The organism is Erythrobacter sp. S267 (genome assembly GCF_057365045.1).
Window position 1 is genome coordinate 2,081,841 of record NZ_CP200298.1, and the last position, 56,311, is coordinate 2,138,151.

51 protein-coding genes, 1 tRNA gene, 1 other RNA gene and 1 pseudogene (2 of these 54 only partly in view) are annotated in these 56,311 nt (G+C 60.1%); 25 read left to right on the forward strand and 29 right to left on the reverse strand.

Features of this window, described 5'->3' with window-relative positions; all coding sequences use genetic code 11:
- Positions 1-853 carry the 5' portion of an ABC transporter ATP-binding protein gene (locus AC0V6X_RS09855; RefSeq protein WP_486184380.1) on the reverse strand. It extends 35 nt beyond the left edge of the window, so 853 of the gene's 888 nt are visible here — the first part of the coding sequence; it begins with the start codon at positions 851-853; its stop codon lies beyond the left edge, outside the window.
- 4 nt (positions 854-857) lie between these two features.
- Positions 858-1,967 (reverse strand): ABC transporter permease, encoded by a 1,110-nt coding sequence (locus tag AC0V6X_RS09860; protein ID WP_486184381.1) that lies wholly within the window; start codon positions 1,965-1,967, stop codon positions 858-860.
- 327 nt (positions 1,968-2,294) lie between these two features.
- Between AC0V6X_RS09860 and AC0V6X_RS09865 the strand changes: the two genes are divergently transcribed.
- The 4 genes from AC0V6X_RS09865 (at position 2,295) to AC0V6X_RS09880 (ending at position 7,751) form a co-directional block, all read left to right on the forward strand.
- Positions 2,295-5,123 (forward strand): valine--tRNA ligase, encoded by a 2,829-nt coding sequence (locus tag AC0V6X_RS09865; RefSeq protein ID WP_486184382.1) that lies wholly within the window; start codon positions 2,295-2,297, stop codon positions 5,121-5,123.
- Positions 5,124-5,305: 182 nt separating this feature from the next.
- A complete protein-coding gene (locus tag AC0V6X_RS09870; protein WP_486184383.1) occupies positions 5,306-6,121 on the forward strand; it encodes a M90 family metallopeptidase in 816 nt (271 codons plus the stop codon).
- A 96-nt stretch (positions 6,122-6,217) separates the two neighbouring features.
- Positions 6,218-6,967 carry a 7-carboxy-7-deazaguanine synthase QueE gene (locus tag AC0V6X_RS09875; protein WP_486184384.1) on the forward strand — a complete coding sequence of 250 codons (750 nt, stop codon included), beginning with the start codon at positions 6,218-6,220 and terminating at the stop codon, positions 6,965-6,967.
- Between the two features lie 13 nt (positions 6,968-6,980).
- Entirely contained in the window at positions 6,981-7,751 is a 771-nt protein-coding gene (locus AC0V6X_RS09880; protein ID WP_486184385.1) for a hypothetical protein, read from the forward strand.
- Positions 7,752-7,757: 6 nt separating this feature from the next.
- On the opposite strand, the gene AC0V6X_RS09885 is transcribed toward AC0V6X_RS09880, so the two are convergent.
- The 5 genes from AC0V6X_RS09885 to AC0V6X_RS09905 all read right to left on the reverse strand — a co-directional run bounded on the left by AC0V6X_RS09885 (position 7,758) and on the right by AC0V6X_RS09905 (position 14,132).
- Positions 7,758-9,440, reverse strand: coding sequence for an ATP-binding protein (locus AC0V6X_RS09885; protein WP_486184386.1), 1,683 nt, complete (start codon positions 9,438-9,440; stop codon positions 7,758-7,760).
- Positions 9,441-9,590: 150 nt separating this feature from the next.
- Complete coding sequence (locus AC0V6X_RS09890) at positions 9,591-10,325, reverse strand: TIGR02186 family protein (RefSeq protein ID WP_486184387.1); 735 nt, start codon at positions 10,323-10,325, stop codon at positions 9,591-9,593.
- 44 nt (positions 10,326-10,369) lie between these two features.
- A complete protein-coding gene (locus AC0V6X_RS09895) occupies positions 10,370-11,287 on the reverse strand; it encodes a sulfite exporter TauE/SafE family protein (protein ID WP_486184388.1) in 918 nt (305 codons plus the stop codon).
- A 92-nt stretch (positions 11,288-11,379) separates the two neighbouring features.
- Positions 11,380-12,696 (reverse strand): hypothetical protein, encoded by a 1,317-nt coding sequence (locus tag AC0V6X_RS09900; protein WP_486184389.1) that lies wholly within the window; start codon positions 12,694-12,696, stop codon positions 11,380-11,382.
- Positions 12,693-14,132, reverse strand: a complete 1,440-nt coding sequence (locus AC0V6X_RS09905) for a glycosyl transferase family protein (RefSeq protein WP_486184390.1) — start codon at positions 14,130-14,132, stop codon at positions 12,693-12,695. Before AC0V6X_RS09905 ends, AC0V6X_RS09900 begins: the two co-directional genes overlap by 4 nt.
- A 94-nt stretch (positions 14,133-14,226) precedes the next feature.
- Between AC0V6X_RS09905 and nhaA the strand changes: the two genes are divergently transcribed.
- Entirely contained in the window at positions 14,227-15,468 is a 1,242-nt protein-coding gene (nhaA, locus tag AC0V6X_RS09910) for a Na+/H+ antiporter NhaA (RefSeq protein ID WP_486185563.1), read from the forward strand.
- Positions 15,469-15,490: 22 nt separating this feature from the next.
- Here the strand turns inward: nhaA and AC0V6X_RS09915 are convergent, their stop codons facing one another.
- Positions 15,491-15,928, reverse strand: coding sequence for a VOC family protein (locus AC0V6X_RS09915; protein WP_486184391.1), 438 nt, complete (start codon positions 15,926-15,928; stop codon positions 15,491-15,493).
- Positions 15,929-16,075: 147 nt separating this feature from the next.
- Complete coding sequence (locus AC0V6X_RS09920) at positions 16,076-16,984, reverse strand: TorF family putative porin (protein WP_486184392.1); 909 nt, start codon at positions 16,982-16,984, stop codon at positions 16,076-16,078.
- A gap of 423 nt (positions 16,985-17,407) precedes the next feature.
- Here AC0V6X_RS09920 and AC0V6X_RS09925 point away from each other — a divergent pair, with 423 nt between their 5' ends.
- Both AC0V6X_RS09925 and AC0V6X_RS09930 read left to right on the forward strand, forming a co-directional pair.
- Entirely contained in the window at positions 17,408-18,214 is an 807-nt protein-coding gene (locus AC0V6X_RS09925) for a metallophosphoesterase family protein (protein ID WP_486184393.1), read from the forward strand.
- A gap of 63 nt (positions 18,215-18,277) precedes the next feature.
- Positions 18,278-19,588, forward strand: a complete 1,311-nt coding sequence (locus AC0V6X_RS09930) for a UDP-glucose dehydrogenase family protein (RefSeq protein ID WP_486184394.1) — start codon at positions 18,278-18,280, stop codon at positions 19,586-19,588.
- Between the two features lie 8 nt (positions 19,589-19,596).
- Here AC0V6X_RS09930 and AC0V6X_RS09935 read toward each other — a convergent pair whose 3' ends face one another.
- From AC0V6X_RS09935 to AC0V6X_RS09960, 6 genes are all read right to left on the reverse strand, one after another.
- Positions 19,597-21,141 carry a hypothetical protein gene (locus AC0V6X_RS09935; RefSeq protein ID WP_486184395.1) on the reverse strand — a complete coding sequence of 515 codons (1,545 nt, stop codon included), beginning with the start codon at positions 21,139-21,141 and terminating at the stop codon, positions 19,597-19,599.
- 104 nt (positions 21,142-21,245) lie between these two features.
- An RNA gene (rnpB, locus tag AC0V6X_RS09940) (RNase P RNA component class A) lies at positions 21,246-21,655 on the reverse strand.
- A gap of 60 nt (positions 21,656-21,715) precedes the next feature.
- Complete coding sequence (gene aqpZ / locus AC0V6X_RS09945; RefSeq protein WP_486184396.1) at positions 21,716-22,405, reverse strand: aquaporin Z; 690 nt, start codon at positions 22,403-22,405, stop codon at positions 21,716-21,718.
- A gap of 86 nt (positions 22,406-22,491) precedes the next feature.
- Positions 22,492-23,211 carry an N-acetylmuramoyl-L-alanine amidase gene (locus tag AC0V6X_RS09950; protein ID WP_486185564.1) on the reverse strand — a complete coding sequence of 240 codons (720 nt, stop codon included), beginning with the start codon at positions 23,209-23,211 and terminating at the stop codon, positions 22,492-22,494.
- Between the two features lie 29 nt (positions 23,212-23,240).
- Positions 23,241-23,894 (reverse strand): histidine phosphotransferase family protein, encoded by a 654-nt coding sequence (locus tag AC0V6X_RS09955; RefSeq protein WP_486184397.1) that lies wholly within the window; start codon positions 23,892-23,894, stop codon positions 23,241-23,243.
- A 151-nt stretch (positions 23,895-24,045) separates the two neighbouring features.
- Positions 24,046-24,510, reverse strand: a complete 465-nt coding sequence (locus AC0V6X_RS09960; RefSeq protein WP_486184398.1) for a M67 family metallopeptidase — start codon at positions 24,508-24,510, stop codon at positions 24,046-24,048.
- Between AC0V6X_RS09960 and AC0V6X_RS09965 the strand changes: the two are divergent.
- The 4 genes and pseudogenes from AC0V6X_RS09965 to AC0V6X_RS09980 all read left to right on the forward strand — a co-directional run.
- A pseudogene (locus AC0V6X_RS09965) lies at positions 24,509-24,718 on the forward strand (GIY-YIG nuclease family protein); the annotation flags it as partial. The gene AC0V6X_RS09960 and the pseudogene AC0V6X_RS09965 overlap by 2 nt on opposite strands.
- 48 nt (positions 24,719-24,766) lie before the next feature.
- Positions 24,767-25,771: an RluA family pseudouridine synthase gene (locus AC0V6X_RS09970; protein WP_486185565.1), complete on the forward strand. Its 1,005-nt coding sequence runs from the start codon at positions 24,767-24,769 to the stop codon at positions 25,769-25,771.
- A 58-nt stretch (positions 25,772-25,829) separates the two neighbouring features.
- A complete protein-coding gene (gene rpoH, locus AC0V6X_RS09975; protein WP_486184399.1) occupies positions 25,830-26,783 on the forward strand; it encodes an RNA polymerase sigma factor RpoH in 954 nt (317 codons plus the stop codon).
- Positions 26,784-26,889: 106 nt separating this feature from the next.
- Entirely contained in the window at positions 26,890-27,411 is a 522-nt protein-coding gene (locus tag AC0V6X_RS09980) for a hypothetical protein (protein ID WP_486184400.1), read from the forward strand.
- A 252-nt stretch (positions 27,412-27,663) separates the two neighbouring features.
- On the opposite strand, the gene AC0V6X_RS09985 is transcribed toward AC0V6X_RS09980, so the two are convergent.
- Positions 27,664-28,401 (reverse strand): helix-turn-helix domain-containing protein, encoded by a 738-nt coding sequence (locus AC0V6X_RS09985; RefSeq protein WP_486184401.1) that lies wholly within the window; start codon positions 28,399-28,401, stop codon positions 27,664-27,666.
- A 190-nt stretch (positions 28,402-28,591) separates the two neighbouring features.
- Here AC0V6X_RS09985 and AC0V6X_RS09990 point away from each other — a divergent pair, with 190 nt between their 5' ends.
- The 6 genes from AC0V6X_RS09990 (at position 28,592) to AC0V6X_RS10015 (ending at position 34,596) form a co-directional block, all read left to right on the forward strand.
- A complete protein-coding gene (locus AC0V6X_RS09990; RefSeq protein WP_486184402.1) occupies positions 28,592-30,913 on the forward strand; it encodes a marine proteobacterial sortase target protein in 2,322 nt (773 codons plus the stop codon).
- A gap of 113 nt (positions 30,914-31,026) precedes the next feature.
- Complete coding sequence (locus AC0V6X_RS09995; RefSeq protein ID WP_486184403.1) at positions 31,027-31,599, forward strand: sortase domain-containing protein; 573 nt, start codon at positions 31,027-31,029, stop codon at positions 31,597-31,599.
- Between the two features lie 19 nt (positions 31,600-31,618).
- Entirely contained in the window at positions 31,619-32,302 is a 684-nt protein-coding gene (gene mtgA / locus AC0V6X_RS10000; RefSeq protein WP_486184404.1) for a monofunctional biosynthetic peptidoglycan transglycosylase, read from the forward strand.
- A gap of 162 nt (positions 32,303-32,464) precedes the next feature.
- Positions 32,465-33,052: a sigma-70 family RNA polymerase sigma factor gene (locus AC0V6X_RS10005; RefSeq protein WP_486184405.1), complete on the forward strand. Its 588-nt coding sequence runs from the start codon at positions 32,465-32,467 to the stop codon at positions 33,050-33,052.
- Positions 33,049-33,852, forward strand: a complete 804-nt coding sequence (locus tag AC0V6X_RS10010; protein ID WP_486184406.1) for an anti-sigma factor — start codon at positions 33,049-33,051, stop codon at positions 33,850-33,852. Before AC0V6X_RS10005 ends, AC0V6X_RS10010 begins: the two co-directional genes overlap by 4 nt.
- Positions 33,853-34,023: 171 nt before the next feature.
- A complete protein-coding gene (locus AC0V6X_RS10015) occupies positions 34,024-34,596 on the forward strand; it encodes a fasciclin domain-containing protein (protein WP_486184407.1) in 573 nt (190 codons plus the stop codon).
- A 154-nt stretch (positions 34,597-34,750) separates the two neighbouring features.
- Here AC0V6X_RS10015 and AC0V6X_RS10020 read toward each other — a convergent pair whose 3' ends face one another.
- From AC0V6X_RS10020 to AC0V6X_RS10030, 3 genes are all read right to left on the reverse strand, one after another.
- Entirely contained in the window at positions 34,751-35,446 is a 696-nt protein-coding gene (locus AC0V6X_RS10020) for an aspartate/glutamate racemase family protein (protein ID WP_486184408.1), read from the reverse strand.
- 411 nt (positions 35,447-35,857) lie between these two features.
- A complete protein-coding gene (gene clpX / locus AC0V6X_RS10025; RefSeq protein WP_486184409.1) occupies positions 35,858-37,123 on the reverse strand; it encodes an ATP-dependent Clp protease ATP-binding subunit ClpX in 1,266 nt (421 codons plus the stop codon).
- Positions 37,124-37,367: 244 nt separating this feature from the next.
- A complete protein-coding gene (locus tag AC0V6X_RS10030) occupies positions 37,368-38,081 on the reverse strand; it encodes an ATP-dependent Clp protease proteolytic subunit (protein ID WP_486184410.1) in 714 nt (237 codons plus the stop codon).
- 128 nt (positions 38,082-38,209) lie between these two features.
- Between AC0V6X_RS10030 and AC0V6X_RS10035 the strand changes: the two genes are divergently transcribed.
- Complete coding sequence (locus tag AC0V6X_RS10035; protein WP_486184411.1) at positions 38,210-39,748, forward strand: amidase; 1,539 nt, start codon at positions 38,210-38,212, stop codon at positions 39,746-39,748.
- A 10-nt stretch (positions 39,749-39,758) separates the two neighbouring features.
- Here AC0V6X_RS10035 and AC0V6X_RS10040 read toward each other — a convergent pair whose 3' ends face one another.
- The 3 genes from AC0V6X_RS10040 to AC0V6X_RS10050 form a co-directional block, all read right to left on the reverse strand.
- On the reverse strand, positions 39,759-41,483 hold the full coding sequence (locus tag AC0V6X_RS10040) for a methyl-accepting chemotaxis protein (protein ID WP_486184412.1): 1,725 nt from the start codon (positions 41,481-41,483) through the stop codon (positions 39,759-39,761).
- Positions 41,484-41,709: 226 nt separating this feature from the next.
- Positions 41,710-43,317, reverse strand: a complete 1,608-nt coding sequence (gene tig, locus AC0V6X_RS10045) for a trigger factor (protein WP_486184413.1) — start codon at positions 43,315-43,317, stop codon at positions 41,710-41,712.
- Between the two features lie 61 nt (positions 43,318-43,378).
- Positions 43,379-43,463, reverse strand: a tRNA-Leu gene (locus tag AC0V6X_RS10050).
- A 147-nt stretch (positions 43,464-43,610) separates the two neighbouring features.
- On the opposite strand from AC0V6X_RS10050, the gene AC0V6X_RS10055 reads away from it, so the two are divergent.
- Complete coding sequence (locus AC0V6X_RS10055) at positions 43,611-43,895, forward strand: DUF3297 family protein (RefSeq protein ID WP_486184414.1); 285 nt, start codon at positions 43,611-43,613, stop codon at positions 43,893-43,895.
- A 3-nt stretch (positions 43,896-43,898) separates the two neighbouring features.
- Here the strand turns inward: AC0V6X_RS10055 and AC0V6X_RS10060 are convergent, their stop codons facing one another.
- A complete protein-coding gene (locus tag AC0V6X_RS10060) occupies positions 43,899-44,492 on the reverse strand; it encodes a CHAP domain-containing protein (RefSeq protein ID WP_486184415.1) in 594 nt (197 codons plus the stop codon).
- Positions 44,493-44,655: 163 nt separating this feature from the next.
- Here AC0V6X_RS10060 and der point away from each other — a divergent pair, with 163 nt between their 5' ends.
- Together der and AC0V6X_RS10070 are read left to right on the forward strand one after the other, a co-directional pair.
- Entirely contained in the window at positions 44,656-46,086 is a 1,431-nt protein-coding gene (der, locus tag AC0V6X_RS10065; protein WP_486184416.1) for a ribosome biogenesis GTPase Der, read from the forward strand.
- On the forward strand, positions 46,086-46,568 hold the full coding sequence (locus AC0V6X_RS10070) for a DUF2721 domain-containing protein (protein ID WP_486184417.1): 483 nt from the start codon (positions 46,086-46,088) through the stop codon (positions 46,566-46,568). The genes der and AC0V6X_RS10070 overlap by 1 nt, the downstream gene beginning before the upstream one ends.
- Positions 46,569-46,647: 79 nt before the next feature.
- Here the strand turns inward: AC0V6X_RS10070 and bfr are convergent, their stop codons facing one another.
- Entirely contained in the window at positions 46,648-47,130 is a 483-nt protein-coding gene (gene bfr / locus AC0V6X_RS10075; RefSeq protein ID WP_486184418.1) for a bacterioferritin, read from the reverse strand.
- 160 nt (positions 47,131-47,290) lie between these two features.
- Positions 47,291-47,482, reverse strand: a complete 192-nt coding sequence (locus AC0V6X_RS10080) for a (2Fe-2S)-binding protein (protein WP_486184419.1) — start codon at positions 47,480-47,482, stop codon at positions 47,291-47,293.
- A gap of 238 nt (positions 47,483-47,720) precedes the next feature.
- On the opposite strand from AC0V6X_RS10080, the gene AC0V6X_RS10085 reads away from it, so the two are divergent.
- Complete coding sequence (locus tag AC0V6X_RS10085) at positions 47,721-48,464, forward strand: hypothetical protein (RefSeq protein ID WP_486184420.1); 744 nt, start codon at positions 47,721-47,723, stop codon at positions 48,462-48,464.
- A gap of 6 nt (positions 48,465-48,470) precedes the next feature.
- On the opposite strand, the gene AC0V6X_RS10090 is transcribed toward AC0V6X_RS10085, so the two are convergent.
- On the reverse strand, positions 48,471-49,757 hold the full coding sequence (locus AC0V6X_RS10090; protein ID WP_486184421.1) for a DUF418 domain-containing protein: 1,287 nt from the start codon (positions 49,755-49,757) through the stop codon (positions 48,471-48,473).
- A 133-nt stretch (positions 49,758-49,890) separates the two neighbouring features.
- On the reverse strand, positions 49,891-50,928 hold the full coding sequence (locus AC0V6X_RS10095; RefSeq protein WP_486184422.1) for an SPOR domain-containing protein: 1,038 nt from the start codon (positions 50,926-50,928) through the stop codon (positions 49,891-49,893).
- A gap of 305 nt (positions 50,929-51,233) precedes the next feature.
- Between AC0V6X_RS10095 and AC0V6X_RS10100 the strand changes: the two genes are divergently transcribed.
- From AC0V6X_RS10100 to AC0V6X_RS10110, 3 genes are all read left to right on the forward strand, one after another.
- Positions 51,234-51,965, forward strand: coding sequence for an AAA family ATPase (locus AC0V6X_RS10100; RefSeq protein ID WP_486184423.1), 732 nt, complete (start codon positions 51,234-51,236; stop codon positions 51,963-51,965).
- 27 nt (positions 51,966-51,992) lie between these two features.
- Positions 51,993-52,598 (forward strand): type II toxin-antitoxin system HicB family antitoxin, encoded by a 606-nt coding sequence (locus tag AC0V6X_RS10105; protein WP_486184424.1) that lies wholly within the window; start codon positions 51,993-51,995, stop codon positions 52,596-52,598.
- A gap of 69 nt (positions 52,599-52,667) precedes the next feature.
- Positions 52,668-54,197 (forward strand): SPOR domain-containing protein, encoded by a 1,530-nt coding sequence (locus AC0V6X_RS10110; protein ID WP_486184425.1) that lies wholly within the window; start codon positions 52,668-52,670, stop codon positions 54,195-54,197.
- Between the two features lie 72 nt (positions 54,198-54,269).
- Here the strand turns inward: AC0V6X_RS10110 and AC0V6X_RS10115 are convergent, their stop codons facing one another.
- Positions 54,270-55,505, reverse strand: a complete 1,236-nt coding sequence (locus AC0V6X_RS10115; RefSeq protein ID WP_486184426.1) for a dihydroorotase — start codon at positions 55,503-55,505, stop codon at positions 54,270-54,272.
- On the reverse strand, positions 55,502-56,311 hold the 3' portion of the coding sequence (locus AC0V6X_RS10120) for an aspartate carbamoyltransferase catalytic subunit (protein WP_486185566.1). It continues 207 nt past the right edge of the window; the window shows 810 of its 1,017 coding nt (coding positions 208-1,017); its start codon lies off the right edge, out of view; the stop codon is at positions 55,502-55,504. Before AC0V6X_RS10120 ends, AC0V6X_RS10115 begins: the two co-directional genes overlap by 4 nt.

Sequence of the window (56,311 nt, forward strand, 5' to 3'; positions counted from 1 at the left end):
TCAGCCGATGCGCGGTCATCGCGCCGCGCCCGCGCGGGCCGTTGAAATATTCCTCAATCCACGGATGGCGGGTCTCAAGCAGTTCAGGGATCGTGCCCACCGCAATGACCTTCTTGTCCGCCAGCACAGCGACCCGGTCACAAATCTCATAGAGCGTATCGAGGTCGTGAGTGATGAGGAACACGGTGAGGCCCAGTGTCTCTTTCAGCTCACGCGTCTGGCGGTCGAATTTGGCTGCACCGATGGGGTCTAGCCCGGCGGTAGGCTCATCCAGAAACAGCAATTCAGGATCGAGCGCGAGCGCCCGCGCTAACCCCGCGCGCTTCTTCATCCCACCTGAAAGCTCCGAGGGATATTTCGCCACCGCTTCTTCGGGCAGGCCGGAGAGCAAGACCTTGTAGCGTGCAATCTCGCGCCGCAGATCATCGTCAATCTCTGGGTAGAATTGCTTGAGCGGCACTTCGACATTCTCGCCCACCGTCAGGGTCGAGAAGAGCGCTCCGCCCTGAAACAGCACGCCCCAGCGGCAGCGCACGCCGATATTCTCGTCTGGGTCCCCATCAGTGATGGTGCGTCCCAGCACGTCGATCCGTCCTTCTGTTGGCCTTTGAAGTCCGATGATTGATCGCATCAACACCGATTTGCCCGTGCCCGATCCACCGACCACGCCGATAATCTCGCCGCGCTTCACTTCCAGATCGAGACCATCATGCACCGCAAAGTCGCCAAAGCGGTTGACCAGTCCCTCGATCACAATCGGCGGCGCATCTGCGAAGCGGTCGTGATCCTCTGGGTGGAGCTGCGCATTGGAATAGACCGGGTTCGCAACCGGTTGAGGAGGAGGTTTGGCCATGCGCTTACCCCCACCCGACCGAAGAGAAGAACACTGCGAAGAACGCATCCAGCACGATCACTGCGAAGATCGCCGAGACCACCGCCATCGTCGTGCGGATGCCGACCTGTTCGGAATTGCCCTCCACCTGCATCCCGTGAAAGCACCCCGCAAGGCCCACGATCAGCCCAAAAACTGGCGCTTTGACAAGGCCCACCCACAGATCATGCAGCGGCACAACCTCCTGAATGCGCTCAATAAACGTAAAGAACGGAATGCCGAGCTGGACCTGTCCGATCACCGCTCCGCCAAGAATCCCAACCACGCTGGAGAAGAAGCCCAGAAGGACCATCATAAAGGTGCAGGCGATGATGCGCGGGATCACCAGCTGCTCTATCGGAGAGATGCCGATCGTGCGCATCGCGTCGACCTCCTCGGTCAGCTTCATCGTCCCGATCTGCGCAGCAAAAGCGCTGCCCGAACGCCCTGCAACCATGATCGCGGTCATCAGCACGCCGAGCTCACGCAAAGTGATCCGCCCGACGAGGTTGATCGTCAGCGTCTCCGCGCCAAATTGCGACAGCTGCACCGCGCCCTGCTGGGCAATGACGATCCCGATCAGGAAGCTCATGAGGCCAATGATGGGCAGGGCCGAAACCCCTACCATCTCCATCTGGCGCACGGTCGCTTTCAGCGGAAACGTGCTGGGCCGACGCATCAGATTGCCGAACGCGATCAATATCTGGCCGATAAACCCAACCACGCCCATGACGCGCGAACGACCAGCCAGAACCTGCTCGCCCAGCGCGATGGGCACACGTTCCCACACCGGCACGCGTTCAGGCACCAAAGGCGCAGCGCTTTCGATGCCTTCGAGCGCGTCAAGCAAATGCTTGGCCGCCGGTGTTGCTCCGGTGATTGCGGCCGAGTGCCGCGCGGCGAGGCGGTGCGTGACCCAGGCGCCAACTGTGTCCATCTCGACCACGCCGGAGAGGTCGATCGCTGTGATCTCCCCAGCAATCGCATCGAGCTGATTTTCCACCAAGCCGATGGTCGAAACCAATAGCGGCCCGGACAGCGCCAGAGTGCTGCCGCCGGCTTCATCGTCGATAAGCGAGAAAGTCGCGCCGTCCATCGGGCCGAGATATGCGGGGAAATGCAGCGCGGCTCAAGTGTGTAGGGCGCAAAGGCGGTGATGAATTGTTGCGCTGACCTGCGCAGGTTGGCATGGGGAAGGAAATTTACCGGAGCTTTGGCCCCGCGTGTTTTTGTTTGCGGCTCGCTACCGCTCGCGCCGTAGCCACCCGCTCCCTCCACCCTTCCACCCGGATTGTATCCCGGTAGGCTCCGGGTGGAAGGGTGGAGGGAGCGGGTGGCTACGGCCCAGGCACACACGGATGTGTGGGCCGCACGCAACAAAAATGCGGGCAGCCAAGGCCGCATGCGTTAGCGAGCAAATAAAGTGTCTCAAGAACTCGACAAGACTTTCGACCCCGCTCCGATTGAAGCGCGATGGTACAAACATTGGGAGGAGACCGGCGGTTTCCGGCCTGAGCGGCCCGATGCAGAACCCTTCACCATTGTGAACCCTCCGCCCAATGTGACGGGTTCGCTTCATATCGGCCACGCGCTCGACAACACGTTGCAGGACATCGTGATCCGCTATGAGCGGCTGCGCGGCAAGGACGCTTTGTGGGTCGTGGGCACAGACCACGCGGGTATCGCGACGCAGATGGTGGTCGAGCGTCAGATGGAAGCGCGGCAGGACAAGCGCACCAACTACTCGCGCGAAGAATTCGTCGACAAGGTTTGGGAATGGAAGCACGAAAGCGGCGGGCAGATCACGCACCAGCTGCGTCGTCTGGGCTGCTCCATGGACTGGTCCAGAGAGCAGTTCACGATGGACCCGCACTTTACCAAAGCGGTGCTCAAAACCTTTGTCGACCTCTACAATGACGGCCTGATCTACCGCGACAAGCGGCTGGTGAACTGGGACCCGAAGCTAAAGACCGCGATCAGCGATCTCGAGGTGGAACAGCAGACCATTCCGGGCAGCTTCTGGCACTTCAAATATCCGCTCGCCGACGGCGTGACGCTGGCAGATGGCCGCGACTACATCGAAGTCGCGACCACGCGGCCTGAGACGATGCTCGCCGATATGGCGGTGGCGGTGCACCCAAGCGACGAGCGTTATGCGAGCGTTGTCGGCAAGCATGTGATCCTCCCCATCACCGGCCGCCGCATTCCTATCGTCGCTGATGAGCACGCCGATCCGGAGCTGGGTTCAGGCGCGGTGAAGATCACGCCGGGGCATGACTTCAACGACTTCGAGGTCGGCAAGCGTGCCGGGATCGAAGCGGGCGAAATGCTCAACATGCTCGATGGGAATGGCGATGTCTGCCAGACCGCCGATGGTCTGGTGCCCAAGGAGTTCCTCGGCCTCCACCGCTTCAAGCGAGACGGGGTGGATGGTGCGCGCGAGCTGGTCGTGCAGCGCCTGAAGGAACAGGGCTACCTCATCCCTCACGTCTCCAAGAACAAGAAGGGCGAGGAGGTCATCTCCGACGCCGAACCGCGCTCCATCGCGACGCCCTTTGGCGACCGCGGCGGCGTGGTGATCGAGCCGTGGCTGACCGATCAATGGTATGTCGACGCCGCAAAACTCGCCGAGAAGCCGATCAAGGATGTGCGCGACGGCACAATCGAGATTGTGCCCAAGAGCTGGGAGAAAACCTTCTTCAACTGGATGGAGAACATCCAGCCATGGTGCGTGAGCCGCCAGTTGTGGTGGGGGCACCGGATCCCGGCTTGGTTCGACGAGGATGGCTGCGTCTATGTCGCAACCTCGGAGGAAGAAGCGCAGGCTCAGGCAGGTGAAGGCGTCACGCTGACGCAAGACCCCGACGTCCTCGACACTTGGTTCTCGTCCGCGCTTTGGCCCTTCGCCACACTCGGCTGGCCGGAAACAGAGTCTCCCTCCCCGCTCGGGGAGGGATTAAGGGAGGGGCCTGCGACGCCCGATGGGTCAGAGCCCCCCTCCCCAACCCTCCCCCCTGAAGGTGGGAGGGAGCAGAGCCTGCTCGAAAAGCACTTCCCCAACAACCTGCTCATTTCCGGCTTCGACATCCTGTTTTTCTGGGATGCGCGGATGATGATGATGGGGCAGTACAATATGGGTGAGGCTCCGTGGCCGCGCCTGTACCTGCACGGTCTTGTCCGTGCGGCGGACGGCGCGAAGATGTCCAAGTCCAAGGGCAATGTCGTCGATCCGCTCGGCCTTATCGACCAATATGGCGCGGATGCTTTGCGCTTCTTCATGGCCGCGATGGAGAGCCAGGGGCGCGACATCAAGATGGATGAGAAGCGGGTCGAAGGTTACCGCAACTTCGCCACCAAACTGTGGAACGCGACGCGCTTTTGCCAGACCAACGGGATTGGTGCTTCGACCACGCTGAAGGCCCCGACCGCTCGCCTCGCCGCCAACCAGTGGATCATCGGCGAGGTTCAGGCAGCTTGTGCCGAGATCGAGGCGGCGATGGCCGACCTGCGCTTCGACGCAGCAGCCAATGCGATCTACCAGTTCACGTGGAGCAAGTTCTGCGATTGGTATCTGGAGCTGATCAAGCCGGTTTTCGGGGGCGAAGAAACGCCTGCGACCATCGAAACCCGCGAAGTCGCCGGATGGGCGCTCGACCAGATCCTCGTCATGCTCCACCCGTTCATGCCGTTTATCACGGAAGAACTCTGGCACAGCCAAGGCGAGCGGTCCTACGACCTCATCACCGCTGCATGGCCCTCCCCTCGCGCTGAGGTTTCCAAAGACGCGACCGATGCGATTGACTGGGTGATCGACCTGACGACCAATGTCCGATCGGCCAAGAACGAGTTGGGCATTGCACCGGGTGCGAAACTGGCTGCCTTCTTGCCAAAGGCATCGCCGCTGGCAGCGAGCACAATCGAACGGTCCTCTGCGGCCATCGAACGCCTTGCACGCCTGACCCCGGTAAAGGTCGGAGAGGCTCCGTCCGGTCCCGCCATGCAGGTAACCGCGCTGGGCGACAACTTCGTCATCCCGCTCGAAGGGATCATCGACATCGACGCGGAGAAAGCGCGGCTCGAAAAGGCGCTGGCTGCCTCGCAAAAGGAAGCGAAATCGCTGGAGGGACGCCTCTCCAATGCCAATTTCGTCGAGCGCGCCAAGCCCGAGGCAGTGGAGAAGGCCAAAGCCGACTTCGCGCATCACGCAGGCGAGATCGAACGGCTCGAAGCGGCGCTCCAAAGGCTGGGATGACGCGGTTGGGGTAATCCCTGGCTTCGTCATTGCGAGCCGAAGGCGAAGCAATCCATCTCCTGCTGCCGCGATTGGACGCAAGGTCGGTTGATGAATTGCCGCGGCGACTGCGTCGCCTCGCAATGACGGTGAGCGGAGTGCGGCCTCTACCAAACCGCTTCTAGCGAACCTACGTAGGAGCCATGACGCCATGGCTTCTCCTCCTCGTCCCGCTGCTGATTGCGGGGTGGTTCCTATACCGCTCGCTAAAGCGGCGTCGGCGGCGCGCTGAGCTATTGGCGACACCGCTGACGCCGAGACAACGCGCCATCATCGAACAACTCGTGCCGCTGGTGCGCGGCCTGCCAAAGGAGCTTCGCCAAGCGCATGAGGGCAAGATCAACCTGTTCCTCGACCAAGTCACCTTCCGGGGCCAGAACGGGCTGGAAGTGAGCGAGGAAATGCGGCTCTCTATCGCTGCGCAGGCCTGTCTGCTGATCGTCAATTCAGACATCTGGTACGACACGATCCGCAATGTGCTGATCTATCCCAGCGCCTTCCTCACCCACCGTCCGCACAGCGACGGGTTGCTGGTGCATGAGAACCGCCATGCGACCCTTGGCGAAAGCTGGGCGCGCGGGCCGGTGATCCTGTCATGGGACCACGCGCTGCATGGGGGCCTCGACAGCCATGATGGGCACAATGTCGTGATCCACGAATTCGCGCATCAGCTCGACGGTCTCTCCGGCGACACGAACGGCATCCCGATCCTGAGCAAGGGGCAGGCCTATGCGGGGTGGGAGGAAGCGATGCTGGATGCCTACGAGCATCAGATTGCCCGCGTCGAGCGCGGCGAGGCAACCCTGATCGACCCCTATGGCGCGACCAATCACGAAGAGTTCTTTGCCGAAGCCATCGTGACCTTTTTCGAGCGCCCCTACGCCCTCAAACGCGAGGAACCGGCGCTCTACGCACAATTGTCGCAGCTGCTGGCGCTTGATCCGGCGAGTTGGAATTAGGCACGGCTCACTTGCAAGTTTTCCTCTGTCGGCAATTCGTGGCATGGGGCTTTTCATGAGAGTATCCCCGCCCGTCCAACTCAAGGGAAGCGCGTAGTGACAGACCTTGTCCTTGCCACCGACGATTCCGGCGAAGCGGAGATCTTTGCTTCGCTGCAAGGGGAAGGGCCGAGCGCGGGGCAGCCGGTCGCGTTCATGCGCCTGTCGCGCTGCAACCTTGCCTGCACATGGTGCGACACGGCCTATACGTGGCGATTTGAGGGGGATACCAATCTCGACAACCGCCCGCACCGCGACGACACAACCTTCGACCGCAAGGCCAATCAGGTGAAGCTCTCGCCAGAAAAAGCCGCGATGAAGGTCGCGGCTCTCGGCCAAAAGCGCCTCGTCATCACGGGCGGAGAGCCATTGCTCCAGACCGGCGCGCTGGCAGACTTCCTCGCGATCCTTCCCGATATCGAGGTCGAGATCGAGACCAATGGGACGACCAAGGCGAACTCCCACGTCGACATTCGCGTCGACCAGTACAATGTCAGCCCCAAGCTCGCCCATTCGGGCAATGCTGCCGATCTCGCGATCATCCCGGAGCGGATGGACGCCTATGCCTGCGATCCGCGCGCGTTCTTCAAATTCGTGATCGCAGAACCTGATGATGTCGCGGAGGTCCTATCCCTCCAACGCAAATATGGCATCAGGCCAGAGCGGCTCTATTTGATGCCGGAGGGAACCGACAGCGTGACGCTCCATCTGCGTTCAGAGTGGCTCAGCGAGCTGTGCGTGGAGCACGGTTTCCGCATGAGCGACCGCCTACATATCCACCTTTACGGTGACACCAGAGGGACTTGAGCAGAGACATTCCATGAGCTTTTCGACGCAGCGGACAGCCAGCAGCCTGGTCGGGGTAGTGATCCTCGGCATTATCGTTTCGGTCGCGATCCGCAGCTTCAATGCCGGAGGGTTCGAGAATTTCTTCATCCCCGGCAAGAAGTTCGAAAACGAGCTGGTTGCCGAGATGGAGACCTATCCCGGCAATTCGGTTCTGTTTGAGCAACTGGAAGCCAAATTCCCGGATTCTTATGAAAAATTCACCGAAACGCTCGCTAACGCGGCGCGCGCTCCGGGACCCGAAGACCGCGTGGTGCAGGCGGGGAACCGCTGGATCATGCGCTTTTTCGCAGCGCATGAAGAAGACTTCTCCAACGCGCCGATTGCCCCGCTCGACCGCGTGATGGAATTAGAGGAGCAGTTTTTCACCGATCTGCTCGCTCACGACGAATATGCCTGCGCTGCCTATGCCAAGGGTGAGCCGCTCGACACCGTTCTACCCGAACGTTTCGATGTGGCGGGCGGAGAGATCGTTGCGGCGCGGCTCGACGCGATTTTGGCCGGGCGCACCGACCAGCAATTGCGGTTCGACCTCACGCCCAATGACTATGCGGAGCTGGAGGCGACTCTGCGAGGCAATGGCCTGAATGATGAGCAGATGGCGGTGGTGTTCGGCACAGCAGACCCAGCAACGATCGGAGCGCCGCTCGCTTGCGAGATGCAGATCGAACTGATCCGCGGCATCCGCGCGCAGCCTGACGGCCGCCGCGCGCTGCTGATCGGCGCCTATGCGGGAGGGGGCTAAACCCCCTTAGCCCTGCGAACGCCAGCGCAAGACCACGCGTTCGACCAGCTCTTCCTCTTCGCCGCCCTCGCTCCACAATTCGGTGAAGCTGGGGTCTTCGGAAGCGGGTCGCTTGTGCTCTTCGAGCGTGTCGAAATTGACGCGGATCGGGATTGCCACACCCTCGCCGCAGACGATGCATTCGCGGTTGCGCAATGCTGGGATGGAATCGAGGAACCCGCGTGAACCTTCGGGCATCGCTGAGCGGACGAAAGCCTGGTCGCGGTCGTTGTTGAGACGCATCGATATGATCGTACCGCACTGTGACAACACGCCTTCGGCCAAGTCGGATGGACGCTGCGTGATGAGACCCAAGGAGATGCCGTATTTACGACCCTCCTTCGCGATGCGGCTGAGAATACGGCCAACGGAAGAACCGTCCGCGTGTTTCTCGTTCGGAACGTAGCGGTGCGCCTCTTCGCAGACGAGCAGGATCGGACGGGTCTTCTCTTCCCGGCCCCAGATCGCAAAGTCGAAGACGAGGCGTGAAAGGACGGCAACCACGGTTGAGGTGATGTCCGAAGGTACGCCCGACACGTCAATGATCGAGATCGGCTTGCCGTCGCCCGGCATGCGGAAAACCTTGGAGATGAAGTCGGACATCGTATCGCCGACCAACATGCCAGAGAACATGAACTGATAGCGCGGATCGCCCTTCAGCTCCTCTAGCTTACCCTTGATCCGCATGTAGGGTGCAGAGGAGGTCGCTTTGTCCAGCTTACCCATCTCGTCCTGAATCTTGGTCGACAGGTCGGACAGCAGATAGGGGATCGGCGAGTCCACCGTGATCTTGCCCATCGTCTCTGCCAGACGGTTCTTGGACCGGGCATGCAGCAGACACTTGGCAAGGATGTCCATGTCGACCTGGCGTTCATTGCCGTCACTGGTGAGCAGCACTTCGCAATGCTCTTCGAAGTTCATCAGCCAATAGGGCATTTGCAGGTTGGAGACGTCGAGGATCTTACCCGTCTGACGGAACGCCGCGGAATACTCGCCGTGGGGGTCGATCATCACGATGTGACCTTCGGGCGCAGCCTCGCAAATGCGGTGGAGGATCAGCGCGGCGCTGGTCGACTTACCGGTACCGGTCGATCCCAGCAGCGCAAAGTGCTTGCCCAGCATCGCGTCGATATAGAGACCGGCGCGGATGTCCTTGGTCGGGAACACAGTCCCGATCGTGATGTTAGCGCGGCCATCGCTGGCGTAGATCTGTTCAAGGTCTTTGGTAGTCGCCGGATAGACCATGGCGCCCGGCACCGGATAGCGCGTAACACCGCGTTTGAAGCCGTGGATGCGACCGGTCAGCTTCTCTTCAGCGCCTTCGCCCAGAAAGTCGATATGCGCGATGATGCCGTTGGCCGCGCGACGATCCTTGCGTTGGTCGCGCACGTTGGCGAGCAGCCACGCGTCTCCGACCCGGATCTTGATCTGGCTACCCACTTGCCCAGCGAGCGCAATCGAGCGGTCGGCGTCTTCCATGCATTCATTGAGGCGTTGCAGGTCGAGCGCGATTTGCGAGCCGGCACCAGAGATCTCAAGCACGACGCCAATTGGCAGACGTCCATTGTCAACATTCTCCCCAGCATCGGCCGCTGCAGCAGCTGCGGCTTCATCCTGGTTCGCAAAATTATGGTTGCCCATGTCAGTCATGCGCTTTTCCCTGGCCCCTTAGGTTTTGATAACCGGTTTCACCCGGCCCTTGGCGGTAATTCCTTTGGGAAAAGGTATGCGGGAACTCGGTTAAGATCGCGTCAACGCCCAAGCGAGTTTGGCGAGGCTGATTGCGGTTGGCTGCGCGGGTCAGAGGCGGGCGAACAAGCGTCCGGCGAGCCAGCCCATCCCAAGCGACAGCATGATCGCGCCAAGGCCATAGAAAAGCGACCAGCGCTCGGCTGCTTGCACCACCCGGCCCTCCAGCCCGACTTTCACGACTTCGATGTCTGCCGTTGCTGTTGCAAGGACACGGCCATTGGCAATCGCAAAGGTTTCAGCAGTGTATTGGCCGGTGGTCACGTTGGACGGCAGCTCAATCCGGGCCTGATAGAGTACGCCTTCATTTATCCGGACGCCTCCTGGGTTTTCCGAATAGAGCCCAGCACGCTGCCGCATCTCAACCAGACCGCGGGCAAAGCGCGTCTGCTCCTCCGGCTCAATCTGGCCGCTGGGGCTGAGCTGGATGAAGTCCGTGCCAAGCTCGTAGATGGCGGCGGTCAGCGGGTCGACAATCTCTGTGATCGGCCGCGAGGAGGCGACCGCGAAGAAAGACGGCGCGGAGCGAAAATCGTTCGCACTCGCATTCATCCAGACACCCGCGATACGCTGCTTCTCGCGCAGGCGGATGGGTTCGGTCGGACCTTTGAGTACCACCGCGATGTCATATTGCGTGTTGCTGCGCGATCCGGCTGGATCAATCACCGCGCCATAGAGCAACAGGTCCGCTCCGGTGAAACCCTGGCGCACCTCAATCCGCTCCTGATCGACCTCAGGCACAAGGATCGGTTCACGCTGACCGAGCAGAAATGGCGCGAGCAGCATTAGCGCCAGCGCGGGGAGCACTCTTGAGGAACGGTCTAGGACCCTCACAGCGGGCTTACCGTGTAAATCTCATCCGGCTGCACGCCGAGGCCATAAAGCATCCGCAAAGCAACCGCGATGACAATGGCAGCGAGGACAAGGCGCAGGATTTCAGGCCGCGCCTTCATCGCGATTTGCGTCCCAAACTGCGCGCCCAGCACCGAACCCAGCAGCAACAATCCAGCAAGCACAATGTCCACCGCCTTGGTCGTCAGCGCATGGGTCATCGTCGTCACCATTGTCACAAACAGAATCTGGAAAAGCGAAGTGCCGACCACGACATTGCCGCTCATACCCAGGATATAGAGCATGGCGGGGACCAGAATGAACCCTCCACCCACGCCCATCAGCATGGTCAGAACGCCTACGATCACGCCCAGCAACAAGGGCGCGATGGGGGAGATATAGAGGCCCGATGCATAGAAACGCGTGCGAAACGGCAGGCCTGCAACCAGCGGGTGATGCCGACGTTTGCGCACCGGTGCGCCGCCGCTTTGCCCATCCTTCCCGCGCAGCGTGTCCAGCGCCTCTCGCATCATCAACGTGCCGATCGTGCCCAGCAGCACGACGTAGAGCACTCCAATCACCACATCGATCTGGCCCAGGGCCTGAAGCAGACTGAACAGCAATGCTCCGATCAATGCGCCGACCACGCCTCCGCCAACCATGACGAGGCCCATGCGATAATCCACGCCCTTGCGCTGGCCATGGGCGATCACGCCCGAAACACTCGCCCCTGTCACCTGCGTCGCAGCCGAAGCGGCAGCGACCGTCGGGGGGATTCCGTAGAAAATCAGCAGCGGCGTCGTCAGGAACCCTCCGCCAACGCCAAACAATCCGGAAAGGATGCCCGTCAATCCGCCAAGCAGCACGATATACAGTCCGTTCACGGAAAGATTCGCGATTGGCAGGTATACGTCCATTCTCAAAGGACTAGCCCAGCGGCGTTACCGTGGGAAGGCAGGGTTTGTGCGCGGTCCCACTATTTGTGTGGGGTCCGGCTATTTGAGCGCGATCAGAACTGGGTCGAGACCGTCGCCGCAACGCCCGAATCCGGAGCCGCCTCTCCCAACACTCGCTCGCGCCAATCGACGGAGATGCGCGTGGGAACTTCGCCGACATTGAGGTCAAAGCGCATCGTGGGCCCCACATCGACCCGCTCGATCCCTCTTTGCGCGCCGGCCCAGCCCCCGCCACCGACGCTGATGCGGATCGGGCTTCCAGTGGGTCCGGTGAGGTTGATCACTTCGCGCGTAACAGCCGCTTGCCCGTCGGCGAAATAGGTGTCGGCTTCGCCCCAGACATAGCCCGCCGCCGCGTAGGTCTCGAGCGAGAAACCCGCTGGCAGTTGCTGCGCAGGCAGCTCGCTGACGGCATAGGCTGCAGGGCGATAATCGGTGCCAACCGGATTTCGGACCACGCGCATCTCACCATGGAGGCGGACAGGCACTTGCGGCACAGGCCGCGCGGACAGTCCGGCTGCTATTTCGTTCTCTCCACCATCGACGAGCGCGCGATAGGCGCGGGCATAAATGCGCGGATCAAAGCGAGACATTGGGGCAAAGCGATATTGCAGATTGGTCGCCGCTTGGCTCGCGCCATAGACCGGCACGCGCCCTTGCGAGGTTGAAAGCGAGCCAGAGCCTTGGCGGAAGAAGCCAAATGTATCGAGCGTCCAGCGATCAGGTCGCCGCGCTTGCTGTTCCAAGGTGTCCGTATTGGAAGGAGGCGGCGCATAAGGCGGCGGGGCGAAGGGAGGCGAGGCGTTGCTCGCCTGTTGCTCCCCGAAATCGGACGGGAAAGAGCCTCGACCAAAAGGTCGCTCAACGCCTCCCCCAATTCCTGCCCCAATGCCTGCTGAGTGCCAATCCACCGCAAAGCCCCGGCGCATCAAGGTAAGGTGCCCCGTTGCAATTTCACCGGGCATCAACCGGCCACGCACAGGCTGCCACCTGGCATAAGAAGTGCGCGGAGAAGCGCCTGCCGGAGCGGCAGCGAACACCGGATTGCGGTAGAGGCCGCTGGGCAGCGCCTGCCCTTGCCGTCGCGAGGCCTGTAACCAGGCGAGCTTGGCCTGAGCCTTCGCGTCATTCTTCGTTTTGAAAGTGTCTTGCCCGTCCGTGCCCAGCGCAGGGAGCGGGCTGTCAGTACCGGACAGCGCCATGTCTGGCCCGACCTGTCCACCGGGTTCTCCAAGGGCAAAGGGGCTCTCCCACAGAACGCTGCGACCGACGGCCCAGAACGCCAGCACGACAACCAGCACAGCAAGCGGTCCGCCCCGGCGACCGGGCAGATTGGCCTGCGTCGAATCGGAATTACTCTCGCCGTTCATGATTGCACCCGTTTGAAGCTGCGCGGCGGGATATGACCGAAGGCAGGGTTGGCGGGATGGCGGCTATGCGGGGTCTTGTCCCAGACCGCGGCTTGACCAAGCAATGTGCGGGCATAGGCAGACACTGCCCGGCGACCGGCGATGATCGCGATCACATTGGCGACGGGGATACGAAGCACCGCAAAAATGCCTTCCGCCACGCCATAATTGCGCGCGGTAAACGCAAAGCGCAACGTCGCGCGCCATGCAAAGAAGCCAAGGTTGACCCACAACAGCCCCATCAGCACAGGCGAAAGCGGCGCTTCGACTTTGGCTCCCAAATAGGTGCCAAGGCCCACCAGCAAGGTCACCCCCAGCAAAGCATAGCCCAAAGCAAGAACCAGCGCGGTGAGAGGCCCGCGCCGATCACGCGCCCGCATCCAGCCTTCGATCAGGCGCGATCCTCCATCACCCACTGACCAGCCAACACGGTCCCAGCCCTGCAGAGCAATACCATGCACCCAGCGGGTTTTCTGGCGCACAATGTCGCCCAATTGCGACGGGAAGAACGCACGGGTCGCGACCAGCAGGTCATCTTCACCGCGGGCGCGCACGAATTCGCACGCGCCTCCACTTTTAGCGATGGCGAGGCCAAGCTCATAATCTTCGGTCAGCGATTCAGGCTCAAAAGGCGCGTCGAAATCCTGCCGCTGTGCCAGCGTGTCGAGAGCACCGCGCGACACTGCGCAACCAACGCCAGCGGCGGGAAGACCAGCCCCCAATGCATTGCGCACGACCATGGCTTTCCCATGGGATTCGGCAAATTCCTCACAATAGTGGCTGCCAAGCCAATGGCGGGCGGCTTGCGGAAGGGGTTCGACCGGCAGCTGAGCAAAGTCAGCTCCTTGCTCGATCACTGTATCAAGCAGGCCCAACCCGGCCGGATCGACCATGTCCTCCGCATCGTGAAAGACCACGCAAGCAAAGCGGGTCCGCGCACGCATTTCGTCATCGCGCATCGCTCGATAGAGCCGATTGAGGCAATCCGCCTTCGTGCTCGGCCCGTCGCGATCATGAATCACCAGTCGCAGGCGAGGATCGATGCCCGCGCTGCGCATCGCGGCCTCCAGGGTAGCAATGTCGTTGCGATAAATGCCGACATAGAGCCGCAAAGCGCGGTGGGGCCATGCTTCGAGCATGTGAGTGATCGTCTGACCGATCACTTGCGATTCCTGCCATGTCGGTACGAAAATCGCAGCAGGGCCGTGCAATTCACGTTCCCGCAAATCCCCCCTGCTCACCTCCTGCGTTTTCGCGCGTCCGGTCAGCTTAAGCCATATCCAGGTGAGATCGACCGCCATGTCGTCAAGCGCGCCGATGAGAAAGAAAACCCCTGCAAACAAAAGTAATTCGTGCTGGAAAACGACCAGCCAGTGCCAGATGCCCCATTCAAGCATATTGTGATGCGCCCCTTCTTCACCAAGAAATTGGTGTGTGATTCCCTGTTTCGCCTTGCATGCGCGCTCATTTTTCGTGAAGGGAGGCCACGCGATGGCTCAAAACCCCCAAACACCACTTACTCGACCACTCCGGCGCGTTTTTGCCCCTGTCCGCGCTCTTTTTGTCGGCGATGCCTCAGCGGGTATCCTCCTAATATTAGTTGCCGCTGCGGCTATGTTAGCTGCCAACTCCCCAATGGCGGACGAGTATCGCGCTCTTTTCTATGGGAAGCTCAGTTATACCCCAATTCCTAAGTTAAAAGACCTTCATTACTGGATTAATGATGGCCTAATGGCGGTATTCTTCTTCGTTGTTGGACTGGAAGTAAAGCGTCATATTATTTCCGGTTCACTTTCCGATCCAGCCGCGCGGCGCCTCCCTATGGTGGCAGCGCTTGCCGGAATGGTGGCGCCCGCCCTCGTCTATGTCGCCTTCACTGGGGGCGAGGCGCAATATCTCAACGGCTGGGCGATCCCTGCAGCCACCGATATTGCCTTTGCGATGGGAGTGCTGGGCCTGCTGGGTAACCGCGTACCAGCATCCTTGCGGCTGTTCCTGCTGACGGTTGCCATTGTCGATGACATCGGCGCGGTGCTGGTTATCGCCGTGTTCTACACGCCAAGCCTCTACACCGAATGGCTTCTCGCTTCGGTGGTGGTGCTGGGCCTGATGATGGTTCTTAACCGGATGAAGGTCTCGGTCTTTTGGCCCTACATCCTTCTGGCGCTGGTCCTATGGTTCTGCGTGCTGCATTCAGGCGTTCACGCGACCATTGCCGGTGTGCTTGCCGCCCTCACCATTCCGTTGCGGCGGCGTGACGGCAACTCCATGCTAGAGAAGCTTGAACATGGATTGGCCCCATGGAGCGCCTATCTGATTGTCCCCGTGTTTGGCTTTGCCAATGCCGGAGTTTCGCTTGAAGGGATGGGTGTCGACGATTTGCTCGCGCCCCTACCAATAGCGATCGCCGCAGGCTTGGTCATGGGCAAGCAGGTCGGGATTTTCTCAATCGTATGGCTCGCCGACAAGACCGGCTTCGCGCCGCGTCCAGACAATGCCAGCTGGGCTGAAATCTGGGGCATTTCAATCCTGTGCGGGATCGGGTTCACGATGAGCATTTTCATTGGGAACCTGGCCTTCCCCAACACGCCTTTGCTGGTTGATGAAGCGAAGATCGGCATCCTGACGGGCTCCGCCATTTCAGCGATTATGGGCTACATCGTGCTGCGGCTGACGACGACGCATCCCGCAGAGGAGTGCGACGATCAGGGGCAGGAGCCAAGCAAGGCCTAACCCGCACTGGATCCGGTCGCCCTTACCAGGTGCCGGTGTTTTCCATGCTCGCCCATGGCTCTTGCGGTTCAAGATTGCCTTCCTGAAGCAATTCGACCGAAATCCCGTCCGGTGACTTCACGAACGCCATATGCCCATCGCGCGGGGGACGGTGGATCGTGTGGCCCGCATCGGCGAGCTTCTGGCACGTCTCGTAAATATTCTCGACCCGGTAGGCGAGATGGCCAAAATTGCGACCACCATCATACTGTTCAGGCTCACTGCCGTCTTCAGGTGGCCAGTTATAGGTCAGCTCCACCTCAGCGACGCCCTCTTGGCCGGGAGCGGCCAGAAAGACTAGCGTGAAGCGCCCCGCCTCGACATCGAAGCGACGCACTTCCTCCAAGCCAATCAGCTCAAAGAAAGCGACAGTGGCCTCTGGATCGGTGATGCGGATCATGGAGTGGAGATATTTGACCATCGGGCAGTTTCCTTTCGGTCATGGACATAAGCTGTCCGCTGACCTGCGCAAGCATCTTGCCCAAACGAAGAAGCGCGGGAGGGTCGATCCTCCCGCGCTTCCGTTCCTCCTGCTTAAACGCAGGCTATGTAGGTTTATCCGTCGGGCTTAGAAGCTCGCCGAAACCGACAGCACAAATGCGTCGTCGGTGAAAACGCGGCCTGGATCGACCAGCGCATCGCCTTCAACGCCGACATAAGCGCCGGTGAAGGTAAGCGGACCCGCAGCCAGATCAACACCGACCGACCAGTCGAACGCTTTGCTGTCTTGGGTGAAGGTCAGGAAACCATCGGTGTAGCCAAGGTGCGCATTAAGCGTCACCGGCGTATCCGGAATGCCGATTGACAGGTCGCTGTAGAGATACAGGTTGTCAGTGCTGCCAAGCGAGTCCTGATCGGGTGCATAAGCGACACCGGCGGTCAGAGAGCCTGGACCAATTGATCCGCTGATCGAGCCATAAAACTCAATGTAGTCGGTCGGGCCAGCAGCCGCAGCCGCGTCGGGATAGAGATATCCGATGACGCCGACATCAGCGGAGAGCCCGCCAAGATCGCCGCTCCAGCCGCCGTAAAGGTCAAGCTCGGTCGAGCCGAAACCGACTGTGTCTTCATCGAGATTGGACGCCCAGGTGCCGACATAGAAACCAGCCGGGAGGCTAACATCAAAGCCGCCTTGGACAGCAAAGTCACCACCCGACAGATCGACACCGCGGAAGCGGTACTCGGTCGCGAAAGTAACATTGGCAGAGAAGGAAACCGGGCTGCCGCTTGCAAGATCAGTGCTCTTGCTCTCGTCGATAGGCGCAGTAGCGCGCACGACGTTGATCTCAGCACCATTGGTGGTCAGAACGGTTTCGTCTTCGGTAGTAGCAGTGGTTTCGATCGCAGCGTTTGCGGCAATCGTTTCTTCGCTGATAGCCCCTTCATCGGATGATTTAGCAGCGAAGGCAGGGGCTGCTGCAAACAGCATACCTGCGGAGAGAGATGCAGCCGTGAGGCCGCGGATGGACGTGAGCATGACAACTTCCTTGTTTATGTTGTTGCTTCGTCCCACCTGCACATTCGATGGTTACAAATTATTAAACGTAATCTCACTCAAATGCCTAACAATCGTGCACACTTATGCTGCATAGCACAAGAGAAATTACCCACAGGTCCAAAACTGCGTCCAAAATGCACAGCACTGTGGGGTTTCTGCATCAGGTATCATTGCGCAAAGCAGGGCCTGTCAGGCGTGCCATTGGCTTCGTGCACACTCCCTTAAAGCATGCCTACTATAGAGCACCATCCATTTGCCGTTCAGCCGTGATGAGATTAAAGCTCCTTCCCCCCAACAGCGCTGGGACCAGTTCTGGTCAGATAGGTCACATGCGGTGGCTTTCGGGCTGGACGCGAAGCGCTGTTTCATCGCAAATATAGAAAGCTCCCATAAGAAAGTTCCATGTTCGACGCCCTGCGCAATCTGTTCCGATCCCGCCCCCAGCCCCGCCTTGCCGCGGTGCCGGATGGCACGCGCTATTATGTGATCGGCGATATTCACGGGCGGCTCGACCTCTATGATGCCATGATCGACGCGATTGAGCAGGATGACGCGGCGCGGCCCAAGGTGGATACGCAGATCATCCTGCTGGGTGATCTCGTCGACCGCGGCCCCGAAAGCGCAGGCGTCGTTGCTCGAACGCGCGAATGGCAGAAACAACGCTCCGTCCGCGTGCTTGCCGGCAATCATGAAGAGATGTTCCTGGAAGCGTTCGAGAAGGTTGAGGTGCTGCGCCACTTCCTGAAACATGGCGGGCGCGAAACAGTGCTTTCCTATGGGCTTTCAAAAAAGCAGTTCAACAGCCTCACTCTGGATGAGCTTTTCGAAATGCTGCCCAAGCTGATTCCGCAGTCTGAGCGCGACTACATCGCTGGGTTTGAGGATATGATTATCGCCGGTGACTATCTCTTTGCTCATGCCGGGATCGACCCCGCACGGCCGATTGATGACCAGAAGCGCAAAGATCTTCTATGGATCCGCGACCGTTTTCTCAGCCACGAAGGGCCGCTCGACAAGGTTGTTGTCCATGGCCACACGATCTTCAAACGCGTGATGGATTGCGGCAATCGGATCGGGATTGACACTGGCGCTTTCCGCTCAGGTGTGCTTACCGCGCTCGTGCTTGAAGCGGACCAGAAGAGAGTCATTCAGGCGAGCCGCGATGAAAGCGGGCCGATAGAGATTTTCCACGGCGAGAAGCCGGAATAGTAAAACAGCGCTCGCAGCCCCATATGCGCAGGCGCTTGAGGAACAAGAGAAGGCACACTTTTCATGAAGATTGCGATGGTGGGTTCTGGCTATGTCGGGCTCGTATCAGGCGCTTGTTTTGCAGATTTCGGCCACGACGTGGTCTGCATCGACAAGGATCAGAGCAAGATTGATCGTCTGCATGACGGGATCATGCCGATCTATGAGCCTGGCCTCGATGCCCTGGTAGACACCAATGTGAAGGCTGGACGCCTCTCTTTCACCACCTCGCTGGCTGAGGGGATCAAGGACGCCTCCGCCATCTTCATCGCAGTTGGCACGCCCAGCCGGCGCGGAGACGGTCACGCAGACCTCTCCTTCGTCTATGCCGTGGCTGAAGAAGTCGGCGCAAACCTTGCCAATGACGCAGTGGTCGTGACCAAGTCGACCGTTCCCGTGGGCACGGGTGACGAGGTTGAGCGCATCCTCCAGGACAGCGGAACGCCGCACAAGGTCGCCGTTGTCTCCAACCCGGAATTCCTGCGCGAAGGCGCGGCCATCGGCGATTTCAAACGCCCTGACCGCATCGTAATCGGCGCAGAGGATGACTTTGGCCGCGAGGTCATGAGCGAGGTGTATCGCCCGCTCTTCCTCAACGAATCGCCGATCCTGTTCACCTCGCGCCGAACGAGTGAGCTGATCAAATACGCCGCCAACGCCTTCCTCGCGACCAAGATCACCTTCATCAACGAAATGGCTGATCTGTGCGAGAAGGTCGGCGCAAATGTCCAGGACGTCAGCCGCGGCATCGGCATGGACAACCGCATCGGCTCCAAGTTCCTCCACGCTGGCCCCGGCTATGGCGGATCGTGCTTCCCCAAGGACACGCTCGCCCTGCTGAAGACGGCGGAGGATTATGACAGCCCGACCCGCATCGTCGAAGCGGTCGTCAAAGTGAATGACAGCCGGAAGCGCGCAATGGGCCGCAAGGTTCTGGACGCGCTGGGCGGAGCGGACGCCGCTCGCGGCAAGAAAGCGGCTTTGCTTGGCCTCACTTTCAAGCCCAACACCGACGACATGCGTGACAGCCCGGCAATCGCGGTTGCCCAGACGCTGACCGATGCCGGGGTTGAGGTCGCCGCTTACGATCCTGAAGGTATGGAGCTCGCCGCTCCGCTGATGCCCGAGGTGACGATGTGCGCAGACCCTTACGCCGCGATTGAGGGCGCTGATGCGACCGTGATCGTGACCGAGTGGGACGCCTTCCGCGCACTTGACCTGACCCGCGTAAAGACCCTCGCCAAGGCCGCCGTGATGGTTGACCTGCGCAACGTCTACAATCCCGAAGACATGCGCGAGGCTGGCTTTGAGTATACGAGCATCGGGCGGGTTTAATTCACCTGTCAGTATCCGTTGTCGGCGGACAGATCATAGGCCGTGTCAAAGCCAGCGCGCGCGCCGCAGGACATAAACTCGCTCACTTCAACCGGCGTGTTGCCCAGATTGCCTGAATAGCGAAAGTCGATCCGGCGGCCTGACGTGCGGAACAGGTTGTAGGTCATCCCGTCCTGCGTGGTCCCCGTCCACCAGCCGGTGCTAGCATCGTATCGCGCTTCGGGAATGTCGAGGCTGCACAAATGCGCGTTGCCGCCAATGGCAGATCCCTCTGCACGCACAGAGCCATCCTCCAGCTCCGTTAACGTGATGGTCTGATAGCTCGCATTTTCCAGCACTGGCAGAATGCGGGCATAGACGTCCCAGCTGCGCGCAGCTTCGGGCAGAGGCAGAACTTCGAAATGGTAGTGCACCGAATGGTCAGGCGCGAGGATCAGGTCCTGCCCCAGCAGCGCTTTAAGCTGAGCGATGCGGTTGTTGTAGGCAAGCTCGATGCACAGCCGGTCCTCGCAAGCGTTGCGTTCCCGCAGCCAGGCGCGCTGTTCGGCAATGCGGCCCTTACCCACAGCCCGGACCTGTTTCCATGCCGACGAAAGGCGAAGGTCGAGATCGCGCAAATGCCCGTCATACGGACCGCAGATGATGGTCTCGACCGTAGTTGCTGCCGCTGCGCATTCGAATGAAGGACTGTCCGGCTCTCGGCGGGCGACCTCGCTTTGCGTGGTGGAGATCAGCAGCCGCGCCTCTTCGGCTGACACGGTCACTGCTGGAACGGGGTGTTCGGCTCCATCGGGGTAAGGCGACGCGCTGTAGTGGGTCAGGACCAGCTCCCCCTCAACCACAGCCTCTCCCAGATAGAGCAGGGATCGCGGCGACACGCGCGTCTGGTTGAGCTTCGCGCCGGCGAACTTTTCTGCCTCCCAGATGCCAAAGCTACTGAGGTTCGCGCCCACAAGGCTGCTCCCGCGAAAGTCGGGCGCTCCCCAGCAACTGACATCCACGGTGATGCCGCAGTGAAAGCTAGCTCCGCGCAACTCAGCGCGCTGGAAATTGACCTCTCGCAGGTCGATACCCTCGTAGCGCGCGATCAGGCGCATATCGGGCAGGAACGCGCCCTCGAAGGTGGTGTCGCGGAGCGCAACACCTCGGGCGGAGAAGCCCGGCCATGACACCTCGGAGGCCTGCGCTTGCGTGAAAGAGACCCGCTCCAGCTGAAGTCCCTCAATCTCAGAGCCTTCCCAATTGGTCCCGTCCAGAACTGTCCCGTGCAGGCAAGCCCTTTGCAGCAAAGGTGCAAGAGCGCGCATGTCCGCTCCACCAAAATTGCCGCCGCGCACCACCAGGCGGCTGCCTTCGGGCGCGGCCTTGATGGCCTGAGCAAGTCTTGCCGGATCAGTCATCCCGCGCGCATCGACGATCGTCCAATCGCTCACATCCTGATGCAGATCGAAATGCGGGCGGCATTCATCAAGCCATTCAGGTTCGGGCGCGCTTGCCAAATCAGATGGCTCGAAAGGCGCAGACAGCGAAGCAAGGATCAGAGCTGTGAACATGGTTTCCCCCTCAGGCACGGCCTTTGCACAATCGCGGTTTGGCAGGAGATGAACAAGGCCCTGTTTTGGGGTGGGCTTTGTAGTGGGTTCGCGTGCGGACTGATGTGTCAGGGGGCATCATAAGCCGGGTTCTGTATCCGCCCGAGTCTCCCCAAGCGGTGGCAGCCATTCATCTGGGCGGCCTGTTGCCAGGCGCGCTCAAGCAGCCAACCCGGGCCTCTGGCGCGAAACACGCCTGCCTTCTTGCGAAAGCGCGAGGCCCCTATTTGGCCTTGCTCCGGGTGGGGTTTGCCATGCGAGCCTTGTTACCAAGGCTCCGGTGCGCTCTTACCGCACCCTTTCACGCTTGCCTGTGACCTTTTCCGGTCCATCGGCGGTTTACTCTCTGTGGCACTTTCCCTGTGGTTGCCTCCCGCAAAGGAGTTCCCACGGCGGGCGTTACCCGCCACCCTTGTTTCGTGGAGCCCGGACTTTCCTCGCACACAAAAGCACACGCGGCTGCCTCAGCCCCCTGACCCTGCCGCCTTTACAGCAGAGCCAAGGGGTAGGAAAGCCACAAGAAACAGTCAGCGCCCTAGTCGTCAGACTTGAGCAGAAAGTTCCAGATCAGCGCGCCAATGGCTGCACCCACCAGAGGCGCGACCCAGAACAGCCACAATTGTGGCACAGCCGCCGTGTCGGCGTAGAAGGCGACGCTGGTCGAACGGGCCGGATTGACGCTGGTGTTGGTCACCGGAATGGAGATCAGGTGGATCAGCGTCAGCGCCAAACCAATCGCAATCGGTGCGAAACCCGCTGGGGCCTTGTCCGATGTCGCGCCCAAAATGACGATCAGGAAGCCTGCGGTCAGCACAATCTCTGCCACCAGAGCCGCCGTCATCGAATAGCCGCCGGGTGAAAGCTCCCCATAGCCGTTGGAAGCAAATCCGCCCGCGGCAAAGTCAGGCGCGCCGCTGGCGATGACGTAGAGCGCGCCAGCCGCGACGAAAGAGCCGAGCACCTGCGCGACCCAATAAGGCGCAAGCTCACCCCAGCTGAACCGTCCGCCAACCGCGAGGCCCAGTGAAACTGCCGGGTTGAAGTGCCCGCCTGAAATGTGCCCAACTGCGTAAGCCATGGTCAAAACCGTCAGACCAAAGGCGAGGCTGACGCCGACAAAGCCAATACCCAATTCGGGGAACGCGGCTGCCAGTACGGCGGAGCCGCAGCCTCCAAACACCAACCAGAATGTGCCGATAAATTCGGCTCCAAGTTTTTTCATCATGTGTGATCCCTCCCAAATGTTTTTGCTATTCTCACATTAAAGCACATTCTCCCGAGTGCCGCTGTGAGGAATTGTAAAATCGTCCATCACCGCGTTATCCCTTGATCCCGCTCCAGCAGAAGATGCCAAAGGATCGCGCCCAGTTGCGCGTCAGGCTTGCCGGTGATCCGCTCAGGCCGCCAGCGCCGCTCAAACGCCTCAATCGTCTTGCGCCCCTCGGTGATGTCATAGCCATAGCGTTCCAGCGCGAGGATGAAGGCGCCTTCATTGTGGAACGGATCAGCTCGTTCAATCTTAGCAGGGCTGGGCAGACACAGGCCGTAATCCGCCAGCCGCTCCCACGGGAACAGCTCGCCCGGATCAATCTTGCGCATCGGAGCCACATCGGAGTGGCCGACCACATTGGCGCGCGGAATGTCGTAATCCTTCACGATTCTAGCGGCGAGCGGGATCAAAGCGTCGATCTGCGCATCGGTAAAGCCGCGATAGCCGCCATTCGCCGGATCGTGCCCCGGATGGTCGAGTTCGATCCCGATGCTGGCCGAGTTCACATCCTTGATCCCGCGCCAGAAGGATGCGCCAGCATGCCAGGCCCGCTCCTTTTCCGAAACGAGCTGGATGACTTCGCCGTCTTCGGTGATGAGGTAGTGGGCGCTGACCCCCGCCTCTGCATCTGTCAGCCGGTCGAGCGCGGTCTCCACCGGCTTCATCTCGGTATAGTGCATCACCAGCATGGTGATGGGCAGCTTGCGCTCACCGCAATTGGGCGATGGGACGACGCGGTGAACAAGCTCGCTCACCTCCATGTCGCGCCACTCGGGTGAGAGAGGGCCGCTCAACCGATCATGCCCTCCGGCTCGGGCAGGACCGCGCCCAGCACCAGCGCGTCATCCGTTAGCGCATATTGCAAACCCCCGCCCATTTCTGCGGCGAGCAGTGCGATCATGTGAGCGGCGGCGGTGCGACTGGAAATGTCCTCTTGCGGCAGATCACCGTGCAGCGCCTGTCCGATCGTTTCATCAAAGGCGAGCTTTTCAGCCGTCGCCCGCGCCACAAGCTCGATATTGCCGTCACGTTTCTCCGCCCCAATGTCGAGCGTGCCGCCGCGCACCAGCGCATCGAGCGCGATTTGTGCCAGGTTCAGCATTACCTTCACAGCAGGCTTGGGCAGTGAGCTATCAGTGACCGCCCAGTTCAGCTCCACGCGTTTCGCATCCGAGGCGAGCGCGGCAATGACTTCCTGCGCCTCCTCAACCGGGACATTGTCTCCGAACCCGCCAGCCGCTCCGAAAGCGAGGCGGAAGAATTTGAGTTTGTCGGTGCTGATCTTCGCGCTCTGCTCCAACAGGCTGATCACATTGGCGCGCATCTCCGCATCGCTCTCATCCGCGAGCAGCTCCAGCCCGTTGGACAATGCTCCCACGGGTGAGAGCATGTCATGGCACAGTCGCGAACACAGCAGCGCAGCAAGGTCGGTTTGCGAAGTCATTTGGTAGTATTTTCCCTCTCACGTCAGAGCGTTCTGACACACTTGACACACTGTCTAAGGGCAAAAAGGAAGCAGTGCCAATCCTGCTTTTGAAACTCACGCCAAAGTGGCGGTAAACGGGTGCGAAAGCGCGATACATGGTGCGGGAGTTTTACTCCCCGATGATGGCGTAGGAAAGCGCTTCAAAAGTGTCACCCCTATCGCGCCAGAGTGTAACCGTCGTATCCTGCGTTCCATTCCCAGCAATCGCCCAGACTCGGCCATCGCCCGCCGCCATCGCCGTATCGGTCGGCGATGGCTCTGCGGGGCCTTTCGGATGTGAGTGAAAGTAGCCCAGCACCTGCAACCCGCCCTCTCGCTCGGCGCGGTGTGCGTCGATCAGGGCTTGCGGGTCGATTTCGAAATGGGTTTCGGGCGCCGGGTGGACATTGGCGGTGGGCGTGAAAGCGGTCACACGGTTACCCTCACCCAGCAGAATGCCGCAGGTTTCTTGCGGGTGAGCCGCCTTGGCGGCAAAGGACATGGCCTCAAGAGCGGCCCGCGACAGTCCAATGCTGCCACCCCCGTTCGTCCTGAGCTTGTCGAAGGACCGTTTTTCCTTTCTAGCGGTGCTCATGCCGTTCTGGACCTACATTCTCCATTGCCGAGGCGGCGCCCTTTACACTGGTCACACCGATGACTTGGATCATCGCATCGCTCAGCACAAGGCCGGAGAGGGTGCCGAGTTCACACGTGACAAGCTCCCGATAGAGTTAGTCTGGTCTCAGGAATTTGACACGCGGCATGATGCTTTGGAAAGCGAGCGCCAGATCAAGGGTTGGTCGCGGGCCAAGAAGCTTGCGCTCATTCGGGGAGATTGGGACGCTATCTCGATGCATGCGAAAAGTAAGAGCGGTCCTTCGACAGGCTCAGGACGAACGGAGGAAGTAATCGAGGGATTTGTCCCCACCCCCGCACGCCTCGATAAGGCACTAGCCGACGCGACGGAGCTGTCGCGCGCCCGTGTCCAGGCCTTGATTGCTGAGGGACGCGTGGAGGTGGACGGCTCGCCCGCTACCTCTGCAAGCGCCAAGGTCGCCGAAGGTGCACACTTCAACATCACCGTCCCCGCCGCGGTTGAGGCCGAGGCCAAGCCGCAGGACATCCCGCTCGACGTGACGTTCGAAGATGAACACCTCATCGTCGTAAACAAGCCTGCTGGCATGGTCGTCCACCCGGCTGCGGGCAATCCGGACGGGACGTTGGTCAACGCGCTGCTCCATCACTGCGCCCAAAACGGAGGGGGCCAACTTTCCGGCATCGGAGGGGTCGCGCGGCCCGGTATCGTCCACCGCATCGACAAGGACACATCTGGCCTCCTCGTGGTCGCCAAGTCCGACGCCGCTCACGAAGGGCTCGCCGCGCAATTTGCCGAGCACTCGGTCCACCGCCGCTACATTGCGGTTTGCGCAGGCCATCCCAGCCCTGCCGAGGGCACAATCGACGCGCGTTTGGGCCGCTCTGACGCCAATCGAAAGAAAATGGCTGTGCTGGCAAAGAATTCCTCACGCGGGAAACACGCCATCACCCATTACAAGACCCTCACACGGCTTGTTGACGCATCCGTGATCGAATGCCGATTGGAAACCGGTCGCACCCACCAGGTGCGCGTTCACTGCGCGTCAATCGGCCATGCACTAATAGGAGATCCACTTTACGGTAAAACGCCAAAGTCGCTGAAACCCCTCGTATCCAAGCTCGGATTCGCCCGTCAGGCGCTCCACGCAAAGGAACTGGGCTTTTTGCACCCGATTTCCTCCGAGAAACTACGCTTTCACGCGGATTTACCGGCGGATATTTCGGAACTAATCGACGAACTTGGCCGTTTTAATCGATGAAAGTGCCCCTAAATGGGGAATTCTCGCGTATATGTAACCGAGTGGCCTGATCCACCGGATGCCCATCAGGGGTCCGTCTACCCAGGTCGACATTAGAAAGGTTGGACCAAAAGTGAGCAAATCAGTATCAGTCCCGGCCCTTAGTGGTGAGCAGAGCCTCAATCGCTATCTGTCGGAAATCAAGAAATATCCCGTGCTGAAGCCCGAGCAGGAATACATGCTCGCCAAGCGCTATGCCGAGCACGAAGACCCCGAAGCCGCATCGCAGCTGGTGTCATCGCACCTGCGCCTCGTCGCCAAGATTGCGATGGGTTACCGCGGCTATGGCCTGCCAGTCAGCGACCTCATTTCAGAAGGTAACGTTGGCCTGATGCAGGGCGTCAAGAAATTTGAGCCCGATCGCGGCTTCCGCCTCGCGACCTACGCGATGTGGTGGATCAAGGCGTCGATCCAGGAATATATCCTGCGTTCGTGGAGCCTCGTGAAGATGGGCACCACCGCAGCTCAGAAGAAGCTGTTCTTCAACCTTCGCCGGATGAAGAAAAACCTCGACGCCTACGAAGACACCGATCTGCACCCCGATGACGTGACGAAAATCGCCACCGATCTGGGCGTGCCGGAGCAGGAAGTCGTCAACATGAACCGCCGGATGATGATGGGCGGCGACGGCTCGCTCAACACCCCGATGCGCGGCGGTGAGGAAGGTTCTGGCGAATGGCAGGACTGGCTGACCGACGACGGCCCACTTCAGGACGAGCTGGTTGCTGACCAGCAGGAAAAGGAAGTGCGTCACGAAATGCTGGTTGAAGCGATGGAATCGCTCAACGAGCGCGAGCAGCACATCCTGACTGAGCGTCGCCTGACCGAGAAGCCACAGACTTTGGAGGAACTCTCCCAAGTCTACGACGTCAGCCGCGAACGCATCCGCCAGATCGAAGTCCGTGCTTTCGAGAAGCTGCAGAAAGCAATGCAGCGGATTGCGGGCGAGCGGCTGCTTCCCGGGGTGGCGTAAGCTCAAACTAGAGTAAAACTGACAAAGGGCTCTCGCCAGAACTGGCGGGGGCCTTTAGTTATGTGGACTGCAAACGAATCACATTGAATAGGTCTCCACTCCGGTTATGGCATTTGCGTTTAAACCTCTTAAAGTTGCAGATGGTTCTTGGGCAGCTGTCAACGATGCTTGGCGCGCTCAATGCGTCGAATTTGAAGAGGACTTTGACAACTATGCCTCTGCAGCGATTTATGAATTGAATTCATTCGCATCTGAATCTGATCTTTCCTACACAGTCTTCGGTCTGATAGATGACGACAGTGATGAATGCGTGGCAGTTTGCAGCGTAAATTGGACTCGCATTCCTGGCTACAAAGGCAAAGTACTTCGTGTACGAAACCTGCTTTTTGCGCCACGCTACGATTTTGGTGAATTCGAAGTCTCAGATTACGCGCGTTTATTGGCTAGTGTTTTTGCGCGAGCTTATGCACTAGCAACCGGAGAGATGCCTTCACAGCATATTAAGTTTCATCTGCGTAGTCCTGTTGAACGTCAATTTTTTGCACTTGCTGGCGCCGATTTGGATGCGCTTGATGAGTTTAAGGCTGTTAAACCGCGTGGTTCATGGCTATACGTCGATTTGGCCTAGAGGGATGCTAGGTAGGAGCTGATCAAATGACAGTAGAGAAAAGCCTAGAAGCTTGCTTCGAAAGGGCAATTAACGCGTTTGGGGTGACGCGGTTTAAGGCCCTCCCAATTTTTGGCTCGAGTCATCGGGCGCAAGATAACAAGCAAGAGCGAAAAGCTGCATAGCGTTTAGCATCATTAGATATCATAGCTCTAATCGTTGGAAATCCAAAAGTTTCCAACCAAGACCTCTGTCTGACTGGCGCAATTTGTCTCACTTCCTGAGTCGACAATAATCGCCCTCAAGCACACTATCCAGTACCCCGCGATACTCCCCCGAACGCGCCTCTCCGTGGCGAACTAGACCAAACAGCGGCTCTGCAATCTGATCCATCGGGACAAACGCCACCGGGCACGAAACCGGCACCAATTGCGATCCCTGTCCCACTTGCAGGGTCGAGAGCAGGCCGAACATGCGGCGTTCGCGGGTTGCTCGGCCGAGCATGATCATGCGGTATTGGCCCTCTTCTGATGTCATCAGATAGGTGTGGCCTGACAGGTGCGGCATCGAGACGAAGCCCGCTTGCTGGAAGGTCGCGTCCAATCTGTCGCTCTCGGCGAAGACCAAGTGGCCCTTGGCCGCGCTCCAGCGGATGTCGGTGCGGTAGGCGTAGACCGCGTTGTCCTCGCCGAAGCTCGCGCGCAGGGTGAGGTATTCGCCTTCGATCCAACGCACGGCGGGGCGAGCATAGGAGCCCATTTCGGCAGGCGCGAGAGACGGGCCGGTTTCGGGAGCCGTTTGAGATGGGGCGTCTTCGCGAAGAGACGCGCCAAGCGCCTCCTCCAGCCGAACAATCGTCGCGAGGGTGAAGCGCCTCCGGCCAGATAGCGCCTTTTCCAAAGTCGAGAGGCTCAGCTTCGCCGCCTCTGCCAGCCCCGCGCGCGACAGACGCTGTCGGGCGATTTCTTCTCGCAGCCGGAAGGCCACCTCGGCGTTATCAAATTCGCTCATCAGTGACGCATACCCCATCTCGTTCCCCTTTGCCTCATATTTCCCGGACAAAACCGCACAAATCCGCACAATTCTGCCGCGCCCCTCCGGTCTGTGCGCTGAAGCGGCGGAAATTGGCCGGGTTTGGCCGTGGTCGGACGCCTCAACTCACCGCTAGAGAGATACGACTTGACGATGAATGGAGGCTTACATGCGACGAATTGCACAGATGAGAGCCGGTTTTCCCGACCGCGACGGCTTGAGCGTTATCCTGATCCTGGGCGTGGTTGCCCTGTTTGCGGTGACCGCTGTGTCGCTCACATCGCGTGCGGGAGCCAACGCCTCGCCGCACGCCTACGCAGGGCCGCAAGAGCCCATGCGCGCGCCCTCCACCGCATCCGAAGGCGGCCTGATGCTGCGCGCTTCGCTGCCCGCAGAGGATGGGAGCGTCGCCACCGCCATCCCCGCCGTTCGGCTGGGCACCGACATCGTCGCCGACGTCTCCGGCCAGACTGCGCGCGTGACCGTCACGCAAGCATTCCGCAACACGTCGGAGGAATGGATGGAGGCGACCTACCTCTACCCCCTGCCCGATGACGGCGCAGTCGATACGCTGAAGATGGTGGTCGGTGACCGCATCTTCGAAGGCGAGATCCAGCCCAAGGAAGTCGCGCAGGTCATGTATGATGAAGCCAAGGAGAACGGCCAGAAGGTTGCTCTGGTTGAGCAGCATCGCCCCAACATGTTCCAGAACTCGATCGCCAATGTGGGGCCGGGAGAGACCGTGCTGGTGCAGATCGAGTTTCAGGCTCCGATCCGTCAGGTCGCAGGCGAATATTCGCTGCGTATGCCGTTGGTAGTGGGACCGCGCTACGTTGCGGGAACGGCCACAGGCGGAAAAGTCGATGAAGGCATGCACCGCGCAGCCTTGCTTGCGGGTGCTTCCGACATCCTCGCCCCGACCGCTGACCCCGACATGGTCGCGCGGGTCGGAGGGGGCCTCAACCCCGTCTCCATCACCGTCAACCTCGACACCGGTTTCGAGATGAGCACCATCTCCAGCCCCTATCACGAGGTCAATGTGGCGGACGGCAAGGGCCTGACCCGCACGGTGACGCTTGCCGATGGAGCCGTCCCTGCGAACCGCGACTTCGAGCTTAAATGGGCTGCCGCTGGCCACACGCCAATGCTCGGCCTGTTTAGCCAAGAGCACGGCTCGCTCGACTATGTGATGGCAACGATCACTCCGCCCGCGACCCAGCGTCTGGGCGATATCCCCCCGCGCGAGATGATCTTCGTGATCGACAATTCGGGCTCGATGGCAGGCGATTCCATGCCAGCGGCCCGCCGCAGCCTGCTCTATGCGCTGGAGACCCTGCGCCCGCAGGACAGCTTCAACATCATTCGTTTTGACGACACGATGACGATGCTCTTTGGTGAGACGGTACCAGCCAGCCGGCATTACATCGCGCAAGCTAAGAGCTTCACGCATGGCCTGGAAGCGGAAGGCGGAACCGAAATGCTCCCCGCTTTGCGGGCTGCCCTCCGGCCGACGATAACAGAGAGCGCTGATTGCTCGGACCTTCGCCGAAGCGAGTGCACGGAACGTCAACCGTCCGTCCGCCAGGTCATCTTCCTCACCGACGGCTCGCTGTCGAACGAGGCAGACATGATGCGCGAGATCGAGCAGAACCGGGGTGAGAGCCGCGTGTTCATGGTCGGCATTGGCTCTGCGCCCAACACCTACCTCATGCGCCGCATGGCAGAGGCAGGCCGCGGGACCTTCACTCACGTGGGTCTTGGTGACGAGGCTGAGCCGCAGATGAAGCAGCTGCTCGACCGGCTGGCCCGCCCGGTGGCGACCAACCTGAAGGCGCGTGTCGAAGGCGGCAATATCGACTTTGCCCCGCGCGAACTGCCGGACCTCTATGCCGGTGAGCCGCTCGTCCTGCTAGGCCGTACACGGCATCTGGCTGGCACTCTGGTAGTCAGCGGCACGATTGACGGCATGACCTGGCAGCGCCGCATCCCGCTGGGCGAGGCGAGCGAAAGCGACGTCGTCGCCAAACTCTGGGCCTCACGCCGGATTGCCGAGGTTGAGGCGGAGCGTTGGTCGGGCGAGACCTCCTACGAGCGCGCAGACGCTTCGATCGAGGAACTGGGCATGGACTTTGGCCTCGTGACCAGCCGCACCAGCCTGATCGCGGTCGATGACACGCCGAGCCGCCCGGAAGGCGCGCGCATGCTCCAAGAGGAACTGCCGCTGTTGCTGCCCGCTGGCTGGGACTTCGACCATCTGTTCGGCGGAAAGACCGTAAGCGCAGCCGAGTTTGCAGCATTCCGCGAGCGGCAGAACGAAGCCATGGAGCATCGCCAAGCGCTCAACCTGCCCAATGGCTCAACCGGATATGTCCTGACGCTGATCGCCGGCCTCCTGCTCCTGTTGGCAGGTCTGGTGAGCGGCGTGTGGTGGAGGCGTGAATGGCTGGCCGAATGGCTCGCCACCTCCAGCCTCCAGCGGAAGGCGGCCTAATGCTCGCCACTCCCCTCCACCACCAAGTCGAAGGGCGCGGGGTCCAGAAAGGAGTTGTTTCTCATGCCCCAACCCCAAATTCAGCAAGGGGCGCCCTTCGCACCTACCTACCAATGGTCCTCATCGCGGCGCTGCTTTTGAGCGGCGCCGCTTTGACGGCCAAGGCGCTCTACATTCCGGTCAAGGCAGAGGTTGCGCAGGTCCTGCTCGCCCGCGCCTTCGACAAAAGCTTGGAGAGCGGCGCACCGGTGAAGCCATGGAGCTGGGCCGACACCGCTCCCGTCGCACGCGTCTCCGCACCACGGCTGGGCGTAAGCGAGATCGTGCTGTCGGGCGGATCGGGGGAAGCAATGGCCTTCGGGCCGACGGAAGTCCTCGACGACCGCCCGCGCGGCATCACCATCCTCTCCGCCCACCGCGACACGCATTTCGAGTTCATCCGCGATCTGGAAGTCGGAGACACGATCGAGATGGAGCGGATCGACGGCTCCTCGGCTGAGTTCCGGGTGACGCGTTTCGAGACTGTGCGCTGGGACAGCTTCACCTATCCCGGCGACAGCTCGCACACACCGCAATTGGCGCTCGCGACCTGCTGGCCGTTTGGCACCCATGTCTCCGGCCCCTTGCGCCGCGTTGCGTGGACTGAAGAAATCGCATCGCAGGAGATTGCAGCCACCGCTAGCTGATCCTATTTGACGCGGCATCATGATCCGCCGCATTGCTCGCACCACTGCCACCCTCATTGCCAAGGCGATTCTCGCCTTCGTGGTGCTGTCGCTTTTGCTGGTGCTGCTGTTCAAATGGGTGCCAGTGCCGATCACGGCGACCATGATCCTCGACGAAAACTCGATCACCAAGGATTGGGAGAGCCTCGACAATATCGACCCCAATCTGGTCGCCGCCGTCATCGCGGCGGAGGATTCCAAATTCTGCGAGCATTCCGGCTTCGACACCGAAGCGATTGAGAAGGCGATTGAAGACAACGCAAAAGGCGGGCGCATCCGCGGCGGCTCCACCATCAGCCAGCAGACCGCCAAAAACGTCTTCCTATGGCAGAATGGCGGGTACTTCCGCAAAGCATTGGAAGCCTGGTTCACTTTCTGGATCGAGCTGATCTGGGGCAAAGAGCGGATCATCGAAGTCTATCTCAACGTCGCGGAAACCGGCATCGGCACCTATGGCGCAGAAGCTGGAGCGCAGCGCTATTTCAGCCATTCCGCCGCGCGCCTTACGCCTGATGAAGCCAGCCGCATGGCCGCTGCCCTCCCCCAACCAAAGAAACGCGCCGTCGTCAGCCCCTCCGGCTGGCTCGCGCGCCATGGCAACTCGATCGAGCGCCGCATTGGCATCGTCCAACGCGACGGTCTGGACGATTGCGTTTACGAGTGATTCCAGTGTCCAAGCACTGATACGCCTTCAGCTGACCATTGACCTTGGCGCTTTGCGAGGCCATTTGGGGAGCCAAGTCGAGAGGGATCGCGACTAGCACACTGAAACGGGGCCAAACCTAGTGAAAACACTTGCCCGCATCCCTCTTTCCCTAGAGACCGTATGCTGATGTCTGACCCATCCGCCCAATCTGCCGATATCGCGCGCGAAGAGCTGCGCGCGGCGATGGTGCGTCTGGGTCAGGGTGATCAAGCCGCGCTCGAGCAGATTTATGAAGCGACGCGGGTGAAACTGTTTGGGATTTGCCTGCGTATCTTGGGCGATCAAAAGGAAGCAGAAGACGCTTTGCAGGACGTCTACATCAATCTTTGGCAGCGTGCCGACCGATACGACCCGTCGCGGGCGAGCCCTATTTCGTGGCTTGCTACCTTTGCGCGCAACCGGGCAATTGACCGCCTGCGCACCGGCAAAGTACGTGGCGGCGCGGTGCCTGTCGAAGAGGCGGCTCCGCTGCCCGATGAAGCTCCGCTTGCCGACGTGCTGCTGGTTGATGCGGAGCGCACCGCGCAGATTCACGAATGCCTCGGCAAGCTGGATGAACGCACCCGCTCCCACATTTCCTCCGCCTTTTTCGACGGCTACACCTATGCCGAACTGGCAGAGCGTGCCGATGTGCCACTGGGCACGATGAAGAGCTGGATCCGCCGCGGGCTCAAGCGCCTGCGCACATGTCTGGAGGCAAGCGAATGAGCGGGCCTGACAAGAACCAGCCCGAAGAGGATAGCGTGGACATGAACCACGGGAACGCTTTGGCAGCTGCGGAATATTCGCTCGGCCTGCTCGAAGGCGAGGAGTTGGAAGCGGCGAAAGAGCGCATGGCCTCTGACGATGGCTTCATGTGGCGCACCGTGTGGTGGGACAATTGGCTCGCCCCGCTGACCGACGACATGAAGGGCGCCGAGCCCGATCCTGCCGTCTGGCAACGCATCGCCGCGCAAGTCAGCGCTGAGACGCAGGCTCCCGTGCAGACAAGTAGCGCTGAGGTGATCGACATCACCGACACGCTCGCCGCGCGTTTGAAGCGCTGGCAGTGGACCGCCGGGATAACCTCGGCGGCAGCGGCGGTCCTTGCAGCGGTGATGATCCTTGGCCCCGGTGACGGCGTGCCCGTTCCCGGAGCAGGCGATACACCACAAATGGCCGTTGCTGATGCGCCTCTGGTGGCTCAGGTTCCCATTGGTGACACAGGGCTGCGCCTAGACGTCACCTACGTGCCCGAAAGCGACCGACTGCTGGTCGGAGCGATCGGCCTCACACCGGATGGTGTTCACGATCACGAATTGTGGCTGGTGCCTGCTGATGGCGGCGCACTGCAGTCCTTGGGCGTAGTGAAGCCGGGTGAGTTCCTCAGCCGCGACCTCTCCACGGAGATCGCCGACAATATGGGCGAAGGTGTACAGCTGGTCCTGACGCGTGAGCCGATTGGCGGAAAGCCTGAAGGCGTGGATGCGGGCCCGGTTGTCGCCGAAGGTGCATTCTCAGCGGTCTAAAGCAGGTCGGGCCCGTCTTTGGCACGGTGCACTTCGTCGTTGAACGACCTCACTGCAACGTCATCCCCCTCGGGAAATCGAACTTTTTGCGAGTTTCTCGCATCCGCTGCATCACCCCTTGCGTAATTCTCCATGCAAGACCGGGAGGGCTTGCTCAGATGGAGATAAGTTATGATCCCGACTTCCAAGACCTTCCGTAATGCCGCCCTCGCCGCTGTTGCTGCGACCACAGGCCTCGCCGCTATTGCGACCGTTCCAGCGACAGCTCACCACCATTCCAGCGCTAGCCAGAATCAGCGCCCGAACCTGGTTGAGACCGCTGTCGGCACTGGCGTGCACACCACTCTGGTTGCCGCTGTGCAAGCCGCAGGTCTAGTCGAGACCCTGTCTTCGCCCGGCCCTTTCACCGTATTCGCTCCGACTGACACCGCTTTCGCCAAACTGCCCGACGGCACTGTCGAAACGCTGGTGAAGCCTGAGAGCAAGCAGACGCTGACCCGCATTCTCACATACCACGCTGTTGCGGGTCGTGTGACAGCAAGCGATCTCGTCAATCTGATTAACACCCATGGCGGCGAGTATCGCATTCAGACCGTCGCGGGTCCGATGCTGACCGCTCGTCTATCAGGTGACAAGATCATCATTACCGACGGTGCAGGCCGCGCAACCGCTGTCACCACCGCCGACGTGCGCACCTCGAACGGCATCATCCACGTGACCGACGGAGTGTTCCTCCCCGGCTAAAGATTGGTCCCCTCAGACCAGCTAGCGTCGCTTCCGTTCCCTCCCTCCCACCCTAGGGAGCGGCGCTTTCAACCGCCCCGTCCGGTTCCTTCCTCCAAAGGGCCGGGCGGGGTTTTTGGTTTGGAGAATGATGCGCGCAGGGGTGGAGGGACAGCTAGCTTCCGAGTGCAAACTCCACCGCTGCCATTGCGTGGATATGGGTGGTGTCGAACACCGGCACAGGGCTGTCCGTTTGGGAGACCAGCAGTCCGATCTCGGTGCAGCCCAGGATCACGCCCTGCGCGCCCTCGTCTGCCAGCCTGGCGATGATTTCGCGGTAGGTTTCGCGCGAGGTGTCGAGCACTTCTCCCGCGATGAGTTCATCATAGATGATCCGGTGAACCTCTGCGCGGTCATCAGCCTCAGGGATCAGTACCTCGAGCCTATGATGGTCCTCCAGCCGCTCGCGGTAAAAGTCCTGCTCCATCGTGAAGGCTGTGCCGAGCAGCGCGACCCGCGTGATCCCTTCCGCGCAGACCGCATCGGCGGTCGAGTCCGCGATATGGAGCAGCGGCAGCTCGCTCGCATCCTCCAGCGCACCGGCGCATTTGTGCATAGTGTTGGTGGCAAGCACGAGACACTCCGCCCCGCCCACATCCAGAGCTTCAGCACTTTCAATCAGCATTTCGGCAAGCTGATCCCACTCGCCCTCTGCTTGAAGCTGAGCGATGGGGCCAAAGTCGAGGCTGTGCATCAGGATCTTCGCCGAGTGCGGAGAGCCCAGTCGGTCCCGGACAACGCTGTTGATGTGGCGGTAATATTCTGCCGAGCTCTCCCAGCTCATCCCGCCGATAATGCCAATGGTTTTCATTTACCTAGCCTCAGCATTGTCCGCGTGCCCACCGGACGTGGAGCCAAAGGACAACCATTTGTGCCAACACTAGCGCGGCGCTAACCCAGACTAAGTCCGATGATGGATCTCTGAAACTGGGATCGAGAGGCAATCGCGGCACAAGCCAAAAGTAAGAGAAGAGCACCAACACAAAAACAAGAGTAACCGACCAGATCGCCAACCATCTCGGACCAAACCAAGTCGGCCGCATTTGGAAGTCATACTGCATCGGCAGCTTAGCAAAGCGCCGGAAACGCCACTGCGCCCACACACCCGATGAAACGAAGAAGACTAACGCGAAAAGCGTAGCCAATGTCGCTGGATCGCCAAGGATAAGGTCAGTCAACCCGACCGCTTCAATCGGGACGTCGGGGTTGAGAGCGCCTGTGCTCAGGCCGCCTCTTCCTTCGCTTCTTCGCTGCCGTGCACGCGGATGGGGTCTTTTCTGCCCTCAACCACGTCTTCGTCGATCACGATTTCGGTCACGCCGTCCATGTCGGGCAGGTCGAACATCGTGTCGAGCAGGATGCCTTCGACGATGGAACGAAGCCCGCGAGCACCAGTCTTGCGCTTGATAGCGCGTTCGGCGATGGCTTTGAGCGCTTCTTCAGTGAAGGTGAGCGCAACATCCTCGAGCTCGAACAGTTTGCCATATTGCTTGACCAGCGCATTCTTCGGCTCTTGCAGGATGGTCACCAGCGCATCGACGTCGAGATCGTGCAGGGTTGCGATGACCGGCAGACGGCCAACGAATTCGGGGATCAGACCGAATTTGAGCAGATCTTCAGGCTCACTCTTTTCAAGCAGCTCGCCCACTTTGCGCTTCTCCGGATCGGCGACATGCGCGCCAAAGCCGATTGAGCGTTTCTGCAGGCGGTCCGCGATGATCTTGTCGAGACCAGCGAAAGCGCCGCCGCAGATAAACAGGATGTTGGTCGTGTCGACCTGCAGGAACTCTTGCTGCGGATGCTTGCGGCCACCTTGCGGCGGAACGGAGGCCGTAGTGCCTTCCATCAGTTTCAGCAGAGCCTGCTGCACGCCTTCACCCGACACGTCGCGCGTGATTGAGGGGTTTTCCGCCTTGCGGGTAATCTTGTCGATCTCGTCAATGTAGACGATGCCCTGCTGCGCTTTCTCGACATTGTAGTCGGAAGCCTGGAGCAGTTTGAGGATGATGTTCTCGACATCCTCACCCACATAGCCCGCTTCGGTCAAAGTGGTGGCGTCTGCCATCGTCCACGGCACATTGAGCGTGCGCGCCAGCGTCTGGGCAAGCAGCGTCTTACCCGTACCGGTCGGACCGACCAGCAGGATGTTGGACTTTGCCAGTTCCACATCACCGGCTTTGCCCGAGTGGTTGAGGCGCTTGTAATGGTTGTGGACCGCGACCGACAGATTGCGCTTGGCGCTGTTCTGACCGATCACATAATCATTGAGCGTTGCGAATATTTCGGACGGGGTCGGAACCTCGCCTTCCTTCTTGCCAGCAATGCCAGCCTTGGTTTCTTCGCGGATAATGTCGTTGCACAGCTCAACGCACTCATCGCAGATGAACACGGTGGGGCCGGCGATAAGCTTGCGCACTTCGTGCTGCGACTTCCCGCAGAAGCTGCAATACAGGGTGCTCTTGCTGTCAGATCCGCTCAATTTGGTCATTCCTAATCATCCTCGAATCCGCCTTCGACAAGCATCTGCCCGAAGGGTCGGTTTCGGCAAGTGTATAACGGCGCGCCAATGAATCAATCCAAGATGACTCAATTCGGAGCCGTTTTTGGGTCCGTAGAGGTGGTTTTACACCCCTAGAAGTGCATAGGAGCTTAAACCCCCGCATGTCTCACCCCGGATTGGCCCATTATGGGAACGTCCCGGTTTGGGCCGCGCGGAGGGCTAACGGTGAACCTTATTCAGGGGCGCCGCCCGAACCCTTTTCATCGTCGCCTTCGCCTTCATTTCCGGCTTCAGGGCGGGTCTCGAACACCTTGTCGACAAGGCCGAACTTCTTCGCTTCTTCGGCTTCAAGGAAAGTGTCGCGATCCATCGCCTCTTCAATATCATCGAGGCTCTGGCCGGTATATTTGACGTAGAGATCGTTAAGGCGGGTGCGGATGCGCAAGATCTCGCGCGCCTGGATCTCAATGTCTGACGCCATGCCGCGCGCACCGCCTGAGGGCTGGTGTACCATGATACGGGCGTTGGGAAGCGCAACGCGCATGCCCGGCTCACCGGCTGCGAGCAGGAACGACCCCATCGATGCCGCCTGACCGATGCAAACGGTCGACACGCGCGGCTTGATGTATTGCATCGTATCGTGGATCGCCATGCCAGCGGTCACAACGCCGCCAGGCGAATTGATATACATGCTGATCGGCTTGGAGGGGTTTTCGCTTTCAAGGAACAGCAACTGAGCCACGATCAGCGAGGCCATATTGTCCTCAACCTGACCGGTCACAAACACGATCCGTTCACGCAGCAGGCGTGAGAAGATGTCAAAGGCTCTCTCACCCCGGCTCGATTGCTCGACAACGGTGGGAACAAGCGCTCCGGTCACGGGGTCGTGTGAGAACTGACCTTGCGTGCCGTGAGTTTCGCCCGAATTGCCCAGCAGATCGATCATGTGAATTATCCTCGTCCAAAGAAGTTTGCCAAAAAAGCTTGGCGACTTATGTCGGACGCTCAGGCCCATTGTTCAAGGGCATTAACTTTCACCTTGGGGAAAGCCCGTAAAAGTGCGAGGCTGAGGCCATGAAAAAAGCCATCTCCACTCTCACAATTGCGTCGCTCACCGTCTCCATCGCCGGATCAGCTTTGGCGGACACACATTCTGACGGCAGCGCCTACGACGCAGAAGCAGCCGTCGCTGAGCAAATCGCGCGCATCAAGCAATATGATAGCGGCCCAGATGGCCTCAATTCGGTGATCGTCTATTCGCAAACGGCAGGGTTCAAAGCGCGCGCACTGGCTGGGACCGCTCCGTTGTATGGGCGCAGCGTGCTGGTGAAGGATAATATTGAAACAGAGGAGTGGGCGACCACTGCAGGCAGCCTTGCCCTAGCCAACAATTTCACACGCCGCGATGCCCCGCTGATCGCAAACTTGCGCGCCAGCGGCGGTCTGGTGCTGGGCAAGACCAACCTTTCCGAGTGGGCCAACATCCGGTCGAACAACTCCACCAGCGGCTGGAGCGCGGTGGGTGGCCTCACCCGCAACCCGCATGCGATTGACCGCAACACCTGCGGCTCATCCTCAGGCAGCGGAGCAGCCGTGGCGGCGGGCTTTGCATGGGGCGCGATCGGGACAGAGACCAATGGATCGATCACCTGCCCCGCCTCAATCAACGGCATAGTCGGCTTCAAGCCCAGCGTCGGGCTGGTGAGCCGCACGCACGTGGTGCCGATTTCCTCAACGCAGGACACCGCTGGCCCGATGACTCGCTCCGTCTTTGACGCGGCGCTGCTGCTCACCGCGATTGCGGGCGAAGATGATGCGGACAGCGCGACTTTGGGTGTTCCTCGGGTGGAGGATTATACGACTGGCCTCGAGGACTTCTCGCTCGAAGGCATACGCATCGGCGTGATGCGTGAGCAAATTGGCAGCAACGACCAGGTGCGCGACGTGTTCGAGGCGGCGCTCGACGACCTGGAGGCAGCGGGCGCGGTGCTGGTCGACATTGAGTTCGAGCCCAACCCGCAGATGTACCGTGACAGCTTCACCGTGCTGCTGTTCGAACTGCGCGAGGAGATGGGCAAATATCTGGAGGACATTCCAGCCATTGGCGGTGGCCCCGGCGAAACGGATAGCGACGTCGCCCCGCGCTCAATGGCTGACCTGATCGCCTTTAACGAAGCCAATGCCGAGCGCGAGATGCGCTGGTTTGACCAAGAGATATTCCAAGTGGCTGAGGCAACCACCGACCGCGAAACCTATGAGGAAGCGCGCGCCAATGCTTTGCGGATTGCGGGTGAGGAGACGCTCGACCCGCTGCTCGCCGACAACAATGTGCAATTCCTCGTCGCGCCAACCCGCGGCCCTGCCTGGATGAGCGATCTGGTTCTTGGCGATCAATTCAACGGTTCAATTGGCTTTGGCTCTCCCGCAGCCATCGCAGGCTATCCGCATCTCACCGTTCCTATGGGAGCAGTCGAGCGTTTGCCTGTGGGGATCAGCTTCTTCGGCGCCAAATGGGACGACCACGATGTCCTGAAAGTGGGCGCGGCCTACGAACGCGCGCGGTCAGCCACCCTGCCGCAACCCTCTTTCCGGCGCTGGTCGCCCGAGGGCTAAGGTCAAGCAATCACGCGCTGCGCACCTGACGCAGGAACGTTGTTACCTGCTCACGCAGCATCGTCGCCTGGTTAGAGAGGTTGGCGGAGCTCGCCTGAACCTCTGCCGCCGTCGCCCCCGACACCAGTGAAACCTTATCGACACTGTCGACAGTATCGCTGATGATCCGGGTGTTTTGCGCTGCCATATCGATGCTCTGAGCCAAATCCTGGCTCGAGACCGCCTGTTGATCGACTGCCGCGGCGATGGCCGTGGCAGTGTCCTCAAGCGCGATCACCTCTGCCGATACGCGCTTTAGCGCTTCGGCGCTTTCGTTGCTCGATTGTTGCATCTCGCGGATCAGCGTCTCCACCTCGCCCGTGGCCTGACCAGTGCGAATTGCCAGCTCTTTCACTTCGCTTGCCACGACGGCAAAGCCCTTGCCGGCTTCCCCCCCGCGTGCCGCTTCAATCGAGGCGTTAAGGGCGAGCAAATTGGTACGCTGAGCGATGTTGGCGATGACCTCGATGATCTGGCTGATCTTGTCGGCAGAGCCCGTAAGCGCTGTCACCGTTTGATCCGCATTACCCACCGCGAGCGCTGCGTTGCGCGCGCTTTCGGACGAGGACAGGGCTTGCCTGCTGACTTCGCTGATCGACAGGGCAAATTCGTCTGAGGCTGCCGCTGCACCGGTGATGCCCATACTCGCCTGCTTAAGGCTGGCATTGGCTTCAGACACGGATGCGCCCGAACTTTCGACATGCTCGCTCAATTGGATCGCGGCAGAGTGCATCTGATCTGACGCGGTTGCGACCTCGGAAGCCACATCCCCGATCGTTTTTTCGAATTGATCGGCCAAGGACTGGAGCATTTCCGATTGCTTGGCCGCGAGCTCTTCGCGCTCTCGCTGGAGTTCCTGCTGGCGCTCGATTTCACGCGCATGTTCTTGCCGAACGCGCTCAGCCGCATCGCGCTGCGATTGCTGCATCAGGTTGAGCGCCCCGACCAGCACGCCGATCTCATCTTCACGGTTGGCTGAAGGGAGTTCGAGCTCCGTTTCGCCGTTGGCAATCCGATCGCTCGCTTCACTCAGCAAGCTGATAGGATTAGTGACACGCTGCGCCACCAAACGCTTGCCCAAAAGGACGAGGCCAAGGCCACCAAGGCCAACCACAATCAGCGTACCGATCAGGATCTTCAATTCATACAGACCCTCACCAGTAAATTCGCCTACACGGCTTGCCATGTCTTCGCGCAGATCAACCACCTTGCCGATGGTCGTATCCAGAGCATCATAGCGAGGGCCAAGGAACGATTCCTGTTCGACGATGTCACGCGGGGCGTCGCGAACTTCCGCTAGGAGAACTTCGATAGTGCGTAGATCGCGATCCAGCTCCGTCACCCGGGCAAGGAACTCTGAATCGAACGATCCGGCATATCCGCGCAATTGATCATTCATATCAACCGCACTTCGTGCCTGGCTGATCGCAAGATCGATAGTTTCTTGATCATAGCCGCGCGCACGATAGGCGCCCATATTGTCCTTGGAGAGCGTAACCTGGCGCGTCATATTGGCTGTCAGGAATGCGACATCGGTCAGGTCAGACAAGGCTTCGGATCGCTGTTCAACCCGCGCGGTTCCGACCGTGGCAACAGCACCCAAAACGAAAATGAGCAGTGCGAACAGGTTGAAGACCCGCCCGGTTTGACTGCGGATCGAGCCCCCTCGCAACCACTCATCAAAACGCTGAAACATATAGCGAATTCCCAAGTCCTGGTTAAAACGCAGTTCGAGTACGAACTACGTGGTTTGGCTTACGTTGTCAGAAAGCCCTAAGGCACCATGGTTAAGGTCTGGTTGAATTTTGCTTCCGGACGGCTGCTTGAGGTGCAAATCGCTTTCCTCGTTCTCCAAATGCGAGAAGGCCGCCCCTCGCAGATGCGAGAGGCGGCCTTCGCAAAGCCGTTATGGGCGCTGACGCTTACTTCTTAGCGGCTGGCTTTTTCGCTGGAGCCTTCTTGGCAGCGGGTTTCTTCGCAGCGGGCTTCTTGGCGGGGGCCTTTTTGGCAGGCGCTTTCTTGGCCGCAGGTTTGGCATCTGCGTCCTTGGCAGCAGGCTTCTTGGCCGGTGCCTTCTTGGCGGCCGGCTTTTTCGCAGCCGTTTTGGCAGGAGCCTTTTTGGCCGCTGGCTTCTTCGCAGGCGCTTTCTTAGCGGGAGCCTTCTTCTTAGGAGCAGCTTTCGCCTTCTCCGCTTCAGCTTCTTCGTCCGCTTCAATTGCGGCTTGGAGCTCGTCGACGGTCACTTCACGCTCAGTGACATCGGCCTTGTCGAACAGGAAGTCGACGACCTTGTCTTCGTAGAGCGGTGCGCGCAGCTGAGCAGCCGCCATTGGCTCCTGCTGGATGTATTGCATGAAACGCTCGCGGTCTTCTTCGCGATATTGCTGAGCGGCTTGCTGAACCAGCATCTGCATTTCTTGCTGAGTGACTTCGACACCGTTCGCCTGACCGATTTCGGACAGCAGCAGGCCCAGACGCACGCGGCGCTCTGCGATCGCCTTGTAATCGTCCTTCTCGTCTTCGATCTGCTTGAGAGCGTCTTCGGGATTTTCCTCCTTCGCCGCTTCCTGTTGCAGCTGAGCCCAGATCTGCTGGAACTCGGCCTCGACCATGGTCGAGGGAACCTCAAAGTCGTGGCTGCCTGCAAGCTGATCGAGCAGCTGACGCTTCATCTGTGTGCGGGTTAGGCCAGCAGTTTGCTGTTCAAGCTGGCCTTTCATGATCTCTTGCAGCTTCTCGAGGCTGTCGAGGCCCAATTGCTTGGCGAAATCGTCGTCAATCTTGGTCTCGGTTTCGACTTTCACGGCTTTCACAGTGACTGCGAACTGGGCTTCTTTACCGGCGAGGTGCTCTGCCTGGTATTCTTCGGGGAAAGTGACGGTGATGGTCTTTTCATCACCGGTCTTCACGCCAACCAGCTGCTCTTCAAAGCCGGGGATGAAAGCGCCCGACCCGATGACCAGCGGAGCGTCTTCCGCCTTGCCGCCTTCAAACTCTTCGCCGTCAATGGAACCAACGAAGTCGATGATCAGCTGGTTGCCGTCAGCAGCCTTCTTGGTCTTGGCTGCATCCTTGTAGCTCTTGTTCTGACCCGCAATGCCGGAAATCGCTTCTTCAAGCTGCTCGTCGGACACTGGCACGGTCAGCTTTTCAAGCTTGAGGCCGTCTGTGCTCGGAGCCTCAACCACCGGGAGCACTTCGAGCTCTACCGTGATTTCGGCGTCCTTGCCTTCTTCATAGCCTTCGGAGAGCGAAACGGCTGGCTGCATAGCCGGGCGCAGGTTCTCATCTTTGATCAGGCCATCGACCGCATCGCGAATCGTGTCGTTGAGCGTTTGCGCATGCAGCTGCTCACCGTGCATTTTCTTGACCAGATTCGCCGGAACCTTGCCCGGCCGGAAGCCCGGCATCTTCACCTGCGGAGCGATCTTTTTGATCTCCCCATCGACTTTCGCCGCGATTTCAGCGGCGGTGAAGGTGATCTGATAGGCCCGCTTAAGCCCTTCGTTGGTGGTCTGCTTGATAGCCATGGGAGTTGAACTTCTAGCCTTTTAATGCACTGTTTTGAGGGACTTTACAGCCGGGCGAAGGTGGTGCGGGCGAAGGGACTCGAACCCCCACATCTTGCGATACCAGAACCTAAATCTGGCGCGTCTACCAATTTCGCCACGCCCGCATGCCCGAACGAAGCCGCGCGGGGAAACCCAGAGGCCCCCGCGCGCGTTGCGAGGCCCTCTATAGCGTACGCTTCAAAAGGGCAAGCGCCCTTCGATCAGTGATACGCGCTTGTTTACATCGCAGCCCCCTATTAAAGGGCCTCCCCATGAGTGAAGATACATCCAACGACGTCCCGCCCGATCACCTCAGCGTGAACCCGCGCAGCCCGGCTTTTGACGCCGACATCCTGCAACGCGGCATCGGCATCCGGTTCAAAGACCGGGTGCGCACCGATATTGAGGAATACTCGATTTCCGAAGGCTGGGTGCGCGTTCAGGCAGGCAAGACGGTGGACCGCAAGGGCCAGCCGCTAACGATCAAGCTGAACGGACCTGTAGAGGCCTGGTTCGAAGACCTGGGCGACAATCCCCCGGTCGCCAAAAAGGGCTAAGCCCTACTTATCTTCCGCCTCGTAGGGTGAGAAGGCGTTCATGAAGACGCGGCTCGGGCGCTCAGTGGCGGGGCCGTTGGCGATGATCGTGGGCTGCTCCATCGCGTTTTCATTATAGATAAAGCCCGAAAGCGGCCAATGCGTGATGCCCAGATCACCCATTGAGTGATACCAGACGCGCACTTCGCTCCAGTCATTGTTGGGTGAGACGTCGACGGCTGGCACATCGCGTTCGATCTGCCCTCGACGACCGTTGATCCGCGACCAATTGGCGTGGGAAAGCTTCACAGTGCGCGAATCGACCACCTCGCTGACATAGGCGACATGGCCGTAGCGCATTCCGCGATGCGGTTTGAACACCATAACCGCGCCTTCGCGCGGGATTTGGCCACGCTCATACCGGCCCGCAGCCTGAGTCCACCACGTATTGGCGTTGCCGTAGATTTGCACGCCAGAAAGCTCACGCGCGTAAGGCACGCATTGCAGATAGCCGCGCGATGCCTCAGCGGCTGGTGTGGTGGCAGGGACCGTCCCCAGAGCGAACAGGCCTAGGCCAAGTGCCAGTGCAGCGGAGAGCAATTTGAGTGGCTTCAACATGCGTATGCCTAATGCAATGGTAATCTTGATAGCTCCATGACCACTAAGGTTAATCGCGTATTCGTAAATGCGATTATCCGAGCGGATTCTGCGCTCGAAATGGGGGAGAGATGCGACTTTACTTGCCAAGCGGCCTCGCAACCGTCAGTGGCGACACAAAGTTATGAAGCCCCAAGTCATCATCATCGGACGCCCCAATGTAGGCAAGTCCACTCTGTTCAACCGTCTGGTTGGCAAGAAGCTTGCGCTGGTCGACGATCAGCCGGGGGTGACGCGCGACCGCCGCATGGGCGATGCAGAGATTGCAGGGCTGCAATTCACAATCGTCGACACCGCTGGGTGGGAGGATGAGGACGAGCTCACTCTGCCCGGCCGGATGCGCAAACAGACCGAGGCGAGCCTTGAAGGCGCAGATGCCGCGCTTTTCGTGATCGACGCACGCGCGGGCCTGACCCCGCTCGACAATGAAATCGCGCGCTATTTGCGTGAGCATGATGTGCCTATCGTGCTGGTCGCCAACAAGGCCGAAGGGTCTGCGGGCGAAAGCGGCGTGCTCGAATCCTATTCGCTGGGTCTGGGCGATCCGGTGGCTCTATCCGCCGAGCACGGCGAAGGCATTGCCGACCTGTTTGGAGGGCTGTGGCCGATCATCGGTGAAAAAGCCGATGCCGCAGAGGCTGCCGCGGAATTGGCTCTGGAAGAGGCTGATGAGGACGCGCCGTTAGGCCCCCTTAAGCTCGCGATTGTCGGGCGTCCCAATGCGGGCAAATCGACGCTGATCAATAGGCTGCTTGGCGAAGATCGCCTGCTCACCGGTCCCGAAGCCGGGATCACGCGCGATTCCATCGCGATTGATTGGGAGTGGCACGATCCCAAAACCGACACGATGCGTGAGATCCGCCTGATCGACACCGCCGGCATGCGCAAAAAGCGCAATGTGACAGAAAAGCTGGAGAAGCTCTCCGTCGCCGATGCACGCCGCGCGGTGGACTTTGCCGAGGTGGTCGTGCTGCTGCTCGACGCGACACAAGGCCTTGAGCATCAGGATCTGAAGATTGCGGCGCTCGCTCTGGAAGAGGGTCGCGCTTTGATGATCGCGATCAACAAATGGGACGTGGCGGAAAATGCCTCCTCCCTCTTCAACGGGATCAAGCAGGCATTGCATGACGGCCTAGCGCAAGTGCGCGGGTTGCCGGTCTTTGCGGTCAGCGCCAAGACCGGCAAAGGCCTCGATACGATGCTGTCAGCCGCCTTTGAGCTGCGCGAAAGTTGGTCGAAGCGCGTGCCGACCGCGGCACTCAACCGCTGGTTCGACGATGCACTCGACGCCAATCCCCCGCCGGCGCCCAATGGTCGGCGGATCAAGCTGCGCTACATCACGCAGGCCGGCACCCGCCCACCGCGCTTTGTAGTGTTCGGTACACGGCTTGAATCGCTGCCGAAATCCTATGAGCGCTATCTCGTCAACGGCATCCGCGCCAAGCTTGGCTTTGAAGCAGTGCCCGTGCGCGTTATCCTGAAGAGTCCCAAGAACCCCTACAACGCCAATCGCGGAGGCGGCGGCAACTTTAGCGGGGGGGCAGGCAAGACGTAATGCTTGAACTGCTTGGCACCGGGATCGCGACTGAGCTTTTCGAACGCACCGCCGACACGCCGCGCGTGTTGCGCGCGGTGCAGCTGAGCCTCGCACCCGCTTTCCTGCTGGTCGGCATTGGCAGCATTATGAACGTGATGATGCAAAGGCTGATTTGGATTGCGGGGCGGATCGAGCGCCTCTGTGCCAATTCGGAATCGAAGAGCCCGGAGTTCTTGAGCCGCCTACCATTCGACGTCGAAGTGGACTGGTTGACGCGGCGACGCAGTCTGGTTCGGTTGGCGATCAAGTTTTCGACCGGCGCGGCGGTGGTCATCAGCGTAGTGATCGCGATGCTGTTCATCTCCGCCTACGTCGAAACACGGCTGGGTACGCTTGTCGCGGCTTTGTGGGTGATCACGGTTGGCCTGCTGATCACCGCGTTGCTCTATTTCCTACGCGAGACACTGCTCGCAGCCGAAGGGCCCATAGCGAAGGACTAAAGAGCGTCAAAAAAACGGCCCCGTCGCGAAACCGCAACGGAGCCCTTTTGTCAGTTCTGTGTAAATGGGGGCTGGAGAGTTACTCGTCGCCCGCAGCCTTGCTTTGCAGCTGTACGTAGTTTTCCAGACCCATACGCTCGATCATATCGAACTGCGTTTCAAGGAAGTCGACATGCTCTTCCTCATTGTCGAGGATGTGAGCGAACAGATCCCGGCTGACATAGTCGCGCACGCTCTCACAATGCTCGATTGCATCGCGCAGCAGCGGGATCGCGTCTTCTTCGAGCTTCATGTCGGCTTCGAGGATTTCCTTGACCGTCTCGCCAACACGCAGATTGTGGATCGCCTGGAAGTTGGGCAGACCGCCCAGGAACAGGACACGCTCAGCGAGCTTGTCGGCATGTTCCATCTCTTCGATGGATTCCTTGCGCTCATAAGCAGCAAGCTTGGTCACACCCCAATCGTCGAGCACGCGGTAGTGCAACCAATATTGGTTGATCGCGGTCAGTTCGTTTGTGAGTGCCTTGTTGAGAAACTCGATTACTTTTGCATCGCCCTTCATGGTCGGGGGCTCCCTTGTCAAAGTGATGGGGTGCGCCCGAACGCCGGGCGCCGTTACCCTGACATATAGTGCAAGGGAGGCCCTCCCCACAAGGGGCAAATCAAAATTTCTCTTTTAGAATCAGCACTTTGCGATCCGTTCGCAATTGCGCGACGTCAGCTTATATTGCGACTTTCTCGCAGGAAGTCAGAGCGCGTTCCTGGTCCAGAATTTCGCCAGCCTTTGCAAGGCATTGGCCACAATTGGGTCGCTTGCCGAGTTTCGCATAGGCCGCTTCCGCATCTCCATTGGTGCTCCGCGCAGTGTTGCGCAGGTCAGTTTCACGGATTGCGTTGCAAATGCAGATATACATCAGGGTCTAGAATCTCTCTTGAGAAGCGGTTGCAATAACTAGATATGCGAATTAATCGCAATATCAAGTGAAATCGAACCCGCGAATCGCCCTTAGCCACACTTTTCGCAGTCTGTTTCCACGAACCAGCTCGTTCGAAAGCGCAAATCGCATTGCTCCTGAGGCTCGAGCGGTTACACAAGTGGCTGATTTGCAAAGGGTGCCGCTCGGGCACTTGGGGAAAGGGAGCATCAAACCCGTGTCCAATTCATCGATCCGCCGCGTCATTGGCCGCGCCGCTCTTTCCTGCGCCGCCATCGCGACGCTTGCCGCTTGCGCTCTGTCGCCTGAGGAAGAGGCTGCTGCGATTGAGGAGGGGATTATGTCCACTCCCAATGCGGGCGAATTGTGGGAGACTGTGAAAGCTGAGTACCCCGAAGATTTCGCCGCACTTGTGGCACAGGTTCAGGCTCTCGACGCATCAGAGCGGAATGACGAAGAGCGCGTGAAAGCCATCGGAGCGGGATGGTTGCAAGATTTCTTCACGAAGATCGGAGCGGACACAGTGAAAGCACCCGCCGCTGAATTGATCGCCCTGAGCGCCGCTGAGGCCGAGCTCTACAAGACCCTTCAGCGCGGAGAAGTCGATCAATGCGCGGCCATGACGATGGGCAATTGGATCTTCATTGATCCGAGCAACGCCGTCGCCGCCTCCGCCATTGCGCGGCGCAACACCGCCATGGTTCGCGCAGCGGCGGCAGGGCGGGATGACCCGCAATCCTATTCTGAGCCCGATGATCGGGCATTTCAGCAACTGGGCGACAGCATCGCCGCCACCGGCATCGACCCTAACCTGCAAGCCGCACTCAGTTCAGACGCGCAAATGCTGGCGCTCTCAACCGAGGATCAATGCACCCTTGGCGTTGCGGTCTACACCGGCCTTTCCGATCTAGATGATGCGGTCGAGCCAGCAATGGCCGCCTATATGCTGGCACCGGAATAGTGCTTGCTAGCGTCGCAAGGCGAACAGCTTGCGATAGGTCAGGCACCGCCACAGCCACTCTAGCGGGCCGTATTTGAAACGGTCGAGCCAAGGCTTGGACCACAACAGCATGACAATCCACATGGCGGCTGTCAGCGCATAGAGCTCCGGCCGGTTGAGCTGCCCGAACAAGCCCAAAGCCCATCCATGCATGATGAACAGCATGACGATGGATGTGCCCAGATAATTGGTGAAAGCGGCGCGCCCCGCCGCGCGCACACGCTGCGCCAACCAGCCGGTCCAAGCGGGCGAATAGGCCACCGCAAGCGCGGCCAATCCCATAACCATTGCAATGCGCGGGATCGGGCTCCAGCCGATAAAGGCGGCATTGCTAGCGTAAAAGGCAAAGCCCTCCGCCTGCACAATCATGCCAAGCCACAAATGCGCCAGACCGCCGGTTATGAGGCCCATCCAGCCCCACCGGATCATCTTGCCTCGGTCGAACGCGCCGCTGAAGAACCCGAGCCGGTAGAGAGCCATTCCCAACAGCATCAAAGGCAGCGTCTCGAACACGAAAAAGGCCGCATTTCCCAGTGGTAGATACCACTCTTCGGTTAAACGCTTCTCGACCAACCCGGAATAGTCGCCCGATTGCTTGAGCGCGGTCGTCTCCGCATCGTCGGCCAGCAATTCGTCAATTCCGGCTTGGAACTCCAAGCGCAACTCGGCCAGTTCCTCAGCCTCGCCAAAAGGTGTGTCTGCAACCAGATAAGGAAAGGTCATAGTGACAAGCAGCAGCAAGGCTCCAAATAGATAGCCGATCGCTCCCACCCAGAATTGCGCTTTGGCAGTCCACCGCATGCAAGCAACCGCAGCGAGGCCGATGAATCCGTAGAAGAACAGAATGTCGCCGATCCAGATGAAGAAGAAGTGGATCAGGCCAAAACATGCCAGCAGAAACAATCGCCACACTTGCAGCCAGCGCGAGGCTCCCCTCGCCCATGCTCGCTCCATGAATAGATACATGCCCGCACCGAAGAGGAGTGTGAACAGGCCTCGCATCTTGCCATCGACAAGGACATATTGCGCGATCCAGAGCCATCCGTCTAAATCACCCAATTCCACCAAGAACGCGCCGGGATAGATGTAGGCGTTGAAGGGCTGACCAAACACGATGATGTTCGCAGCAAGGATGCCCATTACGGCGAACCCGCGAATAAAATCGAGGCTATCTATGCGGTTTGCCTTGGCGACCGGGCCGCCTGTTTCAACCGCGAGCGCTTCGATATCGACCGGTTCTTGTGACGTCGCCAAACTGTGTCCCCTTGATCCCCATTGAGATCAGGAACACTAGCAGCGCCATTGGCTATGGGAAGCGCCATGCGACGCCTCCCCTACCCCGTTTGTCGAAAAGCCTGATTGGCCAAGAGAGTGTGTGGTATTGGGCTCAGCGATTGCCTGCGACGATGCAGCCCTGGCCCTGACGCTTGAGAGCATCACAAGCGGCTTGCGCATCTGAGCGGCTCGCAAAGCCAACGGCTTGCAGACGAGTGACGCTGCCACCAGGCACAAGCAGCTTGCGTGTCCCTTGGAGTGCCGGATTGGTTGCAAGCTGGTTCCAAAGACGGTCGGCATTGCCAGAGACGCCAAAGGCACCCAGCTGGATCCGCCAAGAACCGCTTGCACGGGTCGGGCTAGCCGCCACGGGAGCAGGCGTCGAGACAGGATCGCGCTGAACACTAACCGGCGTCGGGACGGGCGTAGGCCGGGTTGGCTGGCGCGTGGGCTGGCTTTGCGCAACTTGCGCAGTCGGAGCGCGATTGCTTGCGGATTGTTGGCGGGTGCCAAGGTCAGCCGCTGCCAAAGCCGATGCACGGCGCTGCGCTGCTTGTCCTTCCAATTGACGCGCAACAGACTGAGCCTGCTGGCGCTGAGCGAGCGGAATATATTGGTCCATCTGCTGCAGCGCTGGCCCTGCCTGCGGCAAGCCTGCACCATTGGCGAGCGTCAGCAAAGCATAGGCCCGTACCCAATCCTTTTGAGCGTAATCGGCGTTAAAGTGAGCAAGCCCCAAAACATATTGTGCGCGAGGATCGCCACGCTCTGCCGCATCGCGAATCAACGGCATCGCTGTCGACTGCTCACCTTGTTGGAACAGCAGCAGGCCATAATTGTCAGCGGCTTTGATGTGACCTTTGCTGGCCGCTTCTGCATAAAGCTCGCGAGCACGCGAGATATCAGCTTCTACCCCGCGGCCCAGGCGATAGGCCTGTGCAAGATTGAACAGAGCGTCCGCATCGCCATTGGCTGCAGGCCCGCGCCACTCACTAACGGCGAGCGCATAGTTACCCGCACTCCACGCATCCACCCCAGTCTTGACGTCAGCCAAAGCTGGCGTGGCAAATACAGCCAGGGTCGCAGCAGCAATCGCTGCGCCGGCGGCGTTCAAAGAGGCGTTGAAACGGTTCTTAAGGCAAACAGCCATTGGAAGAGCACTCCTGCATAAAAATCGCAGATATTGGTGGCATGCAATGGTTAGCATTTCGTTGCCAAAGGGACGCGCAACTCCTGATCTTATCCGGACAACAGCAACCTTTGAATGCCTGAGCGCTCAAATAAAGACTGCCAAAAAATATCTGGCGCGGGCGCGGCTACTAAGGGGAGGCCCTGCGGCTAGCTGCTGCGTTAGGCTGTGAACCATTAACCCAAAATTAGGGGTAGTCTGCGAACACGGTTTCCAACGCCGCATTTGGGCGGCTTTATTTGGTCACAAACCAGGGGGACCGAGCGTTGCGTGTACTCGCTTTGGCATCGCAGAAAGGCGGATCGGGGAAAACGACCCTATCCGGACATCTGGCCGTTCAGGCTCAGCGCGCAGGCGCTGGCCCGGTCGTCTTGATTGATATCGACCCACAAGGCTCGCTTGCCGATTGGTGGAATGAGCGTGAGGCGGAATATCCGGCCTTCGCACAAACCACTGTATCGCGACTTGCCAATGATTTGGCGGTTCTTCGTCAGCAGGGCTTCAAGCTTGCTGTCATTGATACACCGCCAGCTATTACAATGGCGATCCAATCGGTCATCAGCGTTGCTGAACTGATTGTTGTTCCCACCCGGCCCTCTCCGCACGATTTGCGCGCTGTTGGCGCGACGGTCGATCTGTGTGAGCGCGCTGGCAAACCGTTGGTGTTCGTCGTGAACGCTGCAACGCCAAAAGCGAAGATCACCTCCGAAGCCGCAGTTGCTCTCTCGCAGCACGGCACGGTTGCACCGATCACTCTCCACCATCGCACCGATTTCGCAGCCTCGATGATTGACGGCCGCACTGTGATGGAAGTCGACCCGGAAGGCCGCAGCGCTGCCGAAATGACCGCGCTTTGGAAGTACATTTCCGACCGGCTCGAGAAGAATTTCCGTCGCACTGTCTTTTCCGCTCCGGGCCAGGGTCCGGGTACCGGTCACGCGCAGGCCAATGGCGTGCATCGTCCCTCAGGCGGCTTTGGTCGCCGGGTCGCTCAGTAAGAGCTTTAGGTAGGGGAGACGCAGCCAATGTCCGAAGCCAGCTTTGCCTCGCTTGGACCGACTTTGCTCGCTCGAAAGGGCGGCGCGAAGCCTGCAATGCGTCCTCAAGTTGCGCCGCTTCCCGGCGTTGTCCCTCCCGATGCAGACCAGCTCGAAGATCTCGGCTGGAACGATATGGGCGCGGAAGATGCGGACAATGCCGCAACCGTTGTTTCGATCAAGCCCGCCGCAACACCTTCTGCTCTGGCTCACGACAACGACGTCGAGCAGGCTGGCGCAGAGTTTGGAACCGACAGTCCAGTGGTGCGCGAGCAGCAACAGCGCCTCGCCGACCGCATTGTTGAAGAACTGAAGACACCGCTTGCTGAAAAGCCGCGCAAGAAAGCGGCCAAGAAGGCAGCAAAGCCAAAGGCCGCCAAGAAGGCGGCGAAGAAGGCAACGAGAAGCGCTCGCCGCGCCGCATTCACACTGCGCCTCGATACAGAACGTCACCTCAAACTGCGCCTGGCTGCAACCATGCAAGGCGTAAGCGCGCAGGCGCTGGTGACCGATGCCTTGGACGCAATGCTTGCTGAAATCGAAGATCTCGACGCGATTGCAGAGCGTTTCAACGGCAAGTGCAAGCACAACTGATTTTTTGAACCAACGAATATCCACTCAACCAAGACGCATACGAACATGGTTAAATTGAAGGAAACGATAATGGCCCACAGTGATCAAAGCCCGATCAAGGCTGACGCATCCAAACCAGCCCGTAGCCGCCAGTTTGGCCTGCTCGTTGGCACCGCTATTGCCAGCATGGCGCTCGCCGGCTGCGCGGGTTCTGCCCCTGCGGCAGAGACTTCCTTTGCCAAAGCTCAAGCCGCACTTGAAGATGGCAAGGCTGATCGCGCAATCAAGCATGGCGAAGAGGCAGTCCTCGCTGATCCACGCAATGCGAGCTACCGCGCCACTCTGGGTGCTGCATACCTCGAAGCGGGTCGCTACGAATCCGCCGCCACCGCCTTTGGTGAAGCGCTTGATCTGGGCGATACCGATGCACGCACCGTGCTGAGCTTTGCGCTGGCCAAGGTTGCCGTTGGCGATAACGGCGCCGCTCTTGATCAGCTGTATCGCAATGAAAGTCGTATTCCTGCCGCCGATCTCGGCCTGGCACTAGCATTGGCCGGTCAGCCTGATCGCGGCGTGCAATTCCTCGTCAACGCTGTTCGCGAAGGTCAATCGAGCGCCAAGACGCGCCAGAACCTGGCCTATGCCTATGCGCTTTCAGGCAATTGGCGCGCTGCCCGTGTGATGGCCGCTGAAGACGTGCCCGCCGACCAGCTCGACGCACGTCTGTCGGATTGGGCCGCTATGGCCCGCCCGGAAGATTACCAGCAACGCGTTGCTGCCCTGCTCGGCATTCCAGTCGCATCGGATAGCGGTCAGCCGCAATATCTCGCGCTCTCAAACTTCCCAGATCAGCCTGAACTGGTCGCAGAAGCTGCGCAGTTTGCAGACGCTGAACCAGTGGAAACCGAAGTTGAGGAAGCTCCGGTCGTTGCTGTGGCAGCTGCTGATAACGAGCCTGCAAACGTCTCTGTCCCGGTCGTCCAACCGGCTGTTGGCGAGAACCAGATGGCGTTCGGTATTGCCGATATCGACACTTACGCAGTTGACGCCGATGAGCCTGCAAGCGAGCCGGTAGTTGCTCCGGTAACCAGCGCACCGCCTGCTCCGGTTGCAATGCCGGTTGTGGCCGCTGCTCCGTCGCGTTCGATCAGCCGCGCTGCTCCGGCCGCGACGCCGTCTGCAACGCCGCGCTTCGTTTCGAACGCCGTCGTCCAGAACGTTCCGCCCGCTGCACAGCGTCAAGAGCGTGCGCCGACCCCGGTTGCAACGCCGCGCAATGGCGGCAGCTCGCAGGCCCGCATGGCAATCGCCACCGGCTCTGCTGCCACTCACCTTGTCCAGCTCGGCAGCTTTGAAAGCCGTGCCGTGGCTGAAAGCAAGTGGGGCGACTTCCAACGCCGCTTCCCGAGCCTTCGTGGCCGCGATGTGGTCATCACCGAAGCTCGCGTGAACGGCCGCACTTTCTTCCGCGTCGCCGCGGCAGGCTTTGGTGCCAACAGCGCGCGCAGCCTGTGTAATGCGCTCAAATCAAGCGGTACCGGCTGCTTCGCTTACGCCGCATCCAGCCCGCCCGCAGGCGCGGTTGATCGTGGCACGCGCATCGCGGCTCGCTCACGCTAAACCTTCCAGAACTTCAGCGAAACTAGCCCCGGTCAGTCCCTTGGGATTGGCCGGGGTCGTTTTGTTTGGGGCTCAATTTCCGATCCGCACGCCGCCCTTGATGAGCGCACGCACCCTGCCCTGCGTACCCATGCGGTCAAATGGAGTGTTGTCGGCAGTCGCAGCCATCTTGCGGCGGTCGATGATCCACGGGGCTTCCGGGTCGATGATAGCGACATCGGCCTCTCGCCCGGTTTCGATTAAGCCCGCCTCGACGCCAAGGAGGCTGGCCGGATTGGTGGCGAGCAATTCAAACATACGCGGCAGGTCGATCACTTCGTCGCGCACCAATCCCAGCGTCATGGCGAGCAAAGTCTCCGCCCCCGCCATTCCGGGTGCAGCATCGGCGAAGGGTAATCGCTTGTCCTCCGCCCCGCGCGGGTCGTGGCCGCTGGAGATTACATCCACCGTCCCATCCGCAATCGCAGCAAGCGCCGCCTGCCGGTCCGCTTCACTGCGCAATGGCGGTGAGAGACGCGCGAAAGTGCGAAAGTCTGCCGTGGCAAGGTCAGAGAGCATAAAGTGCGGAGGCGTGATCCCGCACGTCACTGCCACACCGCGCGCCTTGGCAGCGCGCACAAGTTCAAATCCAGCGGATGTGGTGACCTGGCGGATATGCAGCCGTGCGCCACTCATCTCAGCCAAGCCGATGTCGCGCGCAATGGCGAGCGTCTCGGCCTCTGCAGGGGCGCTGGGTAGGCCGAGCCGGGTGGCGATCTCGCCCGCTGTCGCAGCGGCTTCTCCGACCAGCCCGCTATCCTCGGCATGAGTGACCACAACGAGGTCCAGCATCGCCGCATATTGGCACAGCCGCAGCATCACGCCGCTATCCGCTATCCAAGTCCGCCCGGTAGCTACACCTCGCCCTCCGGCTTCCCGCATCAGCGCCAGTTCGGCGAGTTCGGTCCCCTGAAGGCCGCGCGTTGCTGCAGCCAGTGGGTGAACCCAAAGGTCGGGCTTTCCGCTCTTCGCAATGTAATTGACCCGGCTCGGATAATCGAGCGGCGGGGACTGGTCCGGCATCAAAGCAGCCCGAGTAATGCCGCCAAAGTGGAAGGCCGGCTTGTCGATCGCAAAGACACCAAAGTCGACGAGGCCCGGCGCGATCAGCTTGCCCTTTGCCGAGAGGATCTCATCGCCGTCCTGCGGCGCGATGCTCGCACCAAAGCTCTCGATCACGCCATCGACCAGCCGCACTGCGCCTTGGACAAGGCCACCGGGCGTCACGATCTGGCCGTCGGTGATGATCAGAGGTCGCATCTGTTTCATGCCGACACCTCCCAGCCCTCAACCCCTCTAGCCGTGCGGGTCAACACGTCGAGGCACGCCATGCGGATCGCGACGCCCATCTCCACCTGTTGTGTAATGATGGATCGATCGAGCATGTCGGCAACCTCACTGTCGATCTCAACCCCGCGGTTCATGGGACCGGGATGCATGACGAGCGCATCGGGCGCTGCGCGCTTCAGCCGTTCCTGCGTCAGGCCGTAGAGGTGGTGATATTCGCGTTCGGACGGGATGAACTGACCCGCCATTCGCTCTGATTGGAGCCGCAGCATCATCACCACATCGCTTCCCTCGAGAGCGGCATCGAAGTCATGGAAAGGCTCAGCTCCCATCGCTTCCACGCCCGCTGGCATCAGCGCAGGGGGAGAGCACAACCGGACGTTCGCCCCCATCGCTTGCAGGCATAGGATGTTTGAGCGGGCGACCCGGCTATGAAGGATGTCGCCGCAAATCGTGATGGTGAGACCAGTGAAATCCTCACTCGTCTCCCCTCGCCGTTTCAAGGCCTCACGCAAAGCCAGCGCATCGAGCAAGCCTTGGGTGGGATGTTCATGGCTGCCGTCACCGGCGTTGAGCACGGGGCAATCGACCTTGTCTGCAATCAGCTGCGTTGCGCCGGACGATCCGTGCCGGATCACAATCGCATCTGCGCGCATCGCGTTGAGTGTGATCGCCGTGTCGATGAGCGTCTCGCCCTTCTTCACGCTCGACTGTGCGGCGTGCATGTTCACGACATCCGCACCCAGTCGCTTGCCTGCAATCTCAAACGACAGCAGCGTGCGGGTCGA

What these genes read in the sequence shown, in the direction of transcription:
- AC0V6X_RS09860 (WP_486184381.1), bottom strand. Translation starts at nt 1,967, where the DNA reads ATGGACGGCGCGACTTTCTCGCTTATCGACGATGAAGCCGGCGGCAGC.
- AC0V6X_RS09870 (WP_486184383.1), top strand. Translation starts at nt 5,306, where the DNA reads ATGACGCCATGGCTTCTCCTCCTCGTCCCGCTGCTGATTGCGGGGTGG.
- AC0V6X_RS09880 (WP_486184385.1), top strand. Translation starts at nt 6,981, where the DNA reads ATGAGCTTTTCGACGCAGCGGACAGCCAGCAGCCTGGTCGGGGTAGTG.
- AC0V6X_RS09885 (WP_486184386.1), bottom strand. Translation starts at nt 9,440, where the DNA reads ATGACTGACATGGGCAACCATAATTTTGCGAACCAGGATGAAGCCGCA.
- AC0V6X_RS09890 (WP_486184387.1), bottom strand. Translation starts at nt 10,325, where the DNA reads ATGCTGCTCGCGCCATTTCTGCTCGGTCAGCGTGAACCGATCCTTGTG.
- AC0V6X_RS09895 (WP_486184388.1), bottom strand. Translation starts at nt 11,287, where the DNA reads ATGGACGTATACCTGCCAATCGCGAATCTTTCCGTGAACGGACTGTAT.
- AC0V6X_RS09900 (WP_486184389.1), bottom strand. Translation starts at nt 12,696, where the DNA reads ATGAACGGCGAGAGTAATTCCGATTCGACGCAGGCCAATCTGCCCGGT.
- AC0V6X_RS09905 (WP_486184390.1), bottom strand. Translation starts at nt 14,132, where the DNA reads ATGCTTGAATGGGGCATCTGGCACTGGCTGGTCGTTTTCCAGCACGAA.
- nhaA (WP_486185563.1), top strand. Translation starts at nt 14,227, where the DNA reads ATGGCTCAAAACCCCCAAACACCACTTACTCGACCACTCCGGCGCGTT.
- AC0V6X_RS09915 (WP_486184391.1), bottom strand. Translation starts at nt 15,928, where the DNA reads ATGGTCAAATATCTCCACTCCATGATCCGCATCACCGATCCAGAGGCC.
- AC0V6X_RS09920 (WP_486184392.1), bottom strand. Translation starts at nt 16,984, where the DNA reads ATGCTCACGTCCATCCGCGGCCTCACGGCTGCATCTCTCTCCGCAGGT.
- AC0V6X_RS09925 (WP_486184393.1), top strand. Translation starts at nt 17,408, where the DNA reads ATGTTCGACGCCCTGCGCAATCTGTTCCGATCCCGCCCCCAGCCCCGC.
- AC0V6X_RS09930 (WP_486184394.1), top strand. Translation starts at nt 18,278, where the DNA reads ATGAAGATTGCGATGGTGGGTTCTGGCTATGTCGGGCTCGTATCAGGC.
- AC0V6X_RS09935 (WP_486184395.1), bottom strand. Translation starts at nt 21,141, where the DNA reads ATGTTCACAGCTCTGATCCTTGCTTCGCTGTCTGCGCCTTTCGAGCCA.
- aqpZ (WP_486184396.1), bottom strand. Translation starts at nt 22,405, where the DNA reads ATGATGAAAAAACTTGGAGCCGAATTTATCGGCACATTCTGGTTGGTG.
- AC0V6X_RS09950 (WP_486185564.1), bottom strand. Translation starts at nt 23,211, where the DNA reads ATGGAGGTGAGCGAGCTTGTTCACCGCGTCGTCCCATCGCCCAATTGC.
- AC0V6X_RS09955 (WP_486184397.1), bottom strand. Translation starts at nt 23,894, where the DNA reads ATGACTTCGCAAACCGACCTTGCTGCGCTGCTGTGTTCGCGACTGTGC.
- AC0V6X_RS09960 (WP_486184398.1), bottom strand. Translation starts at nt 24,510, where the DNA reads ATGAGCACCGCTAGAAAGGAAAAACGGTCCTTCGACAAGCTCAGGACG.
- AC0V6X_RS09970 (WP_486185565.1), top strand. Translation starts at nt 24,767, where the DNA reads ATGCATGCGAAAAGTAAGAGCGGTCCTTCGACAGGCTCAGGACGAACG.
- rpoH (WP_486184399.1), top strand. Translation starts at nt 25,830, where the DNA reads ATGCCCATCAGGGGTCCGTCTACCCAGGTCGACATTAGAAAGGTTGGA.
- AC0V6X_RS09980 (WP_486184400.1), top strand. Translation starts at nt 26,890, where the DNA reads ATGGCATTTGCGTTTAAACCTCTTAAAGTTGCAGATGGTTCTTGGGCA.
- AC0V6X_RS09985 (WP_486184401.1), bottom strand. Translation starts at nt 28,401, where the DNA reads ATGAGCGAATTTGATAACGCCGAGGTGGCCTTCCGGCTGCGAGAAGAA.
- AC0V6X_RS09990 (WP_486184402.1), top strand. Translation starts at nt 28,592, where the DNA reads ATGCGACGAATTGCACAGATGAGAGCCGGTTTTCCCGACCGCGACGGC.
- AC0V6X_RS09995 (WP_486184403.1), top strand. Translation starts at nt 31,027, where the DNA reads ATGGTCCTCATCGCGGCGCTGCTTTTGAGCGGCGCCGCTTTGACGGCC.
- mtgA (WP_486184404.1), top strand. Translation starts at nt 31,619, where the DNA reads ATGATCCGCCGCATTGCTCGCACCACTGCCACCCTCATTGCCAAGGCG.
- AC0V6X_RS10005 (WP_486184405.1), top strand. Translation starts at nt 32,465, where the DNA reads ATGCTGATGTCTGACCCATCCGCCCAATCTGCCGATATCGCGCGCGAA.
- AC0V6X_RS10010 (WP_486184406.1), top strand. Translation starts at nt 33,049, where the DNA reads ATGAGCGGGCCTGACAAGAACCAGCCCGAAGAGGATAGCGTGGACATG.
- AC0V6X_RS10015 (WP_486184407.1), top strand. Translation starts at nt 34,024, where the DNA reads ATGATCCCGACTTCCAAGACCTTCCGTAATGCCGCCCTCGCCGCTGTT.
- AC0V6X_RS10020 (WP_486184408.1), bottom strand. Translation starts at nt 35,446, where the DNA reads ATGAAAACCATTGGCATTATCGGCGGGATGAGCTGGGAGAGCTCGGCA.
- clpX (WP_486184409.1), bottom strand. Translation starts at nt 37,123, where the DNA reads ATGACCAAATTGAGCGGATCTGACAGCAAGAGCACCCTGTATTGCAGC.
- AC0V6X_RS10030 (WP_486184410.1), bottom strand. Translation starts at nt 38,081, where the DNA reads ATGATCGATCTGCTGGGCAATTCGGGCGAAACTCACGGCACGCAAGGT.
- AC0V6X_RS10035 (WP_486184411.1), top strand. Translation starts at nt 38,210, where the DNA reads ATGAAAAAAGCCATCTCCACTCTCACAATTGCGTCGCTCACCGTCTCC.
- AC0V6X_RS10040 (WP_486184412.1), bottom strand. Translation starts at nt 41,483, where the DNA reads ATGTTTCAGCGTTTTGATGAGTGGTTGCGAGGGGGCTCGATCCGCAGT.
- tig (WP_486184413.1), bottom strand. Translation starts at nt 43,317, where the DNA reads ATGGCTATCAAGCAGACCACCAACGAAGGGCTTAAGCGGGCCTATCAG.
- AC0V6X_RS10055 (WP_486184414.1), top strand. Translation starts at nt 43,611, where the DNA reads ATGAGTGAAGATACATCCAACGACGTCCCGCCCGATCACCTCAGCGTG.
- AC0V6X_RS10060 (WP_486184415.1), bottom strand. Translation starts at nt 44,492, where the DNA reads ATGTTGAAGCCACTCAAATTGCTCTCCGCTGCACTGGCACTTGGCCTA.
- der (WP_486184416.1), top strand. Translation starts at nt 44,656, where the DNA reads ATGAAGCCCCAAGTCATCATCATCGGACGCCCCAATGTAGGCAAGTCC.
- AC0V6X_RS10070 (WP_486184417.1), top strand. Translation starts at nt 46,086, where the DNA reads ATGCTTGAACTGCTTGGCACCGGGATCGCGACTGAGCTTTTCGAACGC.
- bfr (WP_486184418.1), bottom strand. Translation starts at nt 47,130, where the DNA reads ATGAAGGGCGATGCAAAAGTAATCGAGTTTCTCAACAAGGCACTCACA.
- AC0V6X_RS10080 (WP_486184419.1), bottom strand. Translation starts at nt 47,482, where the DNA reads ATGTATATCTGCATTTGCAACGCAATCCGTGAAACTGACCTGCGCAAC.
- AC0V6X_RS10095 (WP_486184422.1), bottom strand. Translation starts at nt 50,928, where the DNA reads ATGGCTGTTTGCCTTAAGAACCGTTTCAACGCCTCTTTGAACGCCGCC.
- AC0V6X_RS10105 (WP_486184424.1), top strand. Translation starts at nt 51,993, where the DNA reads ATGTCCGAAGCCAGCTTTGCCTCGCTTGGACCGACTTTGCTCGCTCGA.
- AC0V6X_RS10110 (WP_486184425.1), top strand. Translation starts at nt 52,668, where the DNA reads ATGGCCCACAGTGATCAAAGCCCGATCAAGGCTGACGCATCCAAACCA.
- AC0V6X_RS10115 (WP_486184426.1), bottom strand. Translation starts at nt 55,505, where the DNA reads ATGAAACAGATGCGACCTCTGATCATCACCGACGGCCAGATCGTGACG.